At 59.7% G+C, this 57,671-nt stretch carries 55 protein-coding genes (2 of these 55 cut by a window edge); 24 read left to right on the forward strand and 31 right to left on the reverse strand.

The window, feature by feature from the left end; all coding sequences use genetic code 11:
• On the reverse strand, window positions 1-1,158 hold the 5' portion of the coding sequence (locus tag KJA79_RS19230; protein WP_213043712.1) for an OPT family oligopeptide transporter. 846 nt of this gene lie to the left of the window's left edge; only the first 1,158 of its 2,004 coding nucleotides appear in the window; the start codon lies at window positions 1,156-1,158; the stop codon falls past the left edge of the window.
• 4 nt (window positions 1,159-1,162) lie between these two features.
• The gene (locus KJA79_RS19235; RefSeq protein WP_213043713.1) at window positions 1,163-2,359 is read right to left on the reverse strand and encodes a class I SAM-dependent rRNA methyltransferase; all 1,197 of its coding nucleotides are present in this window, start codon (window positions 2,357-2,359) and stop codon (window positions 1,163-1,165) included.
• A gap of 200 nt (window positions 2,360-2,559) precedes the next feature.
• Between KJA79_RS19235 and KJA79_RS19240 the strand changes: the two genes are divergently transcribed.
• From KJA79_RS19240 to KJA79_RS19255, 4 genes are all read left to right on the forward strand, one after another.
• Window positions 2,560-4,212 (forward strand): alpha-keto acid decarboxylase family protein, encoded by a 1,653-nt coding sequence (locus KJA79_RS19240; RefSeq protein ID WP_213043714.1) that lies wholly within the window; start codon window positions 2,560-2,562, stop codon window positions 4,210-4,212.
• 210 nt (window positions 4,213-4,422) lie between these two features.
• On the forward strand, window positions 4,423-5,385 hold the full coding sequence (locus KJA79_RS19245) for a hypothetical protein (protein WP_213043715.1): 963 nt from the start codon (window positions 4,423-4,425) through the stop codon (window positions 5,383-5,385).
• Window positions 5,342-6,658, forward strand: coding sequence for a hypothetical protein (locus KJA79_RS19250; RefSeq protein WP_213043716.1), 1,317 nt, complete (start codon window positions 5,342-5,344; stop codon window positions 6,656-6,658). The genes KJA79_RS19245 and KJA79_RS19250 overlap by 44 nt, the downstream gene beginning before the upstream one ends.
• 130 nt (window positions 6,659-6,788) lie before the next feature.
• The gene (locus KJA79_RS19255) at window positions 6,789-8,021 is read left to right on the forward strand and encodes a glycosyltransferase family protein (protein WP_213043717.1); all 1,233 of its coding nucleotides are present in this window, start codon (window positions 6,789-6,791) and stop codon (window positions 8,019-8,021) included.
• A 112-nt stretch (window positions 8,022-8,133) separates the two neighbouring features.
• On the opposite strand, the gene KJA79_RS19260 is transcribed toward KJA79_RS19255, so the two are convergent.
• The gene (locus tag KJA79_RS19260; protein WP_213043871.1) at window positions 8,134-8,328 is read right to left on the reverse strand and encodes a cupin domain-containing protein; all 195 of its coding nucleotides are present in this window, start codon (window positions 8,326-8,328) and stop codon (window positions 8,134-8,136) included.
• Between the two features lie 15 nt (window positions 8,329-8,343).
• Entirely contained in the window at window positions 8,344-9,174 is an 831-nt protein-coding gene (gene proC / locus KJA79_RS19265; RefSeq protein WP_213043718.1) for a pyrroline-5-carboxylate reductase, read from the reverse strand.
• Between the two features lie 114 nt (window positions 9,175-9,288).
• Here proC and KJA79_RS19270 point away from each other — a divergent pair, with 114 nt between their 5' ends.
• On the forward strand, window positions 9,289-10,365 hold the full coding sequence (locus KJA79_RS19270) for a HEAT repeat domain-containing protein (protein WP_213043719.1): 1,077 nt from the start codon (window positions 9,289-9,291) through the stop codon (window positions 10,363-10,365).
• Complete coding sequence (locus tag KJA79_RS19275; protein ID WP_213043720.1) at window positions 10,347-10,904, forward strand: hypothetical protein; 558 nt, start codon at window positions 10,347-10,349, stop codon at window positions 10,902-10,904. The genes KJA79_RS19270 and KJA79_RS19275 overlap by 19 nt, the downstream gene beginning before the upstream one ends.
• Before the next feature lie 311 nt (window positions 10,905-11,215).
• On the opposite strand, the gene KJA79_RS19280 is transcribed toward KJA79_RS19275, so the two are convergent.
• The 6 genes from KJA79_RS19280 to KJA79_RS19305 form a co-directional block, all read right to left on the reverse strand.
• The gene (locus KJA79_RS19280; RefSeq protein ID WP_213043721.1) at window positions 11,216-11,659 is read right to left on the reverse strand and encodes a type II toxin-antitoxin system VapC family toxin; all 444 of its coding nucleotides are present in this window, start codon (window positions 11,657-11,659) and stop codon (window positions 11,216-11,218) included.
• A 1-nt stretch (window position 11,660) separates the two neighbouring features.
• Window positions 11,661-11,909, reverse strand: a complete 249-nt coding sequence (locus KJA79_RS19285; RefSeq protein WP_213043722.1) for a hypothetical protein — start codon at window positions 11,907-11,909, stop codon at window positions 11,661-11,663.
• A 35-nt stretch (window positions 11,910-11,944) separates the two neighbouring features.
• Window positions 11,945-13,060 carry an LPP20 family lipoprotein gene (locus KJA79_RS19290; protein ID WP_213043723.1) on the reverse strand — a complete coding sequence of 372 codons (1,116 nt, stop codon included), beginning with the start codon at window positions 13,058-13,060 and terminating at the stop codon, window positions 11,945-11,947.
• Between the two features lie 20 nt (window positions 13,061-13,080).
• On the reverse strand, window positions 13,081-14,391 hold the full coding sequence (locus KJA79_RS19295; protein WP_213043724.1) for a COG3014 family protein: 1,311 nt from the start codon (window positions 14,389-14,391) through the stop codon (window positions 13,081-13,083).
• Window positions 14,392-14,591: 200 nt separating this feature from the next.
• Complete coding sequence (locus tag KJA79_RS19300; RefSeq protein WP_213043725.1) at window positions 14,592-15,221, reverse strand: penicillin-binding protein activator LpoB; 630 nt, start codon at window positions 15,219-15,221, stop codon at window positions 14,592-14,594.
• A gap of 43 nt (window positions 15,222-15,264) precedes the next feature.
• Complete coding sequence (locus KJA79_RS19305) at window positions 15,265-15,831, reverse strand: hypothetical protein (RefSeq protein WP_213043726.1); 567 nt, start codon at window positions 15,829-15,831, stop codon at window positions 15,265-15,267.
• Window positions 15,832-16,064: 233 nt separating this feature from the next.
• On the opposite strand from KJA79_RS19305, the gene KJA79_RS19310 reads away from it, so the two are divergent.
• The gene (locus KJA79_RS19310; protein ID WP_213043727.1) at window positions 16,065-16,235 is read left to right on the forward strand and encodes a hypothetical protein; all 171 of its coding nucleotides are present in this window, start codon (window positions 16,065-16,067) and stop codon (window positions 16,233-16,235) included.
• On the opposite strand, the gene KJA79_RS19315 is transcribed toward KJA79_RS19310, so the two are convergent.
• Window positions 16,232-17,539 carry a caspase family protein gene (locus KJA79_RS19315; RefSeq protein WP_213043728.1) on the reverse strand — a complete coding sequence of 436 codons (1,308 nt, stop codon included), beginning with the start codon at window positions 17,537-17,539 and terminating at the stop codon, window positions 16,232-16,234. The genes KJA79_RS19310 and KJA79_RS19315 overlap by 4 nt on opposite strands.
• Before the next feature lie 306 nt (window positions 17,540-17,845).
• Here KJA79_RS19315 and acs point away from each other — a divergent pair, with 306 nt between their 5' ends.
• Entirely contained in the window at window positions 17,846-19,735 is a 1,890-nt protein-coding gene (gene acs / locus KJA79_RS19320) for an acetate--CoA ligase (RefSeq protein ID WP_213043729.1), read from the forward strand.
• Window positions 19,736-19,789: 54 nt separating this feature from the next.
• Window positions 19,790-20,287 carry an IPT/TIG domain-containing protein gene (locus KJA79_RS19325; protein ID WP_213043730.1) on the forward strand — a complete coding sequence of 166 codons (498 nt, stop codon included), beginning with the start codon at window positions 19,790-19,792 and terminating at the stop codon, window positions 20,285-20,287.
• 39 nt (window positions 20,288-20,326) lie between these two features.
• Here KJA79_RS19325 and KJA79_RS19330 read toward each other — a convergent pair whose 3' ends face one another.
• The 9 genes from KJA79_RS19330 to KJA79_RS19370 form a co-directional block, all read right to left on the reverse strand.
• Window positions 20,327-20,983 (reverse strand): riboflavin synthase, encoded by a 657-nt coding sequence (locus tag KJA79_RS19330; RefSeq protein ID WP_213043731.1) that lies wholly within the window; start codon window positions 20,981-20,983, stop codon window positions 20,327-20,329.
• Window positions 20,984-21,156: 173 nt separating this feature from the next.
• Window positions 21,157-22,332, reverse strand: a complete 1,176-nt coding sequence (locus KJA79_RS19335) for an MFS transporter (protein WP_213043732.1) — start codon at window positions 22,330-22,332, stop codon at window positions 21,157-21,159.
• A 7-nt stretch (window positions 22,333-22,339) separates the two neighbouring features.
• Window positions 22,340-23,149, reverse strand: coding sequence for a hypothetical protein (locus KJA79_RS19340; RefSeq protein ID WP_213043733.1), 810 nt, complete (start codon window positions 23,147-23,149; stop codon window positions 22,340-22,342).
• Window positions 23,146-24,396 (reverse strand): carboxylesterase family protein, encoded by a 1,251-nt coding sequence (locus KJA79_RS19345; RefSeq protein WP_213043734.1) that lies wholly within the window; start codon window positions 24,394-24,396, stop codon window positions 23,146-23,148. Before KJA79_RS19345 ends, KJA79_RS19340 begins: the two co-directional genes overlap by 4 nt.
• Before the next feature lie 88 nt (window positions 24,397-24,484).
• Entirely contained in the window at window positions 24,485-25,603 is a 1,119-nt protein-coding gene (ribD, locus tag KJA79_RS19350) for a bifunctional diaminohydroxyphosphoribosylaminopyrimidine deaminase/5-amino-6-(5-phosphoribosylamino)uracil reductase RibD (RefSeq protein WP_281412711.1), read from the reverse strand.
• Entirely contained in the window at window positions 25,600-28,449 is a 2,850-nt protein-coding gene (gene ppdK / locus KJA79_RS19355; RefSeq protein ID WP_213043736.1) for a pyruvate, phosphate dikinase, read from the reverse strand. The genes ribD and ppdK overlap by 4 nt, the downstream gene beginning before the upstream one ends.
• Window positions 28,450-28,474: 25 nt before the next feature.
• On the reverse strand, window positions 28,475-28,888 hold the full coding sequence (locus tag KJA79_RS19360) for a hypothetical protein (protein WP_213043737.1): 414 nt from the start codon (window positions 28,886-28,888) through the stop codon (window positions 28,475-28,477).
• 119 nt (window positions 28,889-29,007) lie between these two features.
• Window positions 29,008-31,209 (reverse strand): glycine--tRNA ligase subunit beta, encoded by a 2,202-nt coding sequence (gene glyS / locus KJA79_RS19365; protein WP_213043738.1) that lies wholly within the window; start codon window positions 31,207-31,209, stop codon window positions 29,008-29,010.
• Window positions 31,210-31,229: 20 nt separating this feature from the next.
• A complete protein-coding gene (locus tag KJA79_RS19370; RefSeq protein WP_213043739.1) occupies window positions 31,230-32,150 on the reverse strand; it encodes a glycine--tRNA ligase subunit alpha in 921 nt (306 codons plus the stop codon).
• Between KJA79_RS19370 and KJA79_RS19375 the strand changes: the two genes are divergently transcribed.
• From KJA79_RS19375 to KJA79_RS19405, 7 genes are all read left to right on the forward strand, one after another.
• A complete protein-coding gene (locus tag KJA79_RS19375) occupies window positions 32,085-32,369 on the forward strand; it encodes a hypothetical protein (RefSeq protein ID WP_213043872.1) in 285 nt (94 codons plus the stop codon). The two genes, KJA79_RS19370 and KJA79_RS19375, sit on opposite strands and share 66 nt — an antisense overlap.
• Before the next feature lie 27 nt (window positions 32,370-32,396).
• Window positions 32,397-32,837, forward strand: coding sequence for an RrF2 family transcriptional regulator (locus KJA79_RS19380; protein WP_213043740.1), 441 nt, complete (start codon window positions 32,397-32,399; stop codon window positions 32,835-32,837).
• Complete coding sequence (locus KJA79_RS19385; RefSeq protein ID WP_246507806.1) at window positions 32,837-33,901, forward strand: sulfate ABC transporter substrate-binding protein; 1,065 nt, start codon at window positions 32,837-32,839, stop codon at window positions 33,899-33,901. The genes KJA79_RS19380 and KJA79_RS19385 overlap by 1 nt, the downstream gene beginning before the upstream one ends.
• A 15-nt stretch (window positions 33,902-33,916) precedes the next feature.
• On the forward strand, window positions 33,917-34,798 hold the full coding sequence (gene cysT, locus KJA79_RS19390) for a sulfate ABC transporter permease subunit CysT (RefSeq protein WP_213043741.1): 882 nt from the start codon (window positions 33,917-33,919) through the stop codon (window positions 34,796-34,798).
• 47 nt (window positions 34,799-34,845) lie between these two features.
• Entirely contained in the window at window positions 34,846-35,655 is an 810-nt protein-coding gene (locus tag KJA79_RS19395) for a sulfate ABC transporter permease (RefSeq protein ID WP_213043742.1), read from the forward strand.
• A gap of 4 nt (window positions 35,656-35,659) precedes the next feature.
• On the forward strand, window positions 35,660-36,757 hold the full coding sequence (locus KJA79_RS19400; protein WP_213043743.1) for an ABC transporter ATP-binding protein: 1,098 nt from the start codon (window positions 35,660-35,662) through the stop codon (window positions 36,755-36,757).
• A gap of 93 nt (window positions 36,758-36,850) precedes the next feature.
• Window positions 36,851-37,327, forward strand: a complete 477-nt coding sequence (locus KJA79_RS19405) for a hypothetical protein (protein ID WP_213043744.1) — start codon at window positions 36,851-36,853, stop codon at window positions 37,325-37,327.
• Between the two features lie 479 nt (window positions 37,328-37,806).
• On the opposite strand, the gene KJA79_RS19410 is transcribed toward KJA79_RS19405, so the two are convergent.
• The 10 genes from KJA79_RS19410 to KJA79_RS19455 form a co-directional block, all read right to left on the reverse strand.
• Window positions 37,807-38,055 (reverse strand): hypothetical protein, encoded by a 249-nt coding sequence (locus tag KJA79_RS19410; protein WP_213043745.1) that lies wholly within the window; start codon window positions 38,053-38,055, stop codon window positions 37,807-37,809.
• A gap of 233 nt (window positions 38,056-38,288) precedes the next feature.
• Window positions 38,289-39,125, reverse strand: coding sequence for a hypothetical protein (locus KJA79_RS19415; RefSeq protein WP_213043746.1), 837 nt, complete (start codon window positions 39,123-39,125; stop codon window positions 38,289-38,291).
• Between the two features lie 118 nt (window positions 39,126-39,243).
• On the reverse strand, window positions 39,244-40,023 hold the full coding sequence (locus tag KJA79_RS19420) for an enoyl-ACP reductase FabI (protein WP_213043747.1): 780 nt from the start codon (window positions 40,021-40,023) through the stop codon (window positions 39,244-39,246).
• Between the two features lie 284 nt (window positions 40,024-40,307).
• Window positions 40,308-41,174 (reverse strand): hypothetical protein, encoded by an 867-nt coding sequence (locus KJA79_RS19425; RefSeq protein ID WP_213043748.1) that lies wholly within the window; start codon window positions 41,172-41,174, stop codon window positions 40,308-40,310.
• 9 nt (window positions 41,175-41,183) lie between these two features.
• Window positions 41,184-41,426, reverse strand: coding sequence for a hypothetical protein (locus tag KJA79_RS19430; protein ID WP_213043749.1), 243 nt, complete (start codon window positions 41,424-41,426; stop codon window positions 41,184-41,186).
• 39 nt (window positions 41,427-41,465) lie between these two features.
• Window positions 41,466-41,933: a thioredoxin-dependent thiol peroxidase gene (gene bcp, locus KJA79_RS19435; protein WP_213043750.1), complete on the reverse strand. Its 468-nt coding sequence runs from the start codon at window positions 41,931-41,933 to the stop codon at window positions 41,466-41,468.
• A gap of 41 nt (window positions 41,934-41,974) precedes the next feature.
• A complete protein-coding gene (locus KJA79_RS19440; protein ID WP_213043751.1) occupies window positions 41,975-42,415 on the reverse strand; it encodes a tetratricopeptide repeat protein in 441 nt (146 codons plus the stop codon).
• A 134-nt stretch (window positions 42,416-42,549) separates the two neighbouring features.
• Entirely contained in the window at window positions 42,550-42,825 is a 276-nt protein-coding gene (locus KJA79_RS23070) for a DUF507 family protein (RefSeq protein ID WP_213043752.1), read from the reverse strand.
• 49 nt (window positions 42,826-42,874) lie between these two features.
• Window positions 42,875-43,156, reverse strand: coding sequence for a DUF507 family protein (locus tag KJA79_RS23075; protein ID WP_213043753.1), 282 nt, complete (start codon window positions 43,154-43,156; stop codon window positions 42,875-42,877).
• A gap of 55 nt (window positions 43,157-43,211) precedes the next feature.
• Entirely contained in the window at window positions 43,212-43,622 is a 411-nt protein-coding gene (locus KJA79_RS19455; protein WP_213043754.1) for a cyclophilin-like fold protein, read from the reverse strand.
• A 131-nt stretch (window positions 43,623-43,753) separates the two neighbouring features.
• Here KJA79_RS19455 and KJA79_RS19460 point away from each other — a divergent pair, with 131 nt between their 5' ends.
• The 8 genes from KJA79_RS19460 (at window position 43,754) to KJA79_RS19495 (ending at window position 56,120) form a co-directional block, all read left to right on the forward strand.
• Window positions 43,754-44,527, forward strand: coding sequence for a ribonuclease H-like domain-containing protein (locus KJA79_RS19460; protein ID WP_213043755.1), 774 nt, complete (start codon window positions 43,754-43,756; stop codon window positions 44,525-44,527).
• A gap of 1 nt (window position 44,528) precedes the next feature.
• Window positions 44,529-45,320, forward strand: coding sequence for a PP2C family protein-serine/threonine phosphatase (locus KJA79_RS19465; protein ID WP_213043756.1), 792 nt, complete (start codon window positions 44,529-44,531; stop codon window positions 45,318-45,320).
• Window positions 45,321-45,416: 96 nt separating this feature from the next.
• A complete protein-coding gene (locus KJA79_RS19470) occupies window positions 45,417-46,325 on the forward strand; it encodes a nuclear transport factor 2 family protein (protein ID WP_281412712.1) in 909 nt (302 codons plus the stop codon).
• Between the two features lie 73 nt (window positions 46,326-46,398).
• The gene (locus tag KJA79_RS19475) at window positions 46,399-47,400 is read left to right on the forward strand and encodes a hypothetical protein (protein WP_213043758.1); all 1,002 of its coding nucleotides are present in this window, start codon (window positions 46,399-46,401) and stop codon (window positions 47,398-47,400) included.
• A gap of 388 nt (window positions 47,401-47,788) precedes the next feature.
• Window positions 47,789-51,988 (forward strand): methyltransferase domain-containing protein, encoded by a 4,200-nt coding sequence (locus KJA79_RS19480; protein ID WP_213043759.1) that lies wholly within the window; start codon window positions 47,789-47,791, stop codon window positions 51,986-51,988.
• A gap of 154 nt (window positions 51,989-52,142) precedes the next feature.
• Window positions 52,143-53,378: an ATP-binding protein gene (locus KJA79_RS19485; RefSeq protein WP_213043760.1), complete on the forward strand. Its 1,236-nt coding sequence runs from the start codon at window positions 52,143-52,145 to the stop codon at window positions 53,376-53,378.
• A gap of 1 nt (window position 53,379) precedes the next feature.
• The gene (locus tag KJA79_RS19490; protein ID WP_213043761.1) at window positions 53,380-54,792 is read left to right on the forward strand and encodes a sigma-54-dependent transcriptional regulator; all 1,413 of its coding nucleotides are present in this window, start codon (window positions 53,380-53,382) and stop codon (window positions 54,790-54,792) included.
• 185 nt (window positions 54,793-54,977) lie between these two features.
• Complete coding sequence (locus KJA79_RS19495; RefSeq protein WP_213043762.1) at window positions 54,978-56,120, forward strand: HD domain-containing phosphohydrolase; 1,143 nt, start codon at window positions 54,978-54,980, stop codon at window positions 56,118-56,120.
• 5 nt (window positions 56,121-56,125) lie between these two features.
• On the opposite strand, the gene recN is transcribed toward KJA79_RS19495, so the two are convergent.
• On the reverse strand, window positions 56,126-57,671 hold the 3' portion of the coding sequence (gene recN, locus KJA79_RS19500; RefSeq protein ID WP_213043763.1) for a DNA repair protein RecN. The gene runs 143 nt beyond the window's last position; only the last 1,546 of its 1,689 coding nucleotides appear in the window; its start codon lies beyond the right edge, outside the window; its stop codon occupies window positions 56,126-56,128.

Genomic DNA, 57,671 nt, shown 5'->3' on the forward strand with positions numbered 1-57,671 from the left:
ACTGCCCACCAGGCCGGCCATGTATCCGGCCACGGCGGAAAATAGAAACGCCGCGACGACCATGAGCAGGGTCAGACCGATTCCACCCCACAGACTCTGGCCCAGCAGCCCCCGGTACAACAGCAACATGGGAAGCAGCGAAGCGACCGTCAGTCCGATCAACCAGACGACCCCTGCGTCCTGCTCAGTCCGTGGGAGGCCCCCCTGGGAACGGGATGCATCGCGAGTCCGGTACAGCGCCATCAACTGTTGCAGACTCTGCACAATCGGACCGCGAATTTGAATGAGCGTCCACACGCCACCGACCAGCATGGCACCGATCCCGATGTAACGAATCTGCCCACTCCAGGTGGCCTTCGCGGCTACCACCCCCGTGAGTGCCTCCGGTGGCGGCACCATTACCTGGTGCAGCGGCAACAGCACCAGCCAGCCTATGGCCCCGCCGAGAAACACCACAGTGGCCGTATGCAGACCGATGATATACCCCACCGCCACCAGGGCCGGGGACAGATTGAGCCCTCCGTAGAATGTCGAGCGGCCAAGCTGAAGCGCCCCTTCCAACGATTCGCTCCAGAGTTTGAATCCCCCTTCGGCAAACTTAAATCCACCGCCCAACGCCGCTGCTCCCAGCAACAACCGAACCGGCCCGCCCGCCTGCGCATCCGCGGTCGCCCCCACCTTCAACACTTCCGCCGTGGCCACGCCTTCGGGGAACCGCAGTCGAGCATGGATGATCAAGGCACGACGCAAGGGAATGGTGAACAGCACCCCCAGCACCCCACCCACCAATGACACGGTCACGGTTTGCCAATAGTCGAAGGACTCCCAATAGCCGAGAAGGACCAGACCCGGAATCGTAAAGATCACCCCGGCCGCCAACGCCTCGCCGGATGAGGCCGCGGTCTGTACGATGTTGTTTTCCAGAATGTTTGAACGACGAAACAGACGCAGGACCGCCATGGACACCACGGCGGCTGGGATCGACGCGGACACCGTCATGCCCGCAAACAGCCCAAGGTAGGCATTCGCACCCGCCAGCACGGCGGCCAACAGCACGGACAGGACCACTGCTTTCGGCGTGATTTCAGGCAGCGACACAGAAGGCGGAACCAGCGGAACGTCCGCGGCCTCCGTCGATGCCTCCTGCTCACGCCTCATGGCCTTACAACACCTGGACGATGAGACATTTCAGATACCGTGTCTCCGGCATGCCGGCGAGCACCGGATGGTCCGGCCCCTGACCGCGTTGTTCCAAGAGGCGGATCTGTCGCTGTGCATCGCGCGCGGCCGACTGGAGCATTTTCCAAAACTCGTCATCGGTTACCGGTTGCGAGCAGGAACAACTCACCAGCACGCCCCCCGGTTGCAAGAGACGAAGGCCCCGCAAATTGACATCTTTGTATCCGGCCAACGCATGGGGCACGGCCTTCTTGCTGCGCGCAAACGCGGGTGGATCGAGAATGACCACATCATACCGTTGCTGGTTCCGTTCAAGCACTCGCAGTTCATCGAAGGCATCGGCCTGCCGGTAGGTGCAGATGGACGCGACGCGATTCTGCTCCGCATGGGCCTGGGCCAAGGCGACCGCTGCCGCACTGACATCCAGCCCCTCGACGGATTGCGCCCCCGCCAGCGCGGCCTGCATACCGAACGCGCCAGTATGACAAAACGCTTCCAACACGCGCTTTCCCTTGGCATAGACCGCCGCCGCCAGCCGATTCTCGCGTTGATCACAAAACCATCCGGTTTTTTGTCCCTCCGCAATGTCGACCGTAAACTGGGCCTTGCCCTCGTGGATGTGTACCGTCGTCGGCCCCTCGCCGCGAAGAAATCCTTTCGACAACGGCAGCCCCTCCAGCGCCCGGCTTTTCGCATCGTTGCGCAAATAGACGGACTTTACGCCCGCCTCCTGCGTCAACACATCACCCAAGAGTTCCTTCCGCACATCCATGCCGTAGCCGAGGGTTTGCATCACCGCTACATCGGCAAAACGGTCCACGACCAGGCCCGGCAAGAGATCACTCTCGCCGTGGACCAGACGGCAGGCATTCGCATGGGGCGTCACGGTGCGACGGAGCGCCGCAGCGGCACGGAGACGCGCGGCAAAAAACGCCTCGTCGACCGGCTCCTCTTGAAAGGTCAGCAGTCGGACGCGGATTTTGGAATGGGGGTTGTACAGGCCTCGCCCCAGGAATCGTTTCCGATGTGTATACACATCGACCAGATCCCCGGGCGCCGGCGTGCCCAGGACCTCGGCAACATTCGTATCGAACACCCACAAGTGACCGTAGTATCGCGGCTGGTCACGCTCGGCAGTAAGCAGAACTTTTGCAGTTGAACCGGTCACAGGTTGAGTCATGGTCATCCGTACATCCAGTAGCTATGAGCATCGCCGCGGCGCAGCGAACGGCACACGAGGGTGCCTGAAACGGCGCGGCGAAGCAACCGGCGCACAATGGTGCCAATGGAGACGCTGCGCTTGACGTTCCCCCACACCTATGGTTTGCTGCGAGAAGCGCAGACAGCGAGCGGTGAGTCACCAGGGAGCGGCTGACATCTATGACCACACATACTATCGGCACCGCAGTGCTCGATCGACTTCACCGGTTGGGCGTCCGCCACATGTTCGGCATTCCCGGCGATTACGTGCTGGGCCTGTACAAACTCATGGAGTCCTCGCCGATTCAACACGTGGCCACGACACGCGAGGATTGCGCCGGCTTTGCCGCCGACGCCTACGCCCGCATCAACGGCATCGGCGCCCTCTGCGTCACCTATTGTGTCGGGGGACTCAACACGGTCAACGCCATTGCCTGCGCCTATGCCGAGCGATCGCCGGTCGTACTCCTGACCGGTTCGCCGGGGCTATCGGAGCGGGCCCGCAACCCCTACCTCCACCACATGGTGCGCGAGTTCTCGACCCAGCGAGAGGTGTTCGAAAAGATGACGGTTGCGGCGGTCAGCCTGGAAGACCCGGTCACGGCGGAGCGTGAAATGGATCGCGCCTTTGCAGCCCTGCTGCGCTATCGGCGCCCGATCTATCTCGAAATTCCCCGCGACATGGTTCATGTGCCGCTGGCGTACACGTCTCACAAGACCAGCACCGTGGACGAACCGACCGACAAGGCCGCCCTGCGTGAAGCCCTGGCCGAAGTCCGCACCATGTTGGAATCGGCCAAACGTCCGGTGATTCTGGCAGGCGCCGAAGTGGGCCGGTTCGGACTGCATGATGAGCTCACCACCCTCGTCGAACGGTTGAATGTGCCGATCGCCTCGACGCTGCTCGGCAAGTCGATCATTCGCGAAGACCATCCCCTGTACGTCGGCGTGTATAGCGGCCTGGTGGCCCGCGATGAAGTGAAGGAGTTCGTCAACCAGACCGATTGTCTCCTGATCCTGGGATCGATTCTGTCAGACGTCGAAGATTTAGATGCCCGCAGCGCCCTCTTCTCAGACGGCCACACCATCCACGCCACGGCGGATCGGGTGGCGATCAAACATCATCGGTATGACTCCATTTTGTTCGAGGATTTCGTCAAGGGCCTGGCCAAGGCGTCCCTGCCCTCCTTTCCTTCGCCGCAGTTGCCGGCGACTTCCAAGCCCGAGGAGCCGATGCCACCCGCCCACGCTGCCGTGAGCTTGCAGGGCGTGTTCCGGCATCTCGACACGGTGCTGCAGGAAAAAACGCTGGTCATCGCCGACGTGGGAGAGTCGCTCTTTGCCTCCGTCGATCTCCACGTCCACCGGCGGTTTGAGTTTCTGTCGCCTGCCTACTACACCTCGATGGGGTTTGCTGTCCCCGCCGCCATCGGGGCCGGGTTTGCCGATCCGTCCCTCCGGCCCATCGTTCTGGTCGGAGACGGGGCCTTTCAGATGACCGGATCGGAACTGGCCACCGCGGTTCGGTATCGGCAGGCTCCTGTGGTCATCGTATTGAATAACCACGGCTATTCCACCGAACGCGAGATCCTGGAAGGCCCGTTCAACGACATTCACGAATGGCGCTACGAGCGGATCTGCGAACTCATCGGCGGAGGACAAGGCTCGCGGGTCGCCACCCACGGGGAATTCGTCGAAACCCTGGGCAAGGCGTTGGCCGACCCCAGCCAGCCCTATGTCATCAATGTCCTACTCGATCCGTCTGACCGTTCCCCGGCCATGATGCGCCTCGCCAGACGCCTGGCCAAACGGCTCTCCACCGACCGTCCCTAGCAGGATGCGGAAAAAGGCCATCCTCATAATCCGTCGTTCGTGAAGCGTCGTTCCTCTCTCGTGAGAGCCCGGTTGCGAATCCTGGGGAGGCCTGTTTCACCCTGATACAGTGCGGGGTTGAGGCCTTTTCCCCCATTGACCCTTCATGGACAAATATGGTCTTCTAGAGGCGGACTTGTCGAATTGTTATTCGTCGGGGAATTCGCCACTATGACGTCCAAGATGCCGGATGGAAAGGCCATGCGAGACGGTCAGATTTTTTCCGCGCGCCTCAACAATGTTGTGACCACAGAACGCGAATTCGATGAGTTGGTCACGAAATCGCTCCCGGAATTGTTGGACCGCGCGACCAGTCAAACCAAGCGCTTCCTCCGTGAAACGAATCAGTGGGGCGACGACATCACCCACGAAAAATTGGCGCTCCGCTGGGGCTATGAGTTGGTGGAACGGTTTGTGGTGTTCGGTCGCACCGAAGTCCCCTGCCGCCCCTTCTTCCTGCTGGACAGCTTGATCGCAAAGTCGTTCAGTCAACCGGATCCCTTGTGTTACCACAAGGAACTGCTGACCCCGGTGGGACGGTTTCTCGATGGCCTGGCGTCGCGCGCCGTCGTCAGCCGCGATGCGTTGATCGCCCTCTTTTACCACTTCTACGGGTTCAGCCAGGCCCATGTGGTGAAGCTCTTGGGCTTTGGACAGGCCGAAAGCCAGCGGGTCTACAAGAACTTCGAACGGTGGCGGCAATCGGGATGGCAGCGCACGATGAACGAAACCGGTCTGACCGGATCGGAAATCGAGGTGCTCGAGGAAGAACTGCGCACCAGACCCGACCACCTGAACAATGAAGTCGACCGGCTGATGCCGGTATTGCAGTCTCATTATCGAAAAAGCGAACCGGAGCATTATCCCTGCTTGTCGGAACAGAAGTGGGGACAACTCTTTCATGATGACTACGGCCACGACTACCGCGTGTGGCACTTGGCCTTTTGCCGCGACTGCTTCCTTGAGGTGGCGGATCGCCGGCAGGCCGAGCTGAGCAGCGGGTCGAAGCCGCAGGTCAATTTGCATATACATCCGCTGAAAAAGGGAGGCGTCTTGGCTCTCTTCGGCGGCGATCGGGGAGGACGGCAACATGGACACACCAGAGCTCAACGATTATCGCGCACATCTGCTTGACGCCCTGGATGATCAACCGCGACGCGCGGCTGAGGAACGCCCTGGATTTCTCCAGGTGCTGGTCAACCACGAGCGCGTCGGCTCGCTCAACTGTACACAGCCCAACCCCACTTTCGCCTACACGATCAAGGATCGCAGCATTCAGCACCTTGAAATCCGGAGCGAGTCCGGAGTGCTGCTCGGTGGATGCGTCGCTCCGGAAGCAGGCCAGAGAAGCTTGCGTCTGCCGGTCGGAAAAGGCAGCCTGATCCTCAACATCCAAAACCACTTCGACGGCGGCTCGCTCCAGTTGCGCTACGAAGTCGCTCCAGGGTGGTGGTCGCATGTCGTCTCCGCCATCGGACTGCCGACCGGCACGGCCTCTACCGCCGCGCCGATCGTCCCGGTGTGGACCATGGCCACCACGTTCGCCCAGGTCGTGCTCGCGGTGGGGGTCGTCGCGTTGTTGGCTGAGCGGGTCCCCAATTGGTTGGGCTCCGAAGACCGCGCCCACCAGCTGGAGGAAGAGTTGGCGGCGCGGCAATCGACGCAGGATCAGATCGACCAAGTGCACCGGCAACTGGCCCAGCTGGTCGAGGCCCAGTCGACAGCCATGGCCGTATCCCGCGCGGAACAGGACCGGATCGCGCAATTGAATACGCTCGTGGACACCGTCGCGCATACGCAGCAAAAGCTGAGCTCTCAAGTCGTGGCCGTTCAAGAAGATCTCAAAACCGTCAAAACCGATGTGGCCCAGGAAGTCCAGACCGGCATGCGCGTGGCGGTAAGTGCGGTCGAGGCGGATCGTGACATGGTGCGGCAGGATCTACAGTCGATCAAGTCGGTCAACGAAACACTAATCAAGCAAGTGGCCCTGCTGGAGAGCCGCAATCGCGAACTGCATGCCCGGTTGGCGCTGACATCGCTGGAAGTCGCCAAAGCCAACGCCGCCGCCCCCAAGCCCACGGTCGTGGCGAAGAATGATCCGCCGAAGGACACGCCGGTGCCGACCGCAGTGCCGACTGCCGTGCCGGTCTCGGACGCGCTTCGCGAAGCGGATCGGCAGGCCTTCATGTTCTGGGTTGCATTCCAGGACGGCACCACCGAAAAAAGCATCGAGGATCTGGTTCAGGAAATTAACGGCATCAAAAAAGGCCCGATGAAGTCCGGCTGGTATTCCGTCGAAGTGAATCTGCCGAATCCTGAACCGCCGGACCGGTTTCTGGAGTCCGTGAAGCGAGCCAAGATCGTGAAGTCGGTCGTCACCAGCAAAGCGATGCCTCCGGCTCAGTAGCAGCGATCTCCTCTCAGCGCATTCACCCACTCGGCACGGTCGGTGTCCGCCTCGAACGGTGGAACCAGTCCCTACCCGTGCCGGGTATTTGCTGACCAGTATCCGCTCCAAACCCTGCACTGGAGGGACCATGTCCGATTTTCATCAGAACGGTCTAGTGACCGTCTTGCACCGCCTCGGCGCATCCAATCTCGATCAACTCGAAAAGGAACTGGAACGACATGCGGCGACGAACCCGATCGCCCTGGTCTTGCCTTCGCTTTATTCCGAGCTAGAGAACCCCGCGCTCAAACACATCGTCGAAGTCCTGAAGGACATCCGGTACGTCAACGAAATCGTCATTTCGCTGGATCGCGCCTCAGCCCTGGAGTTCCGCCTGGCCAAACAGTTTTTCTCCGTGCTGCCCCAACGGGTGCGAATCGTCTGGAACGACGGAACCGGCATTCAAGACATCCTCAAACTGCTGGCCCACGCCGAACTCGACACCGGATTGCAGGGCAAAGGCCGGGGCTGCTGGATGGCCTTCGGCTACGTCCTAGCCCGGGGCCAGAGCAATGTCATCGCGCTGCACGACTGCGACATTCTCAGCTACAATCGGGAGTACCTCGCCAGACTCTGCTACCCGATCGTCAACCCCAATCTCGGTTACGAATTCTGCAAGGGCTATTACAGCCGGGTGACGAATCGCCTGCACGGCCGGGTGACACGCCTGTATTTCACGCCGCTGATTCGAAGCCTCCAGCAGGTAGCCGGCGCCCATCCGTTGCTGACCTTCCTCGACAGCTTTCGCTACCCGCTCGCGGGAGAATTTGCCATGGTGCGCGATCTGGCCTGGATCAACCGAGTGCCCGGCGATTGGGGACTGGAAGTCGGCGTCCTCTCCGAAATCTATCGCAACTGCGCGCTCAGGCGAATCTGCCAAGCCGATATCGCCGACGCCTACGAACACAAGCACCAAGGCTTGTCGGCGGACAATGCCGAACAGGGACTGCAGAAAATGTGTGTGGACATCACCAAGTCACTGTTCCGGAACCTGGCTAGCGAAGGTGTGGTGCTGTCGGAAGGCGTGCTCAAAACCTTACGCGCGACCTATCTGCAGTCTGCGCAGGAAGCTATCACGCGGTATCAGAACGATGCTGCGATCAACAGCCTGCAGTTCGATCGACACGCGGAGCGGATGGCCGTGGAAGTGTTCTTGAAGGGCATGAAGATCGCCACGGAGGCGTTTCTCGAAGACCCGCTCGGGGTCCCGATGATCTCAAACTGGAGTCGGGTCACCGGCGCCATCCCGGATATTTTCGAACGGTTGACCAGCGCCGTCGAGCGAGACCACGAATGGGACCCGGTCGGGGATCGGGTGTAGCGACTGGGGAAACCCTAAAGAAGCTTTCGCACACAACTGAGGGGTGGCTCCCCTCGGCGGCTCTCATCTTCGTGTTCAGGTTGCTGGGAGCGTACAACAGCACCTACCATTACTACCCTTTCGCCTTCTGCGCGAATACCGTGGCATCACAAGCGATGTACTTAATCTGCTTCATCGGCACGATGATGACTTCTTTGGCCGTATCCACTTCGAGTACTTCCATATCCTCACTGATCGTGTGACGGATCGCCTCCTTCACCATCAGCTCCTGATTATCGGCAAACACGACTTTCACCCAATATTGCACGAGACGCGCTCCTTGTTAGAGATGATGGTTTTCCGCCTTGCCCAATTCCTGTGATCGCTGCGTGGCCGCTTCAACGGCAGACATCAACGTCGCCCGCAACCGTCCCTGCTCCAGTCGAGACAATCCGACGATCGTCGTCCCGCCGGGCGAGGCCACCCGGTCCTTCAACACAGCCGGATGCTCCCCCTGTTCCAGCACCATGCGGGCCGCTCCCGCCACGGTGTGCGCCGCCAACTGTTGCGCAGTGCCCCTAGGCAATCCCGACAACACCCCCCCGTCGGCAAGGGCCTCGATCATGGCGAAGACATAGGCCGGGCCGCTTCCACTCAGACCGGTGACGGCATCCATCAACCGCTCCTCCACCACCACAACGGTGCCGACCGATTCGAACAACTGCTCGGCAGCCTGACGATCCGCCGCTGACAAGCCCGCCGCCAGGCTCATCGCCGTCACGCCCACCCCGATGGCGGATGGCGTATTGGGCATGGTACGGACCAGTCTGGTGGTACCCACGAGCCTGTCCTGAATGCGGGATAAGGGGTACCCGGCCGCGACCGAGATCACCAGCGGATGCGACTCGAGGGAGGGCCCGAGTTCCGCGAGCACGTCGTCAAGCACTTGCGGCTCGACACAGAGCACCACGATCTCCGCCCCCCGGACTGCCGCCTGATTGTCGTCCGTCACGGCCACGCCGAAGTTGCGGCCCAACAGTTCCCGTCTGGAAACCAGCGGATCGCTGACAGTCAGACGCTCAGGCCCGGTCAGGCCTTTTCGCAACAGGCCCGCCAGCAAGGCCTCGGCCATGTTGCCGCCGCCGACAAATCCGATCTGTCGTCCAGTCAACATGGCGCGATTATACGGACGGCCCTCCAGCCGGCGCAACTTGCAACCGCCGAACGGGGTTGTTATAGAGTGACCAATAGCGTTGCGATCCTCGACCTCCAGCAGATCGGAGCCGACATGAGATGCATCCTCTCGCTTGTCATCCTCGGGGTACTGCTCCTGCCCAGCGAACCAAGCTGGGCTCGCCGGGACGCCTTAACCGCCGAGCAGAAGAGTCAAATGGAACGGATCGATCGCGTGTTGATCACCGTGCTGGCCCTCTCGGATAAAGGCCCCATCGAGCCAGGCCCGCTCGTCGACGTGGTCGCCGCGCGCATGAAAGAGTTCGACTACACGCCGGTGACGGATGCCGCTCAACCTTATGATGCCGAGCTCAAGATCAAGTGCGAGCAGAAAAAGACGTGGGAGGGCAGCACGACCATGGGCAGTGATGCCGATCTCCCCGACTCGCCCTCGCGCATCTGGAAAGGACCGGCCTGCCAACTGGGCTATCTGCTCAACGGCAAGAAAATGGCCTGGCGGAAGGAAGTCCGAACGGACTTCGACGATGCCCAGGCAGCCGCGACGCTGGCCAAAGCCGTAGATCCAACCGCGTTCACCATGGCCAAGTTGCAGGCCCGCCTGGAAGACTACGATTTCCCCGCCCTCATCACCGCAGAGTGGGGGCAGGAGGCACGGCTGTTTCGACTCTATGATGATCCCAAAACTCCCGTCGCGCGCAAGGTCAAGCTGGTGTCCCTGTTCGGCGAGCTCTTCTCCGTCAAAGCCATTCCGCGTCTCCTGGACGGCTTGAACGGGACTGACCGCAGTATTGCAAAAGCCTCGGCCTTGGCACTGGGCAATATCGGGCAGAAAGAGACGATCCCGGTGCTGATCAAGACGATGAAGAACGGCGCGCCGGATTTACGGGCACCCGCGGCAAAGGCCTTGGGTATCGTCGGAGCGCTCCACGGTGATTTCACCATTGTGGATCCATTGCTCGAAACCTTGAACACCGATGATATCGCGGTAAAGACTGAGGTGGCGTGGGCGCTGGGAAAGTTACCGGACATGAAGTCTTATGAGCCACTGTTCGCCCTTCAGAAGTCACTCTACAAGGTCCACGAAAACGACCCCGATCCGAACCTGGTGAAGTTAAAGGAAGCCGTCAATTGGAGCATCAAGCAAATCGACACGTGGGAACACGTACAGTAGGCGCGACCACGACGACGGCTTGGGATCGGGGTCTCATCCCCGCTCGGGTCTTGGCGACGCTCCTCCTAGTCACTGTCGTGGGCACGGGGCAGGCGCAAGTCCTGGGGGAAGAGGCGGAACTCGACCGCTTACGAGCCAAAGCGGAAGAGGCGATGGGCAATGACGACGCAGAAGGTGCGGCGATGAGCATGGGCCGCGCGGCCTTGATGGCGGCCCAACTGGCCAAACGCCAAACCGAGGCCGGGCTGCAACACACCTTCAAGACTGCGGAACATTTGTACCGCTCGCAGGAACATGGTTATCGCGCCATCGCCCTGTTCAGGCGGGCCGGCGGGGAACTCCCGGCCTCGGCAGGCGTCTGCGGGAGCCTTCAGCTTGCGCGGCTCGAACTACAGCATGCGCAAGAGGGCCTCAGTCAGGCGATTCCAGCTCCTGCCGCGAAATCAGACGCGGCTCGTCTGGGGACTGTTCGTCAGACAACGGACGATTGGACAACCCTGTTGGAATCGATGCAGTGGGACTTTCGCTGCCCAAGCTAGCAAGCCGTTGAAAAGCGCGGCCGGCTTCGTTCTCGCATCGCTCCGAGGCTCGACCTCGCGAACACCTGCAGATTTTATTTCTCCATCGGCTCGACACTTCACTCACAAGGTTTGCCAACAAACCGTCTGTCTGCAGGCTGTGCAAGCAGACCGTCCGGCAAGGCCGCGGCAATGCGAGGAGGCGAGGCCACATTGTTCTTACCCACCCACCCCGAGCTTGCCGCGACAAGCTCTTTTCCCGTGTGCGGTACGTTGAGCCTCGGAGCGATGCGAGATCGCCGCCGGTGGCCTGTTACTGCATTCCGCACCGGCTAGTCGTCTTCGGGATTCACGATATGCAACCCAGCCGGGCGACAGGCGGCCAGAAGCTGCTTATCCGCGCTGACGACCGTGAGGCGAAGCGGCTTCAACTCCAACGCGAGGGCCAGATGCAAGAGCTGCGGAGAACGCAGGGCCGGGTAGTCGAGAATCAGTTCCCTTGCCGCCAGATAGGTCTCCATCGTCGGGGAAATGAACTGAAAGAGTCCTTGCGCGGCTTCCATCTCGAACTTGTAGAGAACGGAATAACAATCATCCCGCGTGATTTCTCCCTGCTGCGCGCGAACGGACAACACCGAGTACAGCTCCGTCACACTCCACATGGGAAGAATCGCCACCTTCCCGCGCTTCACCATGAGCTTGTTGACGACCCGCGTGCCGCGCTCCATGCTGTAGCGTTTCACCAGCGCCGTCGAGTCGAAATAGTAATACGGCATCCTAGACCCTCCCCTTCAAGAGACTCTCTGCCAGCGGCGACTGGAGCTTGGAAAGGCGATCCTGTAACTCATCCAGCGGCAGTTCCTCATAGTAGCCCTGTTTGCGGAAAATACTGACCAGGTCGCTCTTGAGCACCTGTTGCGTATCGGCGGCCAATCGCTCGCGCAGACGCTTCTTCATCGCCTGGCTCGACAACCGGCGTCCGCCGTTGGCTTGTTCCCCCGCCTTCCGGGTTCCTGTTTTACGCATCCCCTCTCCTCTCTCCTGTGGTTAATGCACCGCCGTCATCGACCGAGGGGCGATGCCCCCGTCTCCTTCGGACAACCGGACGGCGCTGCGGCCGCAACCGGAAGATCCGTTTCTCCATAGACATGCGCAGCCACGGAGCGGGCCAGCTCCGCGGAAAACTCCTGCTGCATGACGCGCACGGCCTTCGCCGTAGCCTCGCGTTCCGTCACATGCCCTTCTTTGCCGCCTCTCGACACAGCCCCGATCACACGATGCGTCGCCGTTTCTTCGATCACGGCATCCGTGCACCAGCGAACATACCGGAAGTGGGGATCGTGGACTTCAATCGGCCACAGCCGCACGGTGCCCTTGATCAACAACTCCACCGGCGTGGTACCGGAGGCGGCGCCATGTCCAGCAACGGAAAATCCCTCCTGCGCGAGGCCCTCGATGAGTGCGCGTTCGAGCGGTTCCGCCTGTTCACCGGAAACCTCCACCGCCATCCCGTACTGGGTGGAGAGAAACTGCTCCAATTCAGCGGTCAGCTCGGCCACTCGATAGGCAGCTGGACTCCCCTGCCCGGTCGATCGAATGGTGCGAAGATCGGTGTTGTAGGCTTCGCGCAGGACCAGATTCTTGGCGGCCCGTTTGAGATTACGCACTCGCGAGAGTTTATCCTGGGTGTGACTCGCTTCGGTGACCTGGGTTTGAATCGTGCGATCGAGCTCCGCGAGGCGTTCCACCATCGCCGATTCCGCCTGCGCCCGGTTCATGCCTGCCAGAGCATAGTACTGTCGCGCCTTTTGGTCAAACCAGGTATCGAGAATCTGGACATTCTCCAACACCTTATCCGTCGTCACCCTGGTCACGTTATCCAACGTGAGGCGGCGCTCGGTGTTGGTCTGCCCGCGAGATTCCACGACCAGGTACGATTCCCAATCCTTGGCCTGGGCCGTAATCTCCGCTTTAAAAATCCGGGAGACCGCCGCATAGGCTTGTTCCGTGGCTTGCGGCCGGGAATCGGCCTGCCCGACACCGACCAGATACTGCGAGGCAGGATATTGTGCGCTGTTCCCATCGATCCAGGCGGGACGGGCCGGTCCACCCATCCACCCGCATCCGGCACAGAGAACGAGCACGATGGCCAGGCCGGCCCCGCTGCTCCGCTTCATGAGGAAAGTCAGCCACGACCTCATAACATCACCCGCTGGATCAGGAAGACTGTTTCTCCCGCTCGAAGCATCAAGGGACGGGAGGTGCCCGTCTGCGCGGCCCCGCCGCCTCGCATCACAGCCTGGATCCGGCTTTCATACTCGCCGGGCGGCGCCCACAGGCGGGAAATCTGAATCTCATCGGGCAACGTGCGCCAGCTCCTCGTATCCGCGGCCTCGGAAGCCACCGCCAGGCCATGCGCGAGGACTCCTACCAGCAACCCGACCCAGGGCGCGTCACCTTTGTTGACCGCATGTTGTGATCCACGCGTCGCGGCTTCGGCAGCGGCAAATTTCACCGCCGCCCGCGCGAGGGCCTTGGTCGTAATCCCAGGCATGCGGTCGGACAGGGCCCGCTCCGCCAACGCCGTGCCGTTGTAGACCAACTCGGATGTTGCGGAGATAGGCGCTCCTTCCTTGGGCGCCAGACTGACGGACTCCTGCATCACATGTGTCTTCTGAGGCACCAACCTGGGCAAGGCCACCCGCACGACACGACCGTTCAGGCCGTACAACACACTGTCCGCCGCTCGACGCTCCTGGCGATTCGACGCATGCACGACCCCGCGGTTCAACAAGACCAACTGCAGCGCGCTCAGACTGATCGGGATATCAAGAAACGCTTCTTCTTTGCGCGGCGCGCGGCCATTATAGCTGATCACCACCACCTGGGCGAGATTCGATTGGTCCCCTCGCGGCACCCAATGCGTCTCGGGAAATTGACGCCGGTACTCTTCAAATTCGGCTGTCATATGGAGCGCATCGGTCGTCCGTAGCAAGTCGGCGCGCAGCATCGGCGGCATCGGCGTGCGCGACCAGCCTTGGGTCGCCTCATAAATCTCGTAGGCCTTGCGATAGGCGATAAACGCATTGTTCAGATCGCCCGTCGACTCGTACAACACCCCGGTCAAATAGCGGGCAAAGGCGTCTTCGCGATAGCCGTCTTTTTCCTTTGCGCTGTCCGACAACACATTCAGTCGATGATCGATCTGCCGCGCTTCGACGACGGCCTCCGTCAGCTGCCCCATCGCCGCATAGTTCAGCGCCTTCACGACGTTGATCATCACATGTTCGTACGGGTCGCCTTCAAAGGGCAGCATGTTGTCGTTCGTCAGAAACGCGGCGGTCTCGGTCCGGATACTTCTCGTGTACAGCCGTTCGACCTCCACCGCCGCCTGTTCCAGCAGACTGTTGCTCTGTACGTAGTCGCCGGCGAGATGCAACGTCATGCCCCGGTCCATGCTGTAGAGCAGTCGATTGCGCTGTCCATATTCAGACTCCGCCTGCGCCATGATGGCATCAGCCCGACGAGGATCGTGCGCCGCAAGACTTTGGTCGATGAGAAGGTAATGGTTTTCCGCGAGGCCGCAGCCGGATACCAGCCACAGCAGGGCCCAGCAGAGTACCGAAACGCAGGGGGATGAAATGAAACGGCCTCCCCGAAGGGAGGCCGTGCTCGATGGAGGATGAGGTCTCAACAGTCTACGTCAGGCTAGAAAATGGTGCGTTTCTTTTCAACCACTTTCTTGATTTTCTTCTGTCCGAACCAGGACTTGACATTGTTTTCCAGATCCACCATTTCCAGATCGACCTGGTAGAAGACCGCTTTGGCTCCGTCCTGTTCGTCGAGAATCGTCGCGATACTCCCCCGCATCATGTAGTCTGCGCCGATTTCCTTGCCGGGCGCCTTTTGCGTATCTTCACGGGCATGCACAGCCTGTTCGCGCCGTTCCTCGCGAACTTCCTCCCGTTCGCCTTTCCCGGCGACAAAGGTCACTTTCTGCGAGTTGGTCAGCTCACGCTCCAGATCATTCACAAAGGTCTGCACATTGATATGCTCATGGCTCTTATTCAGCACCGTCCCCACGATGACGACCGGCTGCCGGTTCTTCCCCTTGGTGAAGTTCCCGAGCCAGGGATTCGCCAACGCTTCCTTGACCATGGCCTCGGCCACCATTTGGGAGTCCGTATCGTTCCAGCGCCCGCTGAGATCGGTCACCACGCCGGTATCGACGCGCGTCACTCTGGTTTCATGTCCGCAGCCACCGGCCGCCACGGCGACCCCGGCCAGCACCACGGCTGCGACTCTCCGTGCCACTCCCCTCCCACGCCTCTCGATCATGCGCTCTCCTCCTGGACAACAGGCCTCGCCCCTGCGAAGACAGCTACTGGTTGGCGCGCTTGTCTTCTTCCTTTTCCAGACGGTCGAACAACCGGTCGGCATTCTTCCGCACAAAATCGCGGACCTGGCTGTTCAGCTCCTTCGCCTGCTCCAGATTGTTTTTCATGTCTTCGAGGCTGAGCTTGGTCAGCACGTAATAGGTACCGGACTTTTCATCCTTGTAGCGATCCATCGGCTTGACGCCGTTCAGCGTGACCGCTGAGAACGTTTTCACGGCCCGTTCGATATTCTGTTCTTCACTGTTGCGGGAAAAATCGCCGGCGGTCGTAGAAGCCGCATAGTCCCGCATGAGATAGGCGGTGTAGGTTTCGAAGGTCTTGGCGATTTCTGCGCGGCTGCGATTCTCGGCGGTGTCCCAGGCAAGCGGTTCATTCCGCACGCCGACGACCGAGCCGACGCCATAGAACGACTTGTCGCTTTTTTCGTTGAACGCGCCGGAGCCTTTCTTGACCCAGTTCGGAGGCCCACCGCAGGCCGTCAGCCCGATGAGGAGTACGAGCGCCAGCGCGCTCCCGGTGAACTTCGACAAAGCCCCCTCTGCTCTGCTCATACGAATCCTCCTTGGTGTGACACCTGTAAGAGCTGATGGCTCGATGCTGCGCGGCAAGCTGGTGGAAGATCGACGTGTGTGCGTCACGAGATGACGAGAGACAATTGCGCGAAAAAACGAGGTTAGGCTAACATGCACCCCCAAGACTGTCAACGCGGAAGCAGTCTTTCGGTTGACGGTATTGCCCGCAACACGATCACGACACCCCGCATGCCACAAAGGAGATACCACAGATGGCTGACGTGCAGATTGAAGACGGTATTATTCGGGTCGTCCAACTTGATATTCAGGATCCCAAAGCCGCCGCCGTGCTCGCGGAATACCCGCAGGTCCGGTGGCCGGAAATTACACGACGCGCATTGAAGATCGGACTGGGCTACCTGAAAGGCGGAGGGAAGGACTAAGGAGCGGGTTTCTCACCGGGAGCAGCGTCACCCTGAACGGCACGGAGGGCGCGTTCGCTTTGTCCGCCCAACTCCAGGTAGCGGCGGAACGCATCGACGGATTTCTGCGGCTCGTTGAGGTGGTCGGCATAGAGGGTGCCGAGCGAAAAATAGACGTCCGTGTAAGCGGGATTCACGGCCAACGCCTGCTGCATGGCCTGCTCGGCTTCCTTCGGCTGGCCTTTCTTCTCAAGCACCATTCCCAATGAGTAGTGCGAGTCGGGATTCTGCGGCGCGTGCTGGACTGCGGCGCGCGCCGCCGCCAACGATTCATCCAGGTCGGGCAACACCTCCAACCGGATGTAACTCTTCAGCACGTAGGCATCGCCGAAGGACGGATCGTAGGTAATCGCGCGGTTGAGCCGTTCCAGCGCTTCTTCTGCCGACTTCTGCTGCTGGAGCAGCGCAAACGCCTGCTCATATTGCACGCGGGCTTCTTTCATCCGATCCGCTTCGGTGCTCGGTTCCTTCCCGAGTGAAAACGCTTCTTTCCGCCCCTCCACCAGGATGACATCACCATCCCCTTCAAGTTGAACGAACTGCGGATGTTGCGCGCCTTTGGTCTCGCGCTCGACATCCTGTCTCACTTGGGTCGCAAGTTCACTCGCCATGACCCAACCGTTCTTGTTGAGGTCGGCTGCCCCCTTCAATCCGGCTACCAGAGCCGTGACAAACGGGCTCTGTCCGGATCCGTGCGCCACCGTTTCTTCTTTCTCGGCGGCGGTGATCACCTGAACGGAACGTTTTTCCGTATCGTCTTCCGGCGACAAGCGGCCTTCCAACGAGAGGGGCTGCGGCGCGGTGACATCCCAGCCGCGAAGGTTGGCATCGAACAGCAGGAGCACATGTTTGGATGCGGACCTCCGGCTGAACTCTTTGAATTGATCCAGGGTAATCGCTTTCCCAGGATTGTTGACCTGTGCATCCCAGGGCACCACATAGCCGAGATCTTTCGATTGCGCATCCTGGGTCACCCCGGCATGACCGGAAAAAAAGATCACGACCCGATCCTGTCGTCCGACCTTGCGAGGCAGATAGTCGTTCAGAATCTGCAGGAGCCTTCTCGAACTTGCCTCCTTGTCCTGCAATTCGATGACTTCGTCGAAGCCGAGTTCGCGCAACGCGGCCGCGACCGCATGGGCGCTTTCAAGAGCCCCGGGCAGCTTTGGCGCAACGAGGTAGTTTTCGATACCGACCACGACGGCCCAGGACTTGTAATAGAGGCCTTCCGGCTTTCCGACCTGCGCGTGGGCAATGGAGAGCATCCCAACCGCTCCAGCGGCGCACATAGCCACGAGACATACGAACTTCCGACGAAGATGGGGGAATGTGGACGAGCTCATGAAGGGGTTAATCCAGTGAGGTGCAACGCGATCAGCGTACCCTCGTCTCCTCCTGACTGTCAAGAAAGGAGGCGTGCTCCGGCCTTGCGCCATGCGGTCTTCGCCTGCGTCGACGATCGGCTCACAGAAGCGCTGAGGGTTGCAGTTCCCTCGTCCCATCCGCATAATGCCGTACAGAATACAGCCGCGCGCCGAAGCGGCCCGCGATTTGTGGAGGTGATGAGACCCATGAGCGACAAAATCGATACGCTACTCAAAGAAGGACGCGTGATTCAGCCGTCCGCCCGGACCAAAGCGGCGGCACATATTCCCGATTACGACCAGGCGTACAAGGCCTCCATCGCCGACCCGGAAGCCTTCTGGGGCGGGGTGGCCAAGGAGTTGGATTGGTTTACCCCCTGGACTCGGGTGCTGGAGTGGAACTACCCCTGGGCCAAGTGGTTCGTCGGCGCGACCTGCAACATCGCCTACAACTGTCTCGACCGCCATGCCAATAGCTGGCGACGGAACAAAGTCGCCATCATCTGGGTCGGCGAGAACGGAGAGGAACGCATCTTTACGTACGGCGAACTCTTGCGCCAGGTCAACCGTTGCGCCAATGCGCTCAAGGCACTCGGCTTGAAACAAGGTGACCGTGTCACCATCTACCTCCCCAAAATTCCCGAACAAGTCGTCGCCATGCTCGCCTGCGCACGCATCGGCGTCATTCACAGCGTGGTGTATTCCGGGTTCAGCGCTCCGGCCCTGGCAAGCCGCATCCAGGATGCCGAAGCACGGCTGGTCATTACCGCTGATGTCGGCTACGACCGCGGGAAAACAATTCCGCTCAAGCCCGTGGTGGACGCGGCCGTGCAATCCTGTCCCTCCGTAGAAAAGGTCGTGGTCGTGCGCCGGGATGCCCTCGGCGTCGCCCTCACCGCGCCGAAAGAAATCGATTGGACCGATTGGCTGAAGGAGCAGAGCGCCGTCTGCGCGGCGGAACCGTTGGACGCTGAAACTCCACTCTATATTCTGTATACCTCCGGCACGACCGGCAAACCCAAGGGGGTCGTGCATGTGCACGGCGGTTACATGGTGGGCACCTATATCACCACGAAGTATGTGTTCGACCTGAAGGAGGACGACGTCTATTTCTGCGTCGCCGATCCGGGCTGGGTCACGGGACACAGTTACATCGTGTACGGCCCCTTGTTGAACGGCGCCACGATCCTGATGGCCGAAGGGAAGCCCGACTATCCGAATCCCGGTCGCTGGTGGGATCTTATCGCCCGGTACGGCGTCTCCATTTTCTACACCACACCGACCGCCGTGCGGTTGCTGATGAAATACGGAGAGGACTGGCCGAAGAAATACGACCTGTCCACCCTGCGCGTGCTCGGTAGCGTCGGCGAGCCGATCAACCCGGAAGCCTGGGAATGGTTCTATCGTGTCACCGGCAGCGATAAACCCATCATGGACACCTGGTGGCAAACCGAAACCGGGGCCATTCTGGTGACACCGCTCCCATCCGTGCCGCTCAAACCCGGCTCCGCCACGAGGCCGTTTTTGGGAATCGAAGCCGACGTGGTGGACAAAGAAGGGCACAGCCTGCCCAGCAATGCCGGCGGATTCGCCGTCATCAAGAAACCTTGGCCGGCTATGATGCGGACGATCTACAAAGATCCCGATCGCTACAAGGTCTACTGGAATACCATCCCCAATTGTTATACGGCCGGCGACGTCTGCCGCAAGGACCAGGACGGCTACATGTGGTTCATGGGCCGGGCCGACGACGTGATCAAAGTGGCGGGTAACCGCATCGGCACGGCGGAGGTCGAAAGCGCGCTGGTCAGTCACGAGGCGGTGGCCGAAGCGGCGGTCATCGGCAAGCCGCATCGCACCGCCGGAGAAGCGATCAAGGCCTTCGTCATCTTGAAGCAGGGCTATCAGGATTCGAAAGAGCTGATTCAATCGCTCAAAGACCATGTATTGAAGGAACTCGGTAAAATCGCGGTGCCGCAGGAAATCGATATTGTGCCGTCACTTCCGAAGACACGATCCGGAAAGATCATGCGGCGGGTGCTGAAGGCGAAGGAGTTGGGACAAGACGTGGGGGACATCTCCACCATCGAAGACTAAGCGAATTCACATTCAGTCGAACAAGATCGTTCACTGTCTGCATGGAGGCCGGTCATGCATAGACACTGCTCTCGTCGATCTATTCTCTGTTGGACGGTTGTCGGACTCTTGCTGCTCGGAAGCGGAACAGGCCTGAGTGTGGCCGGGGAAAGCGGAACGGGGTCGACCAACATCGCGCTTCACACCAAACCGGGGGCCAGGGGGAAAAACCAGAAGGCAGCCTCCGCCCCAGCCAAGGGATCAGCCCCACAATTTGCATCGGCGGAAACGGCGGCCAAGGCTCCGGTCTGTTTCGGTGAAGCGCCGAAAATCCATTCGGTGAAACCGGACGAGGGCAAGCCGGGCGACACCGTGACCCTCTTCGGGAAAGGTTTCGGCCCGGCCGCTTGTCTGCGCTCGCTCTCGTTCGGTCCCGGCTATCCCGCGACGTTCACCTTCGTCAATGATACGCAGATCACCGCCGTCGTGCCGAAGGGCCGACGAAAAGGGATGGCCATGATGACCCTCACCACAGCCTCGGGAGAAGATTCGAAAGGGTTTCTGGTGAAATAGACCGGAGAGTCTTCGTGACCGGAACCGCGACGGGAACAGTTACAACAATCCCCGACGCTGCAGATAGTCCTTATCGATGACCGGGGTTGGTTTTGGAGGGAGCAGGCCGCGCTCCTGTAAGAGCCGTTCGACGTACTTGCCGATCAGGTCCGATTCCAGGTTGACCTGGTCCCCTACCTGCTTCAGTCCGAGTGTCGTGACCTTCGCGGTGTGGGGAATAATGGCCACCACAAACGAGCGGTCGGTTACGTCGTTGATCGTCAGGCTGATGCCGTCCACCGTGATCGATCCCTTGCCGACACAGAGTCGCAACACATCCTTCGGTGCCTCGATCTCCAGAATCACCGCATTACCGTCCTGATGCCGGCTCCGAATCACGCCGACCCCGTCGACATGGCCGGAGACCATGTGGCCGCCGATGCGCTCGTTCAGTTTCATGGCACGCTCGAGATTCACCGGGGAACCGGACGTGAGACTGCCGAGCGTCGTGATGTTGAGCGTTTCCGGCGACACGTCAACCGAGAAGTCGTGATCGGTGCGAGCGACCGCCGTGAGGCAGACACCGTTCACACTGACACTGGCGCCGATCGTGAGATCGCCCATCACGGTCGAAGCAATAATCGTCAGGCGCGTGCCCGCCAAACTCCGATTCAGCACCGACACCGCGCCCATCTCTTCCACAATGCCGCTGAACATGCGCTAGGCTCCCTTGTGAGTCTTTAAGAGATACAGACAGAATCCCACCAACCCGATGCCCCCCACCACCGCGATCCCGCGCTGCAACGTTTCGATAAAGTCCGTATCCATCTTTCCCTGCTTCCCTGTTAATGAATCGTCGTCATCCCGAAAAAAGCGGCGGCATTATACCACTACCGCGTGAGCGATCTCATCGTCGCCCAAAACGCGACAGCCGCGAGGATCTGGATCCCGGCGATCACCGCAAATGCCCCTTGATAGCTGGCGTGGGCAATCAAAAACCCGGCCAGGAGTGGGCCGCTGGCATGGCCGATATCCATGACCGTCCCCTGCATACCCATGCCCGCTCCCAGCCGTTTGAACTCTGAACTATCGGCCACCAGGGCGGCGGATGAGGAGGAGACCACCGCCTCCCCGAATCCAAACCCCGAGGACAGCAGCAGCATCACCGCGAACGATTCGACGTGGGGCATCGTGATGAAGGTCGTGGAGCAAATGACCAAACCGAGCACGATCAACGGCTGCCGTCCGATCCGGTCCGACACACGCCCCATCACAGGCTTCGAGAAAAACGACGTGAAGGCCTGCACGCTGAACAGCAGACCGACTTCACCGGCGTTCAGCCCGATGGAAAGGCCATAGAGCGGAAGGAACGCCATGAGCGCGCCATTGGCGATCATCTTGGCCGCGTCGGTGGAACTGGTGATCAGCACTTTCCGGTTGCGGGCCACCGCGAGAAAGCCCTTCCCCATTTCCGTGATGACCGGAGCCAGCCCCTTCTCACGCACGCGAGGAGGCGGCTCGTCCAGATGAAGGCTGAAGAAGATCAGAATGGCGATGCACCCGAAGATTCCGGCGGTGACAAAGGCGGTGGGAAACCCGGCCGCATGGGCCAGCCACCCCCCGAGAAACGGCCCCAGGAGCGACCCGGACTGGGTGCAGGCGGTATAGGTTCCCAACGCGGCCCCTCGCCGCTCCTTATAGAGATCGGCCACGGTCGCCAGGGCGCTGGGGGCAAAGATGGCCGTCGCCAGGCCATGCACGAATCGTAAGGCCGTCAGCGCATTGAGGTCGGAAATGAACGGATAGATGAACGGCGGCAATCCGAACGCCACCACGCCGATACGCAGCAGCATCTTTCTCCCGTAAATATCGGACAGTGCGCCAGAAGGCAACTTCAGCAACACCCCGGTGATCGTGGATACGGAGACGATCAAGCCGATCCGCTCCGGTCCCGCACCGAGCGACTCGGCAAAGAGCGACAACACCGGCATACGTACGAGGTTGTAACTGATGAAACAAAACACGCCGAGGGTACAGAGGTAGAAAAAGCTTCGGGAGGTGGTCATCACGATCTCATGGTGCAGCAGGGCCCGGTCTCTGCCCCGGATTGTGCAAGGATGCGAGAGCGGCTTTCAAGAAGGCGACCTGTTCATCCGGTAACCCCGGCGGGTCCGTCGCCTCGAACAGCACCTGATCCGGATGGTCACGCATAGCCCCGGCCAGACGACGGGCGGCATCAAACGCCTTTACGATTTGCCGGTTCACCACGTTGCCGATGAGCGGCCGAAGCAGCGAGAGCAACCCCGCATACAGCCGGTTATCGAGCCGCAGGTAGGCCACCATCGTATTGTCGGTCGATTCGATCCCCTGCCCATCTTGTACCGGATGCAATTTGAACAACACCAGGGCCTTGCCGCTGACGCGCGGCACAAACCGTCCGTCATGGGTTCCCTCGACATAGTAGATCCGCGTGCTTCGATCCTGATAGAGCGGATGCACGATGCCTTCCGTGCCTTCACCGTCCGTCGCCCAAAACTCATCCGGCCCGCGCAACTCAGCCTTGTAGAGTCCAAGGTCGAGACGATTGGCGAGGGCCGCGGCCATCACCGGATGCTCCAGCAAGTACAGATAAATCTGTTCGGGTAACGGCGTGCGGATCGGACCGACCTTGTTGGCGGTCGTGTAATGCGTGACGATCGGCTCGATCCGGCAAGCCCAGGCAGCGTCAATCCGGTCGAGAGGAAATAGGACCCCGGCATGGAGGGAAGGAAGCGGGCAACGATCTGATTCGGCATACCCGCTGGAGAGGAAGGCGACAGCTCCGGCCACGAAGACGACCGCCGCCGCGCCGATGCGCCGAACGGCCAGGCCGGCCCTGGTCATGAAGGCCGCTGCGGCACGGAGATCGTCACCTGAGCGGGAAAGAGCTGTGCAGGGTCGTGCCTGAGACGTGCCTGTCGCAGCAACGTATCGACCTGTGGAGTAACCACACCTTCGAAGGACACCTGTCCATCTGTGGTGATGAGGATCGGCTTGGAGAGATCGACGAGTTCATCATTCAGATACAGCGCGTACTGCCGCACATGGTCGGTGTGTACGTCAATCCTATTCGGCCCCGTCACTTGTGCGGTCAATCGGGCGTAGGTCCGTTGGCGAATGCTGTCGTCCCGTTTGTCGATGAGGTCTTCGGAAAAGGAAGCAATCTGATCCGTCGCATCGATCCGCACCCAACCGAACGGCAACAGATGGCTCGCATCACGCACGACCGTCACGGTCTTTGGTACCGGGGTCCGGCGCTGATTATCGAACCACTTCACCAGATCAGGCAGTTCTTCCCGCGGAAAAAAATGGCCCCCGGCCATCGCGTGGGTACGGTCATGCTCACGGTAGATGAACGGATACCCGAGATTCTTCAGCTCACCGGCCAGTTTGCGGCTCAACTCCACCGGCATGACCTGATCCTGCGATCCATGGATGATATAGATCGGCGTCGTACGGAGATTTTCGAGGAACGGAAACAGCACATCGTCGATCCCGCTGGCCATCGGCGCAAGACCGGCGAAGAGCGGGGCATGGTGCATCCCGATCAACCAGGCGCCGATCCCGCCGTTGGACATGCCGCTCAAAAAGATCCGGTTCGGGTCGATCCGATAGCGCTGTTGTAGGTTGCGCACCGTCGCCAACACGAGATCTTCCGCCCGCCTCGTAAACCAGGCACCGGCCGGATAGGTCGGACAGGCCAGGATGTACTGTTCCCCCAACCGGGACTTCCATCGATCCAGATAGGCTTCACCGGTGAACCCGGCCCCGTGCAGGCAGACCACCAACGCATAGTCCTTGGTCGGCTCATAACTCTGCGGGACCGACAAGCTCAGCCGATAGGGGCGATCACGCACAACGATCTGTTCGTCCGGCAGCAAACCAACCGGTTGGAGACCATGGGGCTGTCCCTTGCGCACAATCTCCTCTACCGCCGGCACGGTCGCATCGGGGCGTTGCAGAATCGTCGCCAGCACCGCGCGTGCCTGTTCCCCGTCTTCGGTTGTGAGGTATTGCCACACTTGGGCGGCAAGGTCTGTGGCGGAGGGTTGCTCGCCGGCATCGGCCGTCGTCACCACAAGGCCGATCACCACAAGGCAGCACAGGAAAAACAACAGCGCAAAGGATCTGCGTGGATGAGCAGCACAAACGGAACGGACTAACAAGTGAACCGTGCTCCTAGTCAGTGGAAAAATCTGCTTCGATCAGCATATCACGCTCGACCGGCTCGATGCGCACATTCTTGAGAAGCACGGCTTCTCGCAGGCGGCGCGGCGACAAGCCGCCCAGCAACCCCTTGGCATCCTGCCCGCCGAGCAGAAGCGGCGCAACGAAACACATGAGCCGTTGGGCGAGGCCGGCCCGCACCACGGCTGCATTGAGCTCGCTGCCCCCTTCGACGAGCAGGCTCGTGATGCCGAGTTGGCCAAGCCGTCCCCACAACGAACGCAGATCGACGTGGCCCCTCGCCTTCGGAAGGACCAACACGTCGACGCCACGGCCTTTCAAGGTGGCAATCTTACGCGGCTGAGCCGCACTTGTCGTGACGAGCAGGGTGTGAGCATCCTGCTGCGCTTCGAGCACCGCGGCCTTGAAGGGAATCCGTAAACGGCTGTCCACCACGATACGCAGGGGCTGCCGTGGAGACAGGTCGCTGCCCGGCCTCGCGGTCAACCGGGGATTGTCTCGCAAGACCGTGCCGATTCCGACGAGCACGGCATCGACGTCCGCGCGCAGTCGATGAGCCCGCATCCGCGCTGCCTCGTCGGTAATCCATTGCGATTCGCCGCGGGCGGTTGCGATCTGCCCATCCAAGGTCATTCCGGCTTTCAAGATGGTAAAGGGCCGGCCCGTTTGCACCCAATGGATATAGGCCTCGTTGAGTTGCCTGGCTTCACGTTCGCGGCACCCGAGGTCGACCGCGATCCCTGCCCGCTTGAGTTGGGCTACGCTTCGACCCTGCACCTGAGGATTCGGATCGACCATGCCCACGACGACGCGGCGGACACCGGACGCGATGACAAGCGGGACACAGGGCGGGGTGCGTTTTTTCAGATGACTGCAGGGTTCGAGGGTGACGTAGAGGGTGCCGCCTTTGGCACGAGAGCCGGCCTGACTGAGGGCGATCACTTCGGCATGGGGGCCGCCGACTTTGCGATGGGAGCCCTGCCCGACGATGGTCCCGCGGTTGACGACAACCGCGCCGACCATGGGATTGGGGCTGGTGTGGCCCCGGCCCTTCGCGGCAAGGCGAAGCGCCAGGGCCATGAATTCAAGATCGCGGGAAGACGATCTCACCGTTTCGTACGCTTCGGGCTCCGTACCGCGCGTTTGGCAGCAGGCCGCTGCTTGACCGCCACAGGCTTCGCGGCCTTCTTGGTCGCCTTGGCCTTGGCCGCTCCCTTACTGCTTGGTCGAGCTTTCTTCGGCTTGGCTTTTTCCGCCTCTTCCTGCGTCAGCGCCGCCTGTGCCGCCGCCAATCGAGCGATGCCGACCCGATAGGGGGAACAACTCACGTAATCCAACCCCAACAGGTGACAGAACTCGACGGAACTGGGATCACCCCCATGCTCGCCGCAAATACCCAGCTTGATCGTGGGCCGGGTCTTGCGCCCGCCGGTAATCGCCGTCCGCATGAGCGACCCCACGCCTTCCCGATCCAAAACCGCGAACGGATCGCTGTCGAGAATATTCGCCGTCTTGTAGAAATCGATAAACTTGGCCGCGTCATCGCGGGAGAAGCCGAACGTGGTTTGGGTCAGGTCGTTGGTGCCGAAGGAGAAGAATTCCGCCTCCTCCGCGATACGATCGGCCGTCACGGCGGCGCGCGGCAACTCGATCATGGTACCGACGAGATAGGACAACTTCACGCCGTACCGCTTCATGGTTTCCGTGGCGACCTCGCGCACAAGATCCTTCTGCGCCTTCATTTCCGAAACCATGCCGACCAGAGGAATCATGATTTCCGGAACGATCTTCGTCCCTTCCTTCGCCAATTCGCACGCCGCTTCGATGATCGCGCGCGCTTGCATCTTCGTGATTTCCGGCATCGTGATCCCGAGGCGGCAGCCTCGCAAACCCAGCATGGGATTGAACTCATGCAGTTCTTCCACACGGGCCAGCAACCGTTTCTTCTCTTCGAGCACGGTCGGCGAGCCGCTGGTCAGTTCCAGTTGCGCAATTTCCACCATCAGATCTTCACGCTTCGGGAGAAACTCATGCAACGGCGGATCGAGCAACCGGATCGTGACCGGGAAGCCCTTCATTTCGCGGTAGAGCCCGATGAAGTCCTGCTTCTGCAACGGCAGCAGCTGCTCCAGGTACATCTCCCGCTCTTCTCGTTTCCGCGCGAGGATCATCTTCTGCATGATTTGGATGCGATCCTCGGCGAAGAACATGTGTTCAGTACGGCACAAGCCGATCCCTTCGGCACCGAAGCTCCGCGCAATGCGGGCTTGATCCGGCACATCCGCATTGGCCCGAACCTTCAACTTGCGCACGCCGTCGGCCCACTTCAGGACCGATTCGAACAACTGATATTTCTCCGAGGCCGCGGCTTCCATCTTGCCCTGCAGCACCTGGATGACTTCGGACTCCACAACGGGAATGTCGCCGCCGTACACGTTGCCGGTCGACCCGTTGACGGACAGATAGTCCCCTTCGCGGAAAATCTGGCTGCCGATGCGCACGGTCTGACTATCCACCACCTCAATGGCCTCACATCCGGCGACGCAGACTTTGCCCATCTGCCGGGCGACGACGGCCGCGTGAGACGTCATGCCACCACGCGCGGTCAGAAAACCCAGGGCGGCGTTCATACCGTGAATGTCGTCAGGGCTGGTCTCCTGCCGCACCAGCACGACACGATTGCCGGCGGCTTTCATTTCGACCGCACGGTCGGCCGTCAACGCGACTTTCCCGGCCGCCGCGCCAGGACCGGCCGGCAACCCCTTGCCGAGCGGCGTGCACTGCGATTCTTCTTTGGCATCGAAAATCGGATAGAGGTACTGCGCGAGCTGGTCGGGCCCGATCCGCTGGAGCGCCTCTTTCTTGGTGATGAGGCCTTCCTTCACCATGTCGACGGCAATCCGGACCGCCGCGACTCCGGTCCGTTTGCCGACGCGGGTCTGCAACATGTACAACTTGCCCTCCTGGATGGTGAACTCCAGGTCGAGCATGTCCCGATAGTGACGTTCCAATCGCTTATAGGTCGTTTCCAAGTCTTTGTAGGCCTGCGGCATGAACTTTTCGAGCTGGTTCACGGGCAGCGGAGTCCGGATGCCGGCCACCACGTCTTCCCCCTGCGCGTTCGTCAAACATTCGCCGAAGAACTGGCGTTGTCCGGTAGCGGGGTCGCGCGTGAAGGCCACGCCGGTGCCGCTGGTCTCCCCCATATTGCCGAACACCATGGCCACCACGTTCACCGCCGTGCCCCAGGTTTCGGGAATGTTGTACAGACGGCGGTAGGTCACCGCCCGCGCGCCGTACCAAGAGGAGAACACGGCATTGATCGCCATCCGCAGCTGTTCGAGCGGATCGTCGGGGAAATCCCGTTTGGTTTCTTCCTTCACGAGCTCTTTGAAACTGACGACCAGTTCCTTGAGCGCCTTGGCATCGAGATGGGTGTCCTGCGTGACCCCGAGGTCCCGTTTTTTGTGTTTGAGAATGTCTTCGAAATGTTCGCGATTGATGCCCATGACGATGCTGCCGAACATGCTGATGAAGCGGCGATAGCTGTCTTGCGCAAACCGTTCGTTCTTCGTCTTGATGGCCAGCCCATGGACTGTCTTGGTGGTCAACCCGACGTTCAACACGGTGTCCATCATGCCCGGCATCGAGGCGCGGGCGCCGGAACGCACGGAAACCAGCAGGGGATTGTCCGGATCGCCGAAACCGGCCTTCATCGATCGTTCAATCTTCTTGAGGGCATGCAACGCCTCGTCCATCATGCCTGGAGGATACGCCTTGCCGCGCTTGTAGTATTCGACGCAGGCCTCGGTGGAGATCGTAAACCCGGGAGGCACGGACACTTTGAGATTGGTCATCTCGGCCAGTCCGGCGCCCTTGCCGCCGAGCAATTCCTTCATGTTGCCTTTGCCCTCGGCTTTTCCATCTCCGAAGTAATAGACGTATTTCTTGGCCACGCGACGCTCTCCTTCTGCTATGAGGTCAATGAGTCGGGACCGATGGGCGGGCGGCGGCTTCCAATCGCATGCGATAGCGGTTGACGACGTGTCTGGTCACGCGAATGCCGCACACGATGATTCCCACCACGAACGCGCCGACCGCAAACAGCCGGTAGTCCACGAACGGTCCATAGTCGAAATAATACGTTCCGTCTGCACCTTGCTTAAGTTGCGCATCTTTCTGAAACGTATGAGTCTTGCCGGTCGGGTCGGCGAGGTTGAGCCACTCCGAACAAAACTGCACGGGGTTTTCCGAGCCCGGCACATGCTGGTAGGCCAGTCGCAGGCAAATGTCTTGTCTGGAATCATAGATATCCGGTGTCCGCACCAGCCGTTCAAAATTCAGGCCGGTCACCCAGATGCCGAAGAGAAACACCGCGTTGCACACCACCATCATGACGACGCTGATGCCGGACGCAAACCGCCGAACTTTGGTCGCCCTTACCTGGGCCGCGTCGCGTGCCTCGGGTGACTGAGGGAAGCTCTCAGAAGTCGCGTCCAATCGTTCACCATCCGCTATGTCCCTTGTACCACAATCTGGGAGAAATCAGCGAATGACATGAACAAATCGTCGACTTCCTTCAAGAGCGACAGTCGATTCCCGCGAATCGCCGGATCCTCGGAATTCACCATGACCGCGTTGAAAAAATCGTCGATCGATCCTTTCATGCGAACCAGCACGTCCAGCGCCTGCCCATACTGACCGTGCCCCATCGCCGCGCGATAGTCCTCATGACTGTTCTGGACGGTGTGATGCAACGCCGTCTCGGCAGGCTCCCGGAATAACCCGGAGTCCACCGGCTTCCGGTCCCACTGCTCTTTTTCCGTCAACCGGTGGGCGCGCTTAAACCCGACAATCAAGGGATCGAACTCGGCCCGCACGGTAATCTGCTGGAGCGCCTTCATCTTGTCGAAGAGATCCACAATGTCGATGCTCCCGCGATCGACTGATTTGAGCACGGCCTCCATGACATCGTCGCGCAATTGATGCGTACTCTTTCCGTAGAAGCGGACCCGCTCAAAGAGAAAGCTGATCACGTCCGGCGCTCCGCCTTTGCCCGTCTGAGGCGCAGCCGTCACATTCTGACCGGCCAAGACCTCCTGAGCGGTTTGCACGACTTGCGCAAGATTCACACGTAACCCGCTCTCGATCACAATGCGCACGATGGCCGTGGCATGGCGTCGAAGCGCGAAGGGATCTTCGGATCCGCTCGGGATCAGACCGACCAGGAAAAATCCCGCGATACTATCCAATCGATCGGCCAGGGACAGCACCTTGCCGGCCAAGGACTCCGGCAACTCCCCTTCCATGGCGCGAGGCATGTACTGCTCGCGAATCGCCGCGCTGACGACGGGAGATTCACCGTCATGCGCCGCGTATTCGCCGCCCATGATCCCTTGGAGCGTCGGAAACTCTCCGACGATACCGGTCAGCAGATCGGCCTTGCTGAGTTCAGCCGCACGCCGGCACGCCTGCCGGAACTGTTCATCACCGACCTGTGCGGCGAGGAACTCCGCCATCGCCACCACGCGCTGCGTCTTCTGATGCAGGCTGCCGAGTTTTTGATGAAAGGTCACCGCCAACTGCTTCGCCACACGATCGGCCAGGGATGTCTTGCGATCCTCGTCGAAGAAGAATTTCGCGTCCGCCAGACGGGCAGCCAGGACCCGCTCGTTGCCCTCGCGGATCAGCTGCATGTTCGACAGCTTCATGTTGGTGACCGCGAGAAAATTCGGCAACAACGCACCTTTCGAGTCCACAAGGGAAAAATACCCCTGGTGCTCTTTCATCGAGGTCATCAGAATTTCTTTCGGGAGCGAGAGATAGTGCGGCTTAAAAGAACCCAGAATCGTCAGCGGACATTCCACCATATAGACGGCCTGCTCCAGCAGCTCGTCGTCCTGGTGCACATGCCCTCGCGCGGACTTGGCCAGCGAGGCCAATTGGTCGACGATCATGGCCCGTCGCCGATCCTGATCCACAATCACACTGTGGCGTTCCGTCTCTTTCACATAATGCGCGATGGACTTGACCGGAAAGCCCTTCGGACTGGATACCTTGACACCCAGCACCCGATGTCCCTGACTGAGATTGCCGGCCTTGATCGTCGCGAAGTGAATCGGCAGGACTTTTCCGCCGCAGAGAGCCACCAACCACCGCACCGGCCTGGCAAACCGCACACCGGTCTGATTCCACTGCATGGCCTTGGGGAACGACAACTTCGCCAGCAACTGCGGCAAGGCCTGCGTCAGCACCGACGCAACAGGCTGCCCCTTCTCCTGCTTTACGGCAAAGAGGTATTCGCCCTTGGGCGTCTGCCGGATTTCCAGTGCCTCGACGGGAATGCCCTGCCCGGCGGCAAACCCGATGGCTGCTCTCGTGGGCTGACCGGACTGGTCGAAGGCCACGGCTTTCGACGGCCCCATGGCCTCTGTCACCGCGGAGGCTTGCTGTTTGGCCAGTCCTTCGACCAACAACACCAGTCGACGCGGGGTGCCCATGGTCCGTACGGAGTCGTGGGTCAGCCGCAGGTCTTTCAACAACGTCTCCGCCCCCTGCTGCAACGCGCGTAAGGCCGGGGCCACAAACTGATAGGGCAACTCCTCCGTGCCGATTTCAAGCAGCAATTCGGTCGTAGCCGGAGTCTTGGCGCGTGAGGCCGATGCAGGCTTCTTCACACGTGAAGCGGTCTTGGTCTTGGGTTTTTTCGTTGGCATCGTGGAGTCGGGTCCGCAGGCTACTTGGTGGTGACCGGTGTGTGGCTGGTGGTTCCTTTACCTACCCGCCCCGGTTGTTTGATCAAGGGATGCCCCATGGCCTCTCGGTCGGCTAGATATGATTCGGCGCAGCGCCGCGCCAACGCCCGCACCCTGGCGATATAGGAAGTCCGCTCGGTCACGCTGATCGCGCCACGCGCGTCGAGCAGGTTAAACATGTGCGAGGTTTTGATGCAGTAATCGTAGGCCGGGAGCGTCAACTTCTTTTCGAGCAGACGCTGACATTCTCCTTCGAACGCTTGGAAGGTGGCCATGAGCATGGGCACTTCTCCCTCTTCGAAGTTGTAGCGTGAAAACTCGACTTCGCTGCGGTGATGCACGTCGCCGTAGGTCACGCCGTCGGTCCACTGCAGATCGTAGACGTTATCGACCTGCTGCAGATACATCGCGATGCGTTCGGTCCCGTACGTAATCTCGCCGGTGATCGGATTGAGCGGGATTCCGCCGATCTCCTGGAAATAGGTGAACTGGGTAATCTCCATTCCATCGAGACGGACTTCCCAGCCCAACCCCCATGCCCCGAGGGTGGGGGATTCCCAGTCGTCCTGCACAAACCGGATGTCGTGTTTCTTCGGATCGATGCCGAGTTGCTTGAGGCTTTCGAGATAAAGGCCTTGAATGTCATCCGGCGCGGGCTTCAGCACCACCTGATACTGATAGTAGTGCTGCATGCGATTGGGGTTTTCCCCGTATCGCCCGTCGGTCGGACGGCGGCAGGCCTGCGGATAGGCGGCACGCCAGGGCTCCGGCCCAAGCGAACGAAGAAAGGTCGCAGGATGGAAAGTCCCCGCGCCCATTTCCAAATCGTAGGGTTGATGAACGACACATCCACGGTCGGCCCAAAAACGATGCAGGGTGAGAATGAGGTCTTGGAAATTCACCGGGTGTCCAGATCTAGCCGCTGGCTGCTCGTGATGACGGATGAAAAAGCAGGCCTGAAGCTAGCAAGAACGGTTACAGGGTGTCAAGAAATTGAAGCTCCGATTTCAATGGGTTGCGGTGCGGAACGTCACATGAGGCGGCGCGGATTTCTTCTTCGCCATCTCGTCGTCGAATCGCTTGAATCGTGGCGCGCGCTGGTTTATTCTGCAAAATCTTGAGCAACTCACTAGACAACTTCTCACGCTATGAAGTTCTCCAAGAAGAGTGAATACGGGCTCCGGGCACTGCTCGAACTCTGCGAGACCTACGGAGGCCGCGTGCTCCAGCGCCATGAGATTGCCGAACGGCAGAACATTCCTGTCGAGTTTCTCGAACAGATTCTACTGGCACTCAAACGTGCCGGGCTGCTGGCCAGCCGCCGCGGGATTCGTGGCGGATACGCCCTGATCAAGTCTCCCGACGACATTACGCTGGGCCAAGTGATCCGGATTTTAGACGGACCGCTCGCGCCGATCAGTTGCGTCAGCAAAACCGCGTATCAAAAATGCGCCGACTGTCCCTACGCCGCCAAACCGTCCTGCCCGTTACAGCAGGCCATGGGAGAAGTCCGCGATGCCATTGCCAACATTGTCGACCATTACACCTTGAGTCGATTCGCCCATACCAAACTGGCGGAAGGATCTTAATGCGTACCACCGGCCATATCATCACAACACTCGTACTCAGCGTCCTCACATTCTGGGGCCTATTCACGTTCCCGGCGGCATCGAGCCACGCAGCCGAGACGCGGGATTTGATTCTGGCTGCTTACAGCGTGCCGAAGGAAGCGTACGAGCGCCACATCATTCCCGCCTTTCAGCGCTACTGGAAGCAGAAGACAGGACAGGATGTCCGCGTGCGCAGCTCCTATGGCGCCTCCGGTGCCCAGGCGCGCGCGATCATCGGCGGATTCGATGCGGATGTCGCCGTGCTCTCGCTGGAAGGTGATGTCGATCAAATCACCAAAGCCGGCCTGATCACGCATGACTGGAGAAAGGCCCCGCATGGCGGCATGATCTCCGCCTCGGTCGTGGCGCTCGGCGTCCGGAAAGGCAATCCCAAAGGCGTGAAGGGCTGGGAAGATGCGGCTCGGCCCGGCGTTGAAGTCTTGTATCCCAATCCCAAAACCTCCGGCGGCGCCATGTGGGATGTGATCGCAATTTATGGCGCAGGACTGAAACTGGCCGAGCAGCGGGCGGGAAAACCGGTGGCTCCGGAAGCGGCCGCGACGCAAGCAGTCGACTTGCTGACCCGCATTCAGCGCAACGTGAAAGTCATGGACAAGAGCGGCCGCGAATCGGTGACGACCTTCGAGCGCGGCGTCGGCGATGTAATCGTGACCTATGAAAACGAACTGTTGCCGCGCGTCAAAAGCGGCCGCCCCTACGAGATCATTGTGCCGGCCGAAACCGTGTGGATCGAAAATCCCGCCGCAGTCGTTGACACCTATGCCGATCGGCATAAGGCCAGGGATCTGGCCGAAGCGTTTGTCACCTTCCTCCATGGACCAGAGGCACAAGCCGCGTTTATCGAGCTGGGATTCCGGCCGTTGGATCGTGACGTAGCGGCTCCTGCCTCCGGTACCGCACTGCCCCAACCGGCCCGCCTCTTTACGATCGCGGAGCTCGGCGGATGGGATCAGGTCAGCACCAAGTTGTTCGGCCCCCAAGGGCTGTGGACGAAGATTGTCGAAGACGTATCAAGAAAGTAGAACGGGGAGCGATCATTGACCTCTCATCTGTTAGTCAGTGTGGCGCTCCGGTCCGCGGCGGTCGGCTACGTGCTGCTGTTGATCTTTCTGCCTCTGGCGGCCCTCGCGCAACAGTCCGTCGCCGCAGGCTGGGATCGCTTCATCCAGGATTTGTCGGCACCACAAGCCGCGGCGGCACTCTGGCTGACCGTAGAAACTGCCGCCATTGCGACGGCCATCAATGCCGTCTTCGGCACCTTGTCGGCCCTTGTACTCGTGCGGTACGAATTTCCCGGTCGCTGGCTCTTGAACGCCCTGGTCGATCTGCCATTCGCCATTCCCACCCTTGTGGCCGGACTGATGATTGCCGCCATCTATGGGCCGACCAGCGTCATCGGCACCTGGCTCCAGCAGGGTGGCCTGACGGTGCTGTACAACCAGCCCGGCATCATTCTGGCCATGCTGTTTGTCACCATGCCGTTTACGATCCGTTCACTTCAGCCGGTGCTGATGGGACTCGAACGCGATCAGGAGGAAGCGGCGTTCACCCTCGGAGCGAGCCCCTGGATGACCTTCTGGAAGGTAACGGTCCCCTCCGTCCTACCAGGCCTATTAACCGGCGTGTTCCTGACCTTTGTTCGGGCGCTGGGCGAGTTCGGCTCGATCGTCATCGTGGCGGGCAATATCCCGATGAAGACACAGGTCGCGTCGGTGTACGTGTACGGAGAAATCGAAAGCTACAACCCGCAGGCGGCGACATCCGTCTCCGTGTTGATTCTGCTCATTTCGTTTGTGGTGCTGCTGCTGCTGGAACGGCTGACCCGGCGTCCCGGTGAACGGTTGCCTCAACTGTTTCGCTGGTCGAGTCGGAATGAGCAACCGGGCCAGGATTCGGCAGTGCCGACGGCTGCGCACTGAAGGGCGAACCGGGTTGTGATCGTGGTGAATGTCACGGGAGTGCGGGCATGCGTTGGTTGTTGATCGGGATTGTCTGGCTCTATTTTCTAGTCCTTTTGGTGGGCCCGATCCTCTACATGGCGAGCCAGAGCTTCAGCGAAGGGCTGGCAGCCTTCTGGGCGGAAATTTCCCGGCCAGAGGCACTGCACGGCTTTACGCTCACCGCTGAGATCACGTTGATCGTGCTGGTGCTGAACCTCGTCTTCGGCACCATGACGGCGCTGGTATTGGCACGGCAACAGTTCTGGGGCCGCAGTCTGGTCAGTGGCGTGATCGACCTGCCCTTTGCCGTGTCGCCCGTGATCGCCGGATTCATGCTGATCCTACTTTTTGGGCCGGACACCATGCTGGGCGCCTTGTTCGGCCAGGCTCACATCAAGGTACTCTTCGCGCTGCCCGCCATGATTCTCGCCACCCTGTTCGTGACCTTTCCGTTCATGGTGCGGGAACTCACGCCACTGTTGCAGACCCTGGGCACCGAGGAAGAAGAGGCGGCGCGCACGTTGGGCGCCAACGAGTGGCAGGTCTTTCTCAAGGTGACCCTCCCTGCCTTGCGCTGGGGGCTGGTCTATGGTGCGACCCTCACCGTTGCGCGGGCGATCGGCGAATTCGGGGCCGTATTAGTAGTGTCGGGGAACATTCTGCTGCTCACGCAGACCGCCACCTTGCATATCTATCAAAGTTATGTCGATTTCAATTATGTGGCGGCTAATGCCGTGGCCTTGACCCTGCTCGCCGTCTCTTTCGCGATCCTCACGGTGCTGGAGATTGCGAAGGCCAGAGCGGAGACGACCGTCGCGGAAGCGGGAGCGCAGTAAGCCGGTGAAAATAGAAGTACGCGGGCTCACCAAGAAATTCGGTTCCGGAACGGCGGTCGGCAATGTCTCGTTCGTGGTGAACGAAGGTGAACTGCTCGGCCTGCTCGGCCCAAGCGGCAGCGGAAAAACCACGGTGTTGCGGTTGATTGCCGGCCTGGAAGTTCCAACGTCTGGTGACATCTTTATCGACGGCAAACGCGTCAACGACCTGACCGTGCAGGAACGCAACATCGGCTTCGTGTTCCAACATTACGCCCTCTTCAAACACCTGACGGTCTTCGACAACATCGCCTTCGGCCTCAAGATCAAGAAGTGGAACCGGCACGATATCGAACAGCGCGTCTTGGAGTTGCTCGCCCTCATGAGCCTGGACGGACTGGGCAGTCGCTACCCGCACCAACTCTCCGGTGGGCAACGTCAGCGTGTCGCCATCGCGCGGGCACTCGCGCCACGTCCTTCCGTGCTGTTGATGGACGAACCGTTCGGCGCGGTCGATGCCAAGGTGCGGCAGGAGCTACGCGAGTGGCTCATCCGCCTGCATACGGATTTGAATGTCACCAGTCTCTTCGTCACTCACGATCAGGAAGAAGCGATGGAAGTGTCCGGCCGCATCATCGTGTTCTCCAAAGGCAAGCTGGAACAGGCCGGCTCGCCCGCCGACGTCTACGAAGAACCGGCCACGGAATTTGTGGCGCGCTTTATCGGGTCGATGAACATCGTGGAAGGCATCGTGCGGCGCGGGCAGGTGCAGGTGGGCTCACTGGAATTCCCCGCTCCAGGATTCTCCGACGGCCAGAAGCTCCAAGTCGGCTTCCGCCCGTACTACGTGAAGGTCGCCGAAGATGCGACCCGCTACCGTCAGCAGGCCAAACTCCGCCACATTTATTTTCTCGGGGTCGCGTACCGGCTGGAGATCGAAACCGCGGACGGATTGATTCTCCGCTCGCGCATGAACAAAGAAGAGTTTCGCCGCTGCAATTTTGTCGTCGGGCAAGCCGTCTCGTTTGCCGTCACCCACTTCCGCATCCTGCCCCAAGAAAGCGCCGGGCCATCAAGCGAAGCCAAACCCGGCAGCCCCATCACGGGACCGCTGACGCCGTAGCGCTAAGCTGCTCCACCCAGAGCAGCCTGGTCCAGATTAAGAGAGCCTCTCACCACGTTGAACCCTTCACGTGCGATGAACACAGGGGACAACATGGCAAGAACAGCATTGCTCCTCCTTCTATTGCTCGCAACATTTTCCGGCACCTTGTCGTCATGCTCCCGGGCTTTCATTGTCAAAGCAGAGGGCAAATATGGCGACACAATCTATTTCCGATTCTACAAGCTTGAGGGAACTGCGCGTGCAACGCACAACGTCGTCGAGCTGATCGTTCAAGAGAAGATAGGGGATAATCAGTGGGATCCAGTATGGTCGTTAAGTGGCGAGCGATCGATTGACGAAATCGGGTATGGAAAGAAATATGACGGCCTCAACGAGATCACTCCTGCACTGCCCCTTTCATTGAAGGGGGAATATCGTGTGCAGGTGAAGGATGGGCCAAGGTTTGACCCTCCTGGATACGGATATGTCCAATTCACATTTGATGACGCTGGAGAAATAGTCATGTTGAGCGACTGGGACTCAACCGGGATGGAAAAAAGGATGAGCGCTTCTGAGCAGATTCAGTAGCCTCCCCCCTCCCTCATCTTCGCACAACGAACCTGCGAGATATTCCAAAGGGCCGGCAATATCAGCTTTCTACGGTGTCTTCCGGAGATACAGCAGCCCACTGCCTGGAAAGGACACGTGAGCAAACGTTCGCTCCCGCCGATGAGGATGTCTGCGTGCTTCATGCTTCCGGTTTTGAGTTCCATCCACTCCATGGTGAAGGCGCCGCTCGCGCCGGTCAGATTGACGGTCACCGGTCGAGTCGCTTTTTGAGCGCCGGCTTCCGCCGTCACGCCGCCGGCCTGGATGTGGATCAATTCTTCGCGCCCCCGATCGGCCAGCCAGTAGCCGGCCGAGGCCAGGGTTGAAGCGGGACAGATCTAATCGTGGCCTGTTGTCTAGGACAATGCCGGTGGCCCGTGCGCAGATACGGACGTGGCGACACCTCCTGCTCATGAGTCGGAGAATGCATGAGCTACCCGCCGTCTGAATGGGTCGATTCAGTGCCCCACATGCGAATGAAATTTGTGATGTGGCGCGGACAGACGATCGAGACAGGCCGGATAGTCGAACACCTGTGTGACATCCTGAAAGTTTTCCCGCGAGTGGGAACCGGTGAGGTAGACCATCCGGTCTTGCGCATCCGCGGAGTAGCGCGGATTGTCGGCAGACTGTCGCAGCGGTCCCTGCGTTCGGGATGCCGGAAGTCCATCTCCTGCTCCGGCCGCGTCCACGCCGGCGACACTCAACAGTACCAGACAGAGAATTCAAGGAACCCAGGATGCTGTATGCCGTTGCTCCACTCCACGCGGACTCCCGCAGATCCGGACTCAGCATCGCCATGCTCCGTCACAATCTCGCATGTTGCAGCCCGGACTGATGGCTGCCCTCAGGACTTTGCACGCATCATCGCCCGAGACCACGAGACGACTTGAAGGGCTGTTCGCTTCGGCAGGCCCATCAGGAAACCGGAGCCGGCGCTTCAATAATAGGTGAGGCTCCGCTCGCGGACGTGCGACTGCTTCAACGTCTCACGGCCGTTGACGACCTCCCACCAGCGGAACGTTTCGTTGATCCAATTTCCAACCGCATCGTATTCATACTCATAGGCCTTCCGATCGGTGACACGGTCACCGGCGTCGTAACTGCGTTCTTCGATCTGACTCCCACGTTCGTCATAGCGAAACTCCGAACGACTCTGCCTCCGCCCCTTGAGGTCGGACACCACCTTTTCCCTTACATGCCCACCCCCATCATACAGAATGGCCACTTCGTACCCGGCATCAAATCGATCCGTCATGACGATCTGATTGCCAGCCGCATCATACCGGTAGTTGCGCTCGAATCGTTCCCGGGATAGGCGGCCCGCCTCGTCGTAGCCATAGAGGTTGCGATTGACCACGTGAACCGCATTGTAATGCAACGCACGTATGCGGCGATGTGCCCCGTCATAGTCATACAGGGACACATTCTCGAACGTACCGTCCCCCCACACTGCCAGCTCGGCGGATCGATTGCCGCGATCGTCATACACCGAACGGGTTTCCTTGACGAGGTCCCCCTGCGCATCCCGTATGACCTCGGCAATTCGTCGCCCGGACTGATCGTAGGTATAGGTAAATCGCAACGGCCATAGACTCTGGGAGGTCTCTCTGCCTCCTTGAACACGTTCAAGCACGCGTCCCTCCTGATCGTATCGATCAGTTTGGATAAGAAGGCTTTCGCTGGTTTCGACGGTCCGGACCGGGCCAACCAGTCCGTCCTCCTGCCGGTCGGACAGGTCAGCAGCGAAGACCGGCAAGGTGAGACCGAGAGCCACCAGACTGGTCAGGAGACGGCACAGACGTGAGCGGAGAGGACAAGAGGCAAACCACCCCGGCCGGAGGCGGCCGGGAGCGGCAGAGGGAAGGGATCGAACGGGAGGGACCTCCGACAATTTACTCGACGGACGCCAGCGACCCGAGAATATGGTAGCCCCCATCGACGTAGATCACCTCTCCGGTGATACCGCGACCCAAAGGACTCACGAGGAACAGCGCCGTATCGCCGACTTCGCCCTGCTCGGTCGCCCGCCGCAACGGCGCGAAGGCCCGATGATGATCGACCATCTTGCTGATCCCGGACACGCCGCGCGCCGCCAACGTCTTGATCGGCCCGGCAGACACGGCATTGACCCGAATGTTCTTGGGACCAAGATCGTGGGCCAGATACCGCACCGTGGCCTCCAGCGCGGCTTTGGCCACGCCCATGACATTGTAGTGCGGGACGACCCGCTCGCTGCCGAGATAGGTCAGCGTGACGACTGAACCGCCTTCCGTCATCAACGGCATCGCCGCCCGCGTCACCGCCACGAGGGAATAGGCGCTCACATCGAGGGCCGTCGCGAATCCCTGGCGGGTGGTGTTCACAAATTCTCCGCTGAGTTCCTCACGCGGGGCAAAGGCCAGGGAATGGACAACAAAATCCAACCGGCCGAGTTTCTCCGAGGCCTGTTTCATCATTGCGGCGATCTGACCGTCATCGCCGACGTCGCAGACGCAGGCCGACGCACCCGGCAGGGTCTGCACCAATTCTTCAACGTTTTCGCGCAACCGCTCATTCTGATAGCTGAACAGCATCTGGGCGCCCTCGCGCGCCGCAGCCTGGGCGATGGCCCAGGCGATACTGTGCTTATTGGCCACGCCGATAATGAGTCCTTTTTTACCTTCTAACAACATGCCGTCTCCTGCTCCTTCAATAAGATCCCGCACCCAGGGCGCTCACCATAACATGATTCGTTCTTGGAGTGAATGACCTTCCGGCCATCCACCTTCGCCTCATCGAACGGGCACCTTCTGACGTGCGCATTCTGCGAGCATATGCCTCCCCGACCCTCCCAGCTCTTTCACGCCCCCTCCCTAGACCCCATGAGCGTGGCGGCAAACTCTTTCCACTGCGCGCGTCCAACGAGGGCCTTCTGAGGCCGCGCGTTGCGCGAGCAAGAAAGGGATTTCAGCCACCCTCACAACTTCTTTCGCACCTCTTTCCAATCCTTCGCAGCCTTGGCTTTTCGTGGAAGTTCCCCCTTAGGCAGTTCCGGCACCACCACCACCTCCATCCGGTGCTGTAGCAGCATGTCTGCGAATGCTCTTGTGCGGCCGATACCGGATTTCATCGTGGTCCACCCATCATTCTTCAACGCATCGAGTGTCGCACTCAATCCCCCGGTTCCCGGCACCGCGACGAACCCCGGGGGGAACTTGTGTGACGTTAACCACTGGCGGAGCATATGGCCTACGTCGCTCTCCGACGAGGACAGTTCGCCACCCGGCACATACACCACATTGTAGTAATACTGCGTCAACTTTGAGAGCTCCTCCGCCGCATCAGGTACCGGCTCTGTCGGAGACTTTGCACCGATTCCCGCTGGCTCGGATAGCGTGGAGGAAGGGACCGGCAGCATGAGCGACTCCAGTTCGACCAACACGATCGGTCTCCGGCGCTCCCATACACAGAGGGTGGCTTCGCGCGGCTCCGCCGACACGGACGCCGCCGGATCGACCGACAGGCTGATGACATTGGTGCCCCGCATCTTCGGCAGATAATCGAATGACACCTGCCCAGTCTCGTTGGTCGTTCCGATCGCGATGTCTTTCCCGTCGATGCGCAGACGGAGCGGAACTCCGCCCAGCGGACGATGATCGGTCTGACCTGTAGCCGTCAATCGAGCATCGATCCGCACCGGATGGTTCGGCAAGGTCAACGCATCCCGCAGGGTCAGCAGGCCGGTAGTCTTGTCAGCCGCGTCGCTACCCGTGCCGGTACTCACCCACACGAACATTGCGAACAAGGCGGCAAGGGCACGGGAGGCTTGTTGTTGAGGACCCATGGTGCGTCGTTACGAAAGGAGTCCGCGGTCGCGGCTCACGGTGAGATAGGTATCGCCCATGCAAAACAGGATCAGCCCGACCAGCGGCACAAGGGCAAACGAAAACAACCCCACCCAGAGGACCATCAGCACCACACCAGCGATGAACAGCGGTCCGCCACGTTTTTCTCCGATATAGAGATGCCCCAAGCCCGGCACGAGTGACAACGCGGCGGCACGACAGGCATGGGATGTTTTTTCCAGCGGATCCATACCATCACCCGCGCCGAGGGCGCGGCGCGCATTCACCTGCTAGGCCTTCACCGCCGCCAACACTTCGTCCACATGTCCCGGGACTTTGACCTTCCGAAACAAAGCTTTGATCCGTCCGGTGGCGTCAATGACAAAGGTACTTCGCTCAATCCCCATGTATGTCCGCCCGTACATGCTCTTCTCTTTGTAGACGCCGTAGGCCGTACAGACCGCCGCGTCCTCGTCGCTCAACAAAGCAAAGGGTAAGCCGTACTTGGCAATAAACTTCTGGTGTGCGGCTTGTCCATCCTTACTGACCCCGACCACCACCGCACCGGCCTTGGTAATGGGCCCGAGGGAATCGCGAAAATCACACGCTTCTTTGGTGCAACCGGAAGTATCGTCTTTGGGATAGAAGTACAAGACGACCTGCTTTCCCTTGAAACTCTTCAACGTGACACGCTTGCCATCCTGGTCAGGCAAGGAGAAATCCGGGGCTTTGGTGCCCACCTCTAATTCAATCGCCATACGCGTTCAATCTCCTTCTCAATGAGCGCTTCGTGTGCCGGCTAACGTGGTCCGCTGCCGACCGTGGGCCGGCTCGTGCCGTACGGATGCTCCCTCGCCGGCCCCTTTGGCGCTGCAGGGTTTCCGAACGGTCGCAGCGCCGGGGAGTCCCAAATCACCTTATCCCCAGGGGCGAGGTTCGCTGCCGTAATAAACTCCTGACGCGCCTGATCAGTCTGCCCCAGTGCGTTCAATGTGAGCGCGTAATTATAATGGGCCTGCCCCGAGTCGGGCGCAGCCGCGACCACCTGGGCAAACAAGTTCTTGGCTTCCGCCATTTGACCGGTCAGGAACGCCTGGGTCGCTTGACTATTGAGCGCAATCGTTTCGGCCTTGGCGCCATAGGCCAATTCCAACGGAACGAGCGGTTTTGGTTTTGAGTGGCTGCAAGCCCCCACCGACAGTACGAGCACAAACAAGGCAATCCAACAACTGACTTTCATTACTGAACCTCGTGAAAATGATCCGTGTATGCACTCTCAGCATGCGTCCGTGAGGAACAGCCTTACGACGTTCCAGGCATCGGGACAAGAGAACGCGCGGCGGGGGGATCTCAGTTTTTCGATCTTGCGGCCCGTTACGGCTTTGCGCGTTTTTTCTGCTCTTCCTCGGAGGTTTTGCGATACATCACCTCCCACTCCGCACTCCCCTCCACGATCTGCTTCGAGTAGGACGCCAGTTTCGCGCGCACCTTCTTATCGATGTCTGCATCCAACGCCAGTTCCGCCGCCACCACGCGCTTGATTTCGCGCAAGACCTTTCCGTCATCCTCGGTCAGCCGGCACTGCGGGCTCTTCTTGAGCGCACCAAGCACCAGATGGGCGAGGTGGCTGGCTTTGTCGTCGCTGATCATCTTCGACACCACCCTCGGTGGGAACTCTGCCCAGGCATGCACCTGCACGTCATAGAATGATGCCCCGTTCCCGCACCAGCTTTTGCTTGATCATGGTGAACATCTTCTGGTAGTCGACCTGCCCCTGTTCGATTTGCCGTTCATACGGCTGCATCATCCGGCGCACTTCGGCATTCAATCGATCTTCCACCAGCAATTCCTCCGTCATCGCGTGCTCCAACGAGTCCCGGAGTGCTTTTCGATCGCCGCTGATCTCCAGATACTGCAGTTCATGCAAGCGGGCGATCAACGAATCCGCCATATGGTGCACACGCTCTTTCGCCAGCCTCATGGCAAGTTTTCCTCATGAACGGTTATGGAGAAGACTGCCGGGTGCGTTTCGCCACTCAACCGGCCGTCGGCACCGATTCGATGCGCTCGACTCGGATGGTACTGGCGTTCATGGCCTGCCGCAGCATTGCGGCATCACCGACCACCCGACCCACGACATTGACCCGATCAGCCGGCACCGGGTCGGCCCCCATGCTCATCGGCGTACGCCCGAAGAAGATCGCCAACACCTGGCCTGCTCCCCAAAATGCCACGTCCCCCACCTTGACCTGCGTGGTGGCCGTCTCACGGTGATCTTTGACGCCGGGAATCTTAAAATAAAACTCTTCGCCCCACACGTTCAACGGTCCCTCTGCGGGCAATGCCCGATAGAGTTCCTCCGCCGTCTTGTTCCCCTTCAACTCGGCGTCCAACTGTATCCCGCCGACTGTAATTCGGATCCGCTTCGCTGTCCCGTTCGTGTTCATGAACCCTCACCTACGCCGCCGTGCTGCGCGCGACACCAGAGTGACGAAACTCCGCACCAGTCGCGGACTCTAACTTGTTTATCCCCTGAAATCAAGGCTACAATCCCATGCACAGCACGTCTCGACGCTCTATGTTGACTTCGACATTTGTGCATTTGAACGGCATCGGTCCCGCGACCGAACGGCGACTGTGGGAAAGCGGCATCGCCGACTGGAATACCTTTCGCCGGGAGACGCTGGTGCCGGGCATCTCCCCCGCTCGAAAGGTCGCCTATGACGCGGACCTCTCCATTGCCCAAACTCATCTGGATCGCCACAACGCCCGATATTTTGCCGACTGCCTGCACAGTCGCGACCACTGGCGGTTGCTTCCCACCTTCGGCGCACGCGCACTCTACCTCGATATTGAAACCACCGGACTTTCGGCCCGCGACGGGCAGGTCACCATCGTCGGGCTCTACCGTCAGGGACGCATGCGCACCCTGATCCACGGAGACTCCCTCACGCAGGCAGCGATTCAGGATGAACTGGATCAGGCCGACCTGTTGATCACCTTCTTCGGTACCGTTTTCGATATTCCCTATCTGCAAACCTGTTTTGCCGGCTTGCGGGTTGGGATTCCTCACTTCGATCTCTGCTTTGCCGCCAGACGTGTGGGCCTACAGGGCGGCCTGAAATCAATCGAACGGGAGTTGGACATCGCACGAGAATCGGATCTGCTGCAACTTGATGGGTTGGAAGCGGTGCGACTCTGGCATCAATACCGCGCCGGACAGGAGGCTGCGCTGGATCAACTCGTCCGCTACAACGCGGCCGACACCAGAAATCTGGAGCCCTTGGCGGCCTGCCTCTACGAACAACTCGTCGTGCGGTACGGGCCACCCGCGCCGGCCCACCGCGGATAACATGGACGGCCGACACGACAGGTGGGAATGGACGGGGTACGGACAGACAGATCGAGGCCTGATCCGGGCTAGCAACCAGGATGCGTTCCTGGTCGACAACCGACGCCGGCTCTGGGCCGTGGCGGACGGCATGGGCGGTCATCCCGGAGGGGATGTGGCCAGCCGGTTGGTCGTGGACACCCTCGCAGACTTCGCCACGACCCTCTGCCGTAGCACTCTTTCCAGCCAGAAGGACGACGAAGAGCACAGACGACTTCTCCTCACAACCATGGCGGAACAGGCCCATGCGACCATCCGTGCTCACGCGGAGAAAAACCCATCGTGCTTCGGCATGGGCACCACGCTCGTAATGGCGCACCTGCTTCCCTTGATTCAGCCGCGACTCCTGGTCCTGCACGTCGGCGACAGTCGCGCCTATCTGATTCGCGGAAGCACCATCACTCAACTCACACGGGATCACACGCTGATTGAGGACTCCATCCGGCAAGGGCAATTGACACGAGCACAGGCTGCATACCACCCGGATCGGCACGTGTTGACGCGTGCGATAGGGCTCGGCTCCAGGTTGGAATGCGATCTGGTGTCATATGACCTGCACAGCGGTGACCTCCTGCTGCTCTGCTCAGACGGCCTGACCAACCTACTGACCGATGAGGACATTCTCACAACTGTGCTCCCCCACCCCCACGATGCCCATCACTCGACTCGAGCACTGATCCAGGCAGCGCTCGATCGGGGAGGAATCGACAACGTGACGGTCGTCAGCTGTACCGTGAGTGAATCGCGGGAGTAGGCAAATAGCCATTGACACCACCTCAGGCCTGCAGGTAGCCTCACTGTATCAAGCCCCGTAAACTCACGAGCCTGTGACCTGCGACATGTCCCGCAAATGAGCGCCCAATCCCTCCACTACCGCACAGTTGTCCGATTGTACCTACACGGCCTTTGGCTCGGCTCATTATTGAGCGTCCTCTGCGTTTCCTTCGCCGCAGCGGCAGAACCCGTCGGGCCCGAGGCCACTCTACGTGCCCTGGTGCAAGCGAATGCCGAGCGCGACCTCGCCACGATGTCGAAATACATGTCCCACGATGCGGATGCCATCGGGTATACGATCGACGGACGCAAATATGTCGGTTGGCCGGACCTCGCCAGCGACATGCGCAGTGAATTCGACTCGGTCACCAAACTAGAAATTCCCATCACCAACCTCCGCATGTGGACCAGGGGGGATGTCGCCTGGTTCGCCATGGAATTGAACTATATCCGCTACGTCGACCCAGGGGACCTCACCCAGCGCATGATTCTCCCTCTACGCGAAACGGGCGTGTTGGAGCGACGGGACGGCCGTTGGATCCTCGTGGCTTGGCACGAATCCACTCGCCATCACGACAATGACAACGGACCCGCTGCCGGTACGACCACACTCCTTCATCGCGCATCGGATGCCCAACCGGCTGTGCCGAATGGTGTCGATCTCAGCGGACAATGGGAAGTGACGGAGGTCGAGGACAACAAGAAGTACGTCGCAAGCCTGGATGCCCAGGGGAACGGCCCCTATACCTGGCAGGAAGGACAATTCACGACCACCAGTTACGACGACCGCCGCTGGCAAGGCACCTGGAAACAGACCGGAAACGACCGGGAGGGCGCATTTGAAGTGATTCTCTCGGAAGACGGGCGTGAAGCGAAAGGTATCTGGTGGTATGTGCGTGTCGGTACACGGAACAATATTCCACCTCGACAGCATGGCGGCACCTATCAGTGGAAACGACTCACCTCGCCCCCGCCGGCGCCTTAGCGACCGGGTGGCGCTTACCCGCATAGTTTCAGCAATATTGACCACGGCCGGTTTGTCACAACGAGGAGGGGCTATGAATCGTGTGCTTCTAGTAATGGGCTTGCTCTTGGGAATTACCGGTCCGGCCTACGCCGACGGCGGGCACGCGCACCATGCCATTCCCACCATGCCCAGCCTGGGCCAAACCACGCTGGCCATCGACGACCACACGGTCACGCTGACATTCGGCCCCGTCGACCTGCCCACCGGCCACGACGGTGAATTGGCATCCAGCATGCCCAAAAAGGTGTTTCAGCTCCCCGAAGACACGTACATGATCGGATACAAGTCCGAGGTCTTTACAAAAGACGGCAAGCCCCTCCCCAAAAATTATCTTCATCACATTCTCATGCTGAACAATGACAAACCCAGCGTGTCGTGCGACGGCGAGCCGCTCTTTTTCGCGGGGGCCGGCTTGGAAATGACGGAAGCCCGTTTCCCCGAAGGCTATGGCGTCAAGCTGGGCAAAGGACAAAATCTCATGTCGGTCGTGGCCTTCTATCATAAGGCCCCCCCGACGAAGGATGTGATGGCCCGCTTCACGATGTATGTCGCCCCCAAAGGCACGAAGGTACAGGAAATGGACGTCTACCAGGTAGGCGTGAATATCGTGTGTTATAGCAAATTCGGCCAACGCGGCGCGGACCAGACGGACGAAGGCATCGAAATCAAGCCAGGGGTTTCGGTCCTCTCAGCGCCGCTAAAGTTCAGCATGGACGGCTGCGTGAAATTCGCCTATCCGCACGGCCACGACGAACTTCTCATGGTCGCACTCGAAAACAAGACTTCTCAGAAGACGCTCCTCCGCACCGTTCCTGAGGTCGATGCTGACGGAACTTTCCGTGACTTCCTTCCCCATCAAGTCTATCGAGACGGGAAGGGGTTCACCGTCACCAAACAGGATGACTATGAAATGGTGATGGTTCACCACCACCCGTTACACAACCCAAATATTCAACACGGGATGGGAAACTACCTTCTGTACATGACGCCAGGTGTCTGTCCGCAGGAGACGAACACCGCGGTGGTACGCTAGGCCGGACACATCGAGGGTCACCGCGGATGCTGTGCTGCGGTGGCCCCGTCCGCGGAAGCTCTTCTCCTCGCCCGATCCATCCCCTTCACCTCACTCCGATCCGTCACGAAGCAGTCCCAGGGGATCCGGTCAGAGTGGATTCTGCACGCCCAGACTTCCACTCGACCCTACGGAAGTTGGACCGCCCCCTCGGGCAGCGGACTGGGATTCTCAAGAAGGTGTATGATATTGAACCATCCATGCACATTGACCTGCTTTCCAAGAACACAGTTCCCCTTCGAAATGGGAGAGCATGTTCATTACTGTGCGGTGGTGCAGGCCCGAGCTTCTACGCAGCATGCGCCGGGCATCCTGATCGCACCCCTGCTTGACGAGCATGAGATCTTCCATGTCCCTTCCGGAACCATCGCTCAATATCCTTCTGATCAACGAACATCCCGAAGAAATCAAACTGGTGACGACCACCCTGCGTAGCTTGTTCTCCGGTTGTCGCATCGAAGCCGGCTACTCCTCGGAAGACGCATTGACCTTCAGCCAACAGGGTGATTGGCACATCATTCTCATCGATCAGGACCTGGCTCCGGAACGCGGCATGGATGTGATCGCCCGCCTTCGTCGACATGCCCCCTATGCGGCAATCCTACTCCAGACGAACGACCATGATTCGCACACGGCAATCCATGCCCTACAAAACGGGGCCGACTTCCTCCTGTTCAAACAATCACCCGGCTTCATCACCGAACTGTTGTTCTCCGTGCAAGAGGCCGTTGAAAAGCGTGACCTCCAAATGAAGTTGGACCATACCTTCCAACGACATTTGCGATTCATCGAAACGCTCAGCGACCTGTTATATGAACTCGACGCGGAAGGGCGATTTGTCTACGTGAGCGCAACCGTCACCGCCTTGCTAGGGTACAGCCCAGAAGAGCTCGCGGGCCAGCATTATTCGATCCTCCTCCCGCCGCAACAGGAGCAGATGGGACGTTTCCGGTTGAACGAGCGTCGAGCAGGAAGTCGCTCGACACGAAAACTTGAGCTCACCCTCCACCGCAAGGCATTACCCGATATCCCAACCGTGGCGGTAACCGTCGAGGTGACGGCAAAGGGGCTCTTTGACTCCGCCAACCGGTATCTAGGCACCGTCGGATTGCTGCACGATCTGTCGCATGAGAAGGCTCAACAGGATCGCCTGACGGAGTTGGAATCCCGCCTACAAGAAACCCATCGACAACTCACACTCACCCGGGAAGCGGCTCGCGTGTCGCGCCAATTGCAGCAACCTCTCACCACGCTACTCCAGGACTCGCAGCGATTACTGACGTCGATCCAGCACAGCAACCTTGAGCAGCATGTCGAAACGATGATCGCCAAAGCGTCGCACGCGAGCCAACTAAGCCAGCAACTCGCGCAAGTCATCCACGCACACCCTGCCGAGTTTCTCCCCCTCAACCTGAACGACATTGTTCAAGCCGTGGTGCAGACAATACACCAAGCCCCTGATGGACCAGGTATCATGCTCACGAGCCACTTGGGGCAACACATCCCGGCCATTCTTGGATCACGTACCGACATCGACAACCTGGTGCGCATCCTCATCGAGTACACACGACACTGCGTCTCGACTCCTGACAACCCAGCCAACCTCGTTGTAGAAACAAAACCCCTTGCGACTGGAAGCCCTTCGACCGCCCCGGACAAAATGACGGAAGAAGCTGAACCCACGCGTACGTTCGCGACCTTTACAATCCGAGCAACCGTCGCAAGTGTGCACCTACAGTCGACCGATGAACCGCCTGAAAGCCTGTCGGCAGAACAGCTGCTCCAAGCCCATCACATCATTCAGACTCATGGGGGCAGCATTGAGATCGAACACGTCGGCGATAGGCGGCTGACTATTTCGGTTCGTATTCCTGCCATGACGGGAAACTCCCCGTTGATTGCTCAGTCCTCCCACCAGCCAACGACTTCGAAGGAGCTCCTTCACTCCGACGTGAGTCGACGGCAGCAGGCCGCACGTGCCCAACCTGAGCGGCGGCGGTCAGAGCGCAAGCCCTTTTCCCTTCCAGTTCAGTTGTCGATCGGCGGCACCGCACTTCGTGGTGTCCTACGAAATATGAGCACAGGAGGAGCGCTCCTCACGATTCGGGACATTCCGACGTCGATTCATTTGCAACCGGCCTATATCGTCATCAAAACACCGGTGAGTTTCCTCGAGTTGCAGGGTGTGGTGCACGAACGTTCCTCGGAAACCGCCGACGTCCCATCGTCCGATATGAAAGAGTTTGCCATTTCGTTCCTACTCAACGTCGAACGTGACCGAAATGTGCTCCGCTCGCTGCTCGATGGCCTACAGGATGGCTCGACGCCCCTCACCTTCGAGGGCTTGATCCTTCCATCCGCCACAGCGATCGAGCCCACTCGCCCAACGCTTCCACCTTCTACTCAACCGGAAGCAGAGCGCCGCGAGACCACTCGCTTAAGACTCGCTCATTCGGTTCAGTTGGTCGCCCCGCACAATCCTCCCCACCTACTGCTCGGTCGGATCATGAATCTCAGCCTGGATGGCGCGTGCCTTGAGCTACCCGCTGGCTTCGACTTTACGGAAAGGTATCCCACGCTCCACTTGTTACCTCTGGAACCAAGCCGCCCCTCGCCCGAGAACGATGAGCCGCGCGCTTCGCGGCAGCCATGGGGCGCCCGTATTGTCTGGGCAGATCCTCGACCGCGTTCAACACGTTCCCCCCTCGATCATGTTGGACACACAACGGTCTGCATCGGGGTGCGCTTCGACCATCTTTCCCCGGCACAGGAGCATGAACTTCGAAGCATCATTGCCGATGAAAGCAACCTTTTTCATGATCGATTCATCATCAGCGCGGATCCACCCATTTTCACAGACTCGCACACAGTCCAGAATCATAAAGGACATCGACTTGCGTTGTCTCACGACTATCCCAGACATGGGGCAACAGGGCAGGCCCCCCTGGTCCTGCTCTGCCCAGGATACGGCACGACTCAGCAACAGTATGTGGCCGTTGCCTACGCCCTCGCCGGTGCCGGACTTCGGGTCCTACGATACGATCACAGCCGTCATATTGGGCTGAGCGACGGAGATCCTTCGCACACCACATTTTCGTCGCTGGAAGACGATCTCGACACGATTCTCACCTATGCCTGTACCCAGTGGCCTGGGACACCGCTCACGCTGCTGGCGCCCGATCTCCTCGGACGGATCGCGCTACGACGGCAGGATTGGCAAAGACAGCTGCATCGACTGATTCTCCTCAATCCAACACTCGACATCCGAAGTTGTCTGACCACCCTGCATCAGCGAGATCTGGTAGAGGAGCATCTCGCAGGAACCAGACTGGGATTGGGGAACTTGCTGGGGCTTCCGCTCGACATTGATCACTTCCTCGCCGACGCGATTGCCGCGCAGTATACAGATGGGGCTGCCCTCCAGGAGGAGCTCTCGCATTGCGCCGCAGACGTGGTGATTCTCGCGACAGCGGAGGCAGCGACGGATTGTGCCATTCCTGCACCATCCCATTCCGCCCTTAGCGAAGCGTTGATTCAACTTGGATCGAGAGCCAGAAGAGTGAGTCTTTCGCCGCCAATCATAGCCTCCGGTGGACTCACACCGTCGCTGCTCACCGCAAGTTCACGGCAACTCATACAACTCTGCCAACCGGGCCACCCCACGCAAGAGTCTGCAGCCATTGCCTCTCCCAGGATTTCCCAAGCGACGGTCACTCGTAGCCTTTTGGAATTGGATCGACTTCGCATCAAGTATTCACTGGGTACGGCCGGGCGGGCCCGGCTTTGGAATACATACTCCGACCTGACCCACACCCTGGATGAGCTACCTACGCATTGGCACACGGTTGATCAGATGTACCAACTCCTCCAGCCACTCGACGGGCACCTGACGCTCCTCGATGTCGGATGCGGCCTGCATTCGTTTGCCCGATTGTTGCTGCTCAATCTCTCCTACCGACTTCGCGCCCAAACCTGGCAGCCCGGAGCACAGCTTCAGTATGTCGGCGTGGACTTCTCACCGTCGGCGCTACACCATGCACGAGAGGCGACCGGAAGTGCACTGCAACACGTCGACAAACTATTTTCTGCTCGCATGTCCGGCGCGACTCCGATCCATCGCCAGTGGGCGCTGAGCCGTTCCGTAGAAGCGCTCCCGTTCGCCGACCACTCATTTGATCGTATTGTGGCCAATCTCTCGCTGACCTTCGCACACTCCCCGCTCCACGCGCTGCGTGAACTGTTCCGCGTACTCAAGCCCGGTGGAAGACTCGTCATCAGCGCGTTCACATCCTCTGCGGACGTGGCTCGCCTCTACCGCCTGTCGTTACCGGAACTCGGACTGAATGCTTTCGCAGGAGAGGCTCGCGGAACCCTGAATCGAATGGCCCAATGCTGCATGGCTCTCCGCATCGGACAATTACACGTGTTGGAGGAGGAGGCCATGAACCGCTACTTCGCACAAGTCACCTCTGCCCCGCCGAGACTCTTCCGTGCGCTTTCCGGCCAGCTTCTTCTCGCCGCCGCTGAAAAACCTGATTCCGCTGGCTGAAACCATACCTCGCATATATACTTCACTCACTAGCACAAAACGTGCGGAGGCTTTGGCGACACCGTGAGTAGCCAGGTGTGTGGCCTGGCATTTCCTGTGCAGGACTATGACACTCCACCCGTCCAGTCGGCAGACCTCCACTCTTCAAGGCTCTGTGGAAATACTCAAAATCATCAGCGAGTTTTCCGAGGCCGTGGGAAGCGCCCCCGATCTTCCACGCCTCGGCGATGTCCTTCTCCTGCGCCTCTCTCAGCAGGCACACCTGCCGCAGGGCGCCTTATGGATACAGGAACCGGACGGCGGGCACTATCGCCTCATTGCGTCGCTCGGACAGGATCACCGTTCCCAATTGACACGGCTGCTGCCCGACGATCATCCCTTACTTCACGGTCTTTCCGACAAGGCATCGATGCTTCATTCCGACCATGCCCCCGCTTCGCCGGCGGGCCAGGCCATGCTCGCAGGAGAGGCCGCACTCTGCCTCGCGCTCCGGGGCAAAACGAAACTTCGCGGGCTCTGTACCCTCGGGCCAATCGGCAAAGACGATTACCTTGACGAAGACCAAAGAGCCCTCGTCGAAACCATGGCGCAAATCGCGGGCACAACATTAGATCATTATCTGACTCAGGACGACCTTCGCCGCTCCTCCACCTTAATGAGACGAACAGACCGACTGCGTTCATTGGAAATCATGGCCGGTGGCTTTGCCCATGAAATCCGGAACCCGCTCACATCGATCAAGACATTTGTCCAATTGGCCCCTCAACGGCAGCAGGATCCGGTCTTCATCAAGGAATTCAGCACACTGGCACTCGAGGACATTCACCGCATCGAACGTCTACTCCATGAAATTCTCGACTACGCCAGCTACATGACCCCACAACCTTCCGAAGTGGACTTGAACGAGCTTGTGGCCTCCTGCCTCGGCTTCGTGTCCGCCACCGCCTCGCGGCGTCACATTGAATTGCAGCCCCTGCTGTCGCCTCAATTACCGTTCCTCCTCCTCGACCGCCAACAAATCAAGCAGGTCCTGTTAAACCTCCTCCTGAACGCTCTTGACGCGATGCCGAGCGGCAACGGTGCCATTCGTGTTCATACCCGGCTCTTGTCTCAAAGCGGCCGCACCTCCTGGGTGCAACTGCAGGTCGAAGACGAAGGCTGTGGCATTGCGCCCGACCATCTGGAACATATTTTCGATCCTTTTTTCACCACCAAACATTCAAACAGTGCGGGGGATGGTGCGGGTCTCGGACTCACCACCGCACACCAGATTGTCCGCGAGCATGGCGGCACGCTGACCGTCGAAAGCCGGATCGGAGCAGGCTCCACGTTTTCCGTCAATTTTCCGGTGCCGGATGGAGGCACCACTGGTTCAGCCGTACGGGAGTAACATGAAGAAACGAGTCTTACTTGTTGATGATGAGCCGCGGGTGCGCGCCTCGCTCAAAACGGTGCTGGAACCGACCTACGAGATTTTTGAAGCGGCGGATGCTGCCGAGGGGCTTCGAATTTTCAAGCACGAGACCCCTGACCTGGTACTACTGGACGTGATTCTACCTGGAGCCGACGGACTGTCGGCCCTGCAGACCATGCGCACCGAAAATCGCGCCGTGCCGGTCATTATGCTGACCGGTACGAAAGCGGTGAAAACGGCGGTCGACGCCATGAAGCTCGGCGCGGCCGACTACCTCTCCAAGCCGTTCGACGTAGAAGAACTTCAAATCGTGATCGAACGGACCCTGGGCAAGCAGGAATTGGAACAGGAAGTCCGTCAGTTGCGAGCCCAGGTCGTGCAACGCTATGCTTTTCACAATCTGATCGGCAAAAGCCCCGCGATGCAGGAGATCTACGCAAAGATCGAACAGGTGGCCGACAGTCGTACCACCGTTCTGGTCACGGGCGAGAGCGGAACCGGAAAAGAATTAGTCGCCAAGGCTATTCACTACAACAGCTCACGCCGCGATCGTCCGTTCGTGGCCTTGAACTGCGCGGCATTACCGGAAACGCTCATCGAAAGTGAACTGTTCGGCCACGAAAAAGGCTCGTTTACCGATGCCACGGCCCGACGCGTAGGGCAGTTCGAATTGGCAAATACGGGCACGCTGTTCCTCGACGAAATCGGAGACCTCAGTCCGGCGACACAGGCGAAGCTCCTCCGCGTGTTGCAGGAGCGGGAATTCACCAGAGTCGGCGGCGTGCAGTCCATCAAGGTCGATGTCCGTATCGTCGCAGCAACCAACAAGAACCTCGATGACATGGTGCGGAAAAACCAATTCCGTGAAGATTTGTACTATCGCATCAATGTGATCGCCCTCTACCTTCCTCCGCTGCGCGAACGCGGGGAGGACATCGCTCTCCTGGCCAAACACTTTCTTGCAAAACGTATCGAAGAAGAAAAACGACCATCGCAAGAGTTCACGAAGGATGCATTGGAATTGATCTCGCATTATCCCTGGCCGGGAAACGTGCGCGAGATGGAAAATATCATCGAACAGGCATTTATCTGGTCGAAGGGCTCACCCGTTATCACGCCCGAACATTTGCCGAACATCCTCCGCACCGATACACGTTCAAGCTCTCTTCGAGACGACACGCTCGCCGGGCGCATGTCGTTGGAGAAGGCCGTGATGGAATTCGAACGCGAAATTATTCTGGACGCGCTCAAGCGAACCACTTACGTGCAGACCCATGCGGCCACCATGTTGGGTATCAGCCGCCGCATGTTGAAATATCGCATGGACACCTTGGGAATCAGTCGGCCCGACAATGGAGGACATTCGGATCCCGCAACGCCTCAGGAATGACACAGGTTGGCACAACAGTGTCTGCCCCACTGTTTCATGTCAGTAAGAACAACCCTTACGACAAATATCTAGTGGCCTGAAGGATTCGGACCTGCTATATATTGGTTGATCAGCGTGGACCCACTCGGTACGGGTTTTGCGTTTCGTATCCGTGACCGCTTGCAACGCACTCGGGAGCATTCTGAATGGGGACTCAGTCAACAGGCGAACGCGTCGAGAGTAAACCATCTGTTCTGGTCGTCGACGATGAGACCGGACCACGAGACGCGCTGAAGGTCATTCTTCGCCCCTTCTTCACCATCCACTCCGCCGACAATGCCAAATCCGCGCTCCGAGTTCTCAAGGAGCAACATATCGATCTGATCACCCTCGACCAGAAGCTCCCCGATCGCCAGGGCATCGACCTCCTACAAGACATTAAGCAGGACTACGCAGATATCGAAGTCATCATCATAACCGGCTACGGCAGTTTAAAGTCGGCCATGGAGGGCATTCGACACGGGGCGGCCGGCTATCTGCTCAAGCCCTTCAACGTCACCGAGCTGATCACGCTGATCAATCAAACGTTGGAGAAGAAACAGCGGTTGGATTACCTGCGATCGTTTTTAAGGACCTCGACGGCCTTGTGGGGAAGCGAAGAAGAAGCCGCGCACGCGTGGAAGGAGCTTCAGACCAACTATTTCGCCATCGGCAATGCGACGGGCGAAGCAGCCGGCGGCGCAGCGGATGTCACGGCGCTGATCCCGCTGTTATCCGACCTTCTTGAAGCCAAAGATCGTCAACTGCTCAACCACTGCAGCCGGGTCAGCTTTTATGCCTCGCTCCTCGCCAACCAGTTAAATTTACCCCTGCCCGACCAGAAAGCGTTGGCACTGGGGGCGTTTCTCCACGATATCGGCAAGATCAGCCTGCCCAACTATAAGTATGCCGCGGATGACGATGACAGCTGCAGAAGCGGCGCTCAGGACAGGGACTACTCAGAAGCCGGAGCTCGCATGCTGTTGCCGCTCGGATTTCAGGCTGAGGTGGGACAAATCGTGTCCTATCACCACGAACGATTCGACGGTGCGGGCAATCCCCACGGACTGGAAAAGGAAGGGATCCCGCTCCTGGCTCGCATTGTCGCCATCGCACAGGCGTTCGACAACCTCACGGTCGACATGCCCGGGCATCAACCGACGTCCATTGAGGACGCCATCCGGCAGATTCTGCTCGAGGCGGATACGCGCTTCGACCCGAAACTGACTGAGTTGTTTGCGCAGGTCGTACGGGAATGCAAGTCGTCACTGCCTGCCCTTGCCATCGCGAAAGCCTCACCGGGAAGCTGACCCGGTCACGACCGCCGATCCCTCGCGCTTTCGATCATCTCCGCGGCCGCTGCCCTGGCGGTCTTGGTCACCGTCACGCCCGCCAGCATCCGTGCGATTTCCTCTTCGCGCTCCTGGGACGTGAGCTGCCGCACTTGCGTCACCGTGCGCTTCTGCCGAACCTGTTTTTCCACTACATAATGGGCATGTGCCTGAGATCCGACCTGCGGAAGATGCGTGACGCACAGCACCTGATGATGCCGGCTGAGGTCACGAAGCCGCGCACCCATCACCTCGGCGACCGCCCCTCCCACCCCCGCATCCACCTCGTCAAAAATCAAGACGGGAACTCGATCACTCTCGGCAAGGATCGTCTTCAAGGCCAACATGACTCGGGACAGTTCCCCCCCGGACGCGACTTTCGCTATCGACTTGACCGGTTCTCCTGGATTTGCCGAGAAGGCAAACTCCACGACATCCTGTCCCGTCTGACCGTAAGGCTCATCACCGGCCACCTGAGAGACCACCACGGCAAAACGAGTCCGCTCCATGCGGAGAGCCCCCAACTCCTTGGTCACCAAGGCCGTGAGTGTCTTGGCCGCCTCGACACGCTTCCGCGTCAACCGCTCGGCCGCCTCACTCAGCCTCCGCCTGCCCTCGTCAACCGCTCGAGTCAATTCCTTGAGCTGCGTCTCCGCCGTATCCAACTGATCCAACTGCGCACGGAGCGACTCCTGCAGCACCAACACAGCATCGAGTGATCCGCCATATTTCTTGGTGAGGCGATGCAATCGATCCATCCGCTGCTCAATCTCCGCCAATCTCGCCGGATTGGCGTCCACCTGATCACGATAGTGGCGGATCTGCGCAGCTAACTCGCGCAGGGGTACGACCGCGTCCTCGACACTGCTCACCCAGTCGCTCACGGCGGCATCGATCGTCTCCATCCTGGAGACCAACTTGCGCGCGGACGCCAGTTGACTCAAGACACTTTGCTCCCCTGCATAGAGCAGTTCATGGAGTTGATCCGCCAAATCCCCGAGTTGCTGGCTGTGCATCAAGCGAGGCCGTTCCTGGTCAAGCCTCACGTCTTCGCCTGCCTCAATGGCGGCCTCCGTGATCTCTTGGAATTGAAACCGCAACAGATCCTCCCGTTCACGTCGCCGGGCAATCTGCGCCGTGAGCGCCTCCAACTCACCGACCCGTTTGCCCCACAACGCGCGGGCGTCATGGTATTCCTGACGAAGCTTCTGGAGTCTACCGTAAGCATCCAGCGCATCTAATTGGGCGGATGGAGAGAGTAATGACTGTTGTTCATGCTGCCCGTGCACATCCACCAACGACCCGCCTAATTCCTCCAACACATGCACCGGGCACAGATTCCCGTTGAGATATGTTCGATTGCGGCCTGTGCGGGAGATGACGCGCCGGATCACAATGTCCGTTTCCCCGGGACGCGCAAAGCCCTTGGTCTGAAGGAGCTGCAGCAGGGGATGTTCAGGAGACAACTGAAAAGCGGCTTCCAAGTCGGCTTCGTCTGCCTGGGCGCGGATCTGATCCGCAGAAGCGCGC

This window comes from Nitrospira defluvii, from assembly GCF_905220995.1.
GTDB lineage: Bacteria > Nitrospirota > Nitrospiria > Nitrospirales > Nitrospiraceae > Nitrospira_A > Nitrospira_A defluvii_C.

Excerpts from the sequence above, each read along its gene's own strand:
- KJA79_RS19235 (WP_213043713.1), bottom strand. The coding sequence starts at position 2,359 with ATGACTCAACCTGTGACCGGTTCAACTGCAAAAGTTCTGCTTACTGCC.
- KJA79_RS19240 (WP_213043714.1), top strand. The coding sequence starts at position 2,560 with ATGACCACACATACTATCGGCACCGCAGTGCTCGATCGACTTCACCGG.
- KJA79_RS19245 (WP_213043715.1), top strand. The coding sequence starts at position 4,423 with ATGACGTCCAAGATGCCGGATGGAAAGGCCATGCGAGACGGTCAGATT.
- KJA79_RS19250 (WP_213043716.1), top strand. The coding sequence starts at position 5,342 with ATGGACACACCAGAGCTCAACGATTATCGCGCACATCTGCTTGACGCC.
- KJA79_RS19255 (WP_213043717.1), top strand. The coding sequence starts at position 6,789 with ATGTCCGATTTTCATCAGAACGGTCTAGTGACCGTCTTGCACCGCCTC.
- proC (WP_213043718.1), bottom strand. The coding sequence starts at position 9,174 with ATGTTGACTGGACGACAGATCGGATTTGTCGGCGGCGGCAACATGGCC.
- KJA79_RS19270 (WP_213043719.1), top strand. The coding sequence starts at position 9,289 with ATGAGATGCATCCTCTCGCTTGTCATCCTCGGGGTACTGCTCCTGCCC.
- KJA79_RS19280 (WP_213043721.1), bottom strand. The coding sequence starts at position 11,659 with ATGCCGTATTACTATTTCGACTCGACGGCGCTGGTGAAACGCTACAGC.
- KJA79_RS19285 (WP_213043722.1), bottom strand. The coding sequence starts at position 11,909 with ATGCGTAAAACAGGAACCCGGAAGGCGGGGGAACAAGCCAACGGCGGA.
- KJA79_RS19290 (WP_213043723.1), bottom strand. The coding sequence starts at position 13,060 with ATGAAGCGGAGCAGCGGGGCCGGCCTGGCCATCGTGCTCGTTCTCTGT.
- KJA79_RS19295 (WP_213043724.1), bottom strand. The coding sequence starts at position 14,391 with ATGGCGCAGGCGGAGTCTGAATATGGACAGCGCAATCGACTGCTCTAC.
- KJA79_RS19300 (WP_213043725.1), bottom strand. The coding sequence starts at position 15,221 with ATGATCGAGAGGCGTGGGAGGGGAGTGGCACGGAGAGTCGCAGCCGTG.
- KJA79_RS19305 (WP_213043726.1), bottom strand. The coding sequence starts at position 15,831 with ATGAGCAGAGCAGAGGGGGCTTTGTCGAAGTTCACCGGGAGCGCGCTG.
- KJA79_RS19310 (WP_213043727.1), top strand. The coding sequence starts at position 16,065 with ATGGCTGACGTGCAGATTGAAGACGGTATTATTCGGGTCGTCCAACTT.
- KJA79_RS19315 (WP_213043728.1), bottom strand. The coding sequence starts at position 17,539 with ATGCTCTCCATTGCCCACGCGCAGGTCGGAAAGCCGGAAGGCCTCTAT.
- acs (WP_213043729.1), top strand. The coding sequence starts at position 17,846 with ATGAGCGACAAAATCGATACGCTACTCAAAGAAGGACGCGTGATTCAG.
- KJA79_RS19325 (WP_213043730.1), top strand. The coding sequence starts at position 19,790 with ATGCATAGACACTGCTCTCGTCGATCTATTCTCTGTTGGACGGTTGTC.
- KJA79_RS19330 (WP_213043731.1), bottom strand. The coding sequence starts at position 20,983 with ATGTTCAGCGGCATTGTGGAAGAGATGGGCGCGGTGTCGGTGCTGAAT.
- KJA79_RS19335 (WP_213043732.1), bottom strand. The coding sequence starts at position 22,332 with ATGACCACCTCCCGAAGCTTTTTCTACCTCTGTACCCTCGGCGTGTTT.
- KJA79_RS19340 (WP_213043733.1), bottom strand. The coding sequence starts at position 23,149 with ATGACCAGGGCCGGCCTGGCCGTTCGGCGCATCGGCGCGGCGGCGGTC.
- KJA79_RS19360 (WP_213043737.1), bottom strand. The coding sequence starts at position 28,888 with ATGATGGTGGTGTGCAACGCGGTGTTTCTCTTCGGCATCTGGGTGACC.
- glyS (WP_213043738.1), bottom strand. The coding sequence starts at position 31,209 with ATGCCAACGAAAAAACCCAAGACCAAGACCGCTTCACGTGTGAAGAAG.
- KJA79_RS19375 (WP_213043872.1), top strand. The coding sequence starts at position 32,085 with ATGAACGACACATCCACGGTCGGCCCAAAAACGATGCAGGGTGAGAAT.
- KJA79_RS19380 (WP_213043740.1), top strand. The coding sequence starts at position 32,397 with ATGAAGTTCTCCAAGAAGAGTGAATACGGGCTCCGGGCACTGCTCGAA.
- KJA79_RS19385 (WP_246507806.1), top strand. The coding sequence starts at position 32,837 with ATGCGTACCACCGGCCATATCATCACAACACTCGTACTCAGCGTCCTC.
- KJA79_RS19395 (WP_213043742.1), top strand. The coding sequence starts at position 34,846 with ATGCGTTGGTTGTTGATCGGGATTGTCTGGCTCTATTTTCTAGTCCTT.
- KJA79_RS19405 (WP_213043744.1), top strand. The coding sequence starts at position 36,851 with ATGGCAAGAACAGCATTGCTCCTCCTTCTATTGCTCGCAACATTTTCC.
- KJA79_RS19420 (WP_213043747.1), bottom strand. The coding sequence starts at position 40,023 with ATGTTGTTAGAAGGTAAAAAAGGACTCATTATCGGCGTGGCCAATAAG.
- KJA79_RS19425 (WP_213043748.1), bottom strand. The coding sequence starts at position 41,174 with ATGGGTCCTCAACAACAAGCCTCCCGTGCCCTTGCCGCCTTGTTCGCA.
- KJA79_RS19430 (WP_213043749.1), bottom strand. The coding sequence starts at position 41,426 with ATGGATCCGCTGGAAAAAACATCCCATGCCTGTCGTGCCGCCGCGTTG.
- bcp (WP_213043750.1), bottom strand. The coding sequence starts at position 41,933 with ATGGCGATTGAATTAGAGGTGGGCACCAAAGCCCCGGATTTCTCCTTG.
- KJA79_RS19440 (WP_213043751.1), bottom strand. The coding sequence starts at position 42,415 with ATGAAAGTCAGTTGTTGGATTGCCTTGTTTGTGCTCGTACTGTCGGTG.
- KJA79_RS23070 (WP_213043752.1), bottom strand. The coding sequence starts at position 42,825 with ATGATCAGCGACGACAAAGCCAGCCACCTCGCCCATCTGGTGCTTGGT.
- KJA79_RS23075 (WP_213043753.1), bottom strand. The coding sequence starts at position 43,156 with ATGAGGCTGGCGAAAGAGCGTGTGCACCATATGGCGGATTCGTTGATC.
- KJA79_RS19455 (WP_213043754.1), bottom strand. The coding sequence starts at position 43,622 with ATGAACACGAACGGGACAGCGAAGCGGATCCGAATTACAGTCGGCGGG.
- KJA79_RS19460 (WP_213043755.1), top strand. The coding sequence starts at position 43,754 with ATGTTGACTTCGACATTTGTGCATTTGAACGGCATCGGTCCCGCGACC.
- KJA79_RS19465 (WP_213043756.1), top strand. The coding sequence starts at position 44,529 with ATGGACGGCCGACACGACAGGTGGGAATGGACGGGGTACGGACAGACA.
- KJA79_RS19470 (WP_281412712.1), top strand. The coding sequence starts at position 45,417 with ATGAGCGCCCAATCCCTCCACTACCGCACAGTTGTCCGATTGTACCTA.
- KJA79_RS19475 (WP_213043758.1), top strand. The coding sequence starts at position 46,399 with ATGAATCGTGTGCTTCTAGTAATGGGCTTGCTCTTGGGAATTACCGGT.
- KJA79_RS19480 (WP_213043759.1), top strand. The coding sequence starts at position 47,789 with ATGTCCCTTCCGGAACCATCGCTCAATATCCTTCTGATCAACGAACAT.
- KJA79_RS19490 (WP_213043761.1), top strand. The coding sequence starts at position 53,380 with ATGAAGAAACGAGTCTTACTTGTTGATGATGAGCCGCGGGTGCGCGCC.
- KJA79_RS19495 (WP_213043762.1), top strand. The coding sequence starts at position 54,978 with ATGGGGACTCAGTCAACAGGCGAACGCGTCGAGAGTAAACCATCTGTT.